Here is a 57,671-nt window from a genome sequence, read left to right as displayed (position 1 = left end):
GGGCTTTATCGTCGGCACGCGCTGCGTCGCGGTAATCGATACGGGCGGCACGCTCGCCGAAGGCCGCGCGTTGCGCGCCGCAATACGCGCCGTCACACCGCTGCCGGTTTGTTATGTCATCAACACGCACATGCATCCGGATCACATCTTCGGCAATGCGGCATTCAAGGGCGATCACCCGCAATTCGTCGGCAGCGCAACGCTCGCGCAAGCCGAAGCCTCACGCGCGGACAACTACATGCGCGCGCTGAACCGCGAACTGGGCAGCGCGGCGGCAGGCAGCGAGATCGTCCCGCCGACAAAGACAATCGACGGCATCGGCACGCTCGACATCGGCGGACGCACGCTCACGCTGCGCACATGGAAAACGGCGCATACCAACAACGATTTGACGGTATACGATGAGAAGAGCGGCACGTTGTGGACGGGCGATCTTTTGTTCGTGCGCTGCATTCCCGTCGTCGATGGGAGCGTGACCGGCTGGCTCGACGATATCGCGCGCATTCGCCAGATGAATCCGCGTCATGTCGTGCCGGGGCACGGTCCGCTCGATCCGCCATGGCGGCAATCGCTCGACGCCGAGGAACGCTATCTCGCCGACCTGGCGCGCGATGTGCGTGCGGCCATCAGGAAGGGCGAGACGATCCAGCAGGCCGTCGATAGCATCGGCGTCGACGAGAAGGATGACTGGCGCCTCGTCGACATGTATCACCGTCGCAATGTGACGGCCGCTTATGCGGAGCTCGAGTGGGAGCAGTAGTGCAGCATTGGAGGGACATCATGAACACAGCATGGTCCGGCGCTCGCGCGATGTCGATAGCGAGCCTCGCCGCAGCGCTCTTCGCGCCATATGCCGCGCAAGCGGCGCAGCCCGACGACGATCCCGACAAGGTGGCGCGCTGGCTCGACTTCAAGGAAGGCACGTTCAAAGGCCGGGCGATCGATCCGCACGGCGATGCCGTCATCAAGCTCGATGCGCCCGCGCGCGCGGCGGACGCGTCCGTCGTGCCAATCGCGGTGAACGCGCAATTCCCGCAGACGCCCACGCATTACATCCGCAAGCTCTATCTTTTCATCGACGAGAACCCCGAGCCTTATGCGGGTTCGTTCGAGTTCACGCCGGAATCCGGACTCGCGACGATCGAGACGCGCGTGCGCGTGGAAGACTACACGTTCATGCGCGTGATCGCGGAGACGAACGACGGCAAGCTCTATAGCGCGATTCGCTTCGTGAAGGCATCGGGCGGCTGTTCCGCGCCCGCCGACAAGGACGAGGACGCCGCCGAGCGCGCTGCCGGACAGGTCAAGATTCAGGCTGACGGGCAGGCCGTTGCGGGCAAGCCCGAGCTTGCGCAAGTGATGGTGCGCCATCCGAATCGCACCGGCATGGCGATGAATCAGGTCACGCGCAACTACGCGTCGGCATACTTCATTCGCAAGGTCTCGGTCACGTATGCGGATAAACCGGTGATGATCGCGAACGTCAATTTCTCAATCAGCGAGAACCCGAATTTCCGTTTCTATTTCGTGCCATCCGGGACCGGCGAATTAAAGGCGCATATCGAGGATACGAAGAACAAGCAGTGGGAAGGCGCCGTGGCAGTAAGCGCGCAACCGGGCGGCGCGCAAACATCGGCGATGAAATGACGGCGTGCCGATTGCGGGCGCTCGTCTGCATGCTGCTCCTTGCATTGAGCACGCTCGCGCACGCGGCGATGAGCGGCATGCCCGCGCCCGTCGCGATCGCGCCGGGCGTGTACGCGTTCCTCGGCGACAACGATGCGGTCGCGCCCGCGAATCACGGCATCGTGTCGAACAATGGCTTCATCGTCGGGCAGGATGGCGTCACGGTGATCGACACGGGGTCATCGTATCGCTATGGCCGCGCGATGATCGAAGCGATCCGCAAGGTCACGCCGTTACCGGTGAAGCTCGTCATCATCACGCATCAGGCGCCCGAATTCGTGTTCGGCGCGGCCGCGTTCCGTGACGACGACGTGCCGATCCTCGCACACGCGCGCGCCGCGCAACTGATTCGCGAGCGCTGCTCGATCTGCCTCGCGAATCTGCGCAAGACGCTCGGCGAAGATGAAATGGCCGGCTCGCGCGTGACGGTGCCCGATAAAACCGTGAACGGCACGACGGAAATCGAGAGCGGCGGGCGCAAGCTGCAACTGCTGCACTTCGGGCCCGCGAGCACGCCCGGCGATCTCGCCGTGCTCGATACGCAAACCGGCGTGCTCTTTGCGGGCGGGCTCGTCTCGAACGGACGCATCCCCGAATTGCGCAACGAGCAGATTCCCGGCTGGCTCGCCGCGCTGGAGAACCTGCATGCGCTCGACCTGACGACGGTCGTTCCGGGCTTCGGCGCGCCATTGCGCGGCGACGACATCATGCGCACGGGCGATTATCTTCGCGAGCTGGATGTGTCCGTAAAGCGTGCCTACAAGAGCGGCATCGGCCTCACCGAGGCGATGCATACCGTGCAGGTTCCCGCGTTCAAAGACTACAAGCTCTATGCGATCGCGCAGCCGCAGAACGTGCAGCGCATCTATCTTCAGCTCGAAAAGCAGTGACGCGTTGACGCAAGCCTTCTTCTAACGCCGTACAACCACCAGGAGACATCACGATGGCCCAGCTCGTAGCGCTATACAAGCACCCGTCCGACCCGAAAGCATTCGACGAATACTATGCTTCGACCCATGCGCCGCTCGCGAAGACGCTGCCGGGCTTGCGGCGCTACGAGATCAGCACGGGGCCGGTCGTGGCGGCGTCGGGCGATTCGCCCTATCACCTCGTCGCGCTATTGCAGTTCGATTCGCTCGAAGCCATTCAGACCGCGCTTGGCTCGCCCGAAGGCCAAAAGACCGCCGGCGATCTCGCGAACTTTGCGCAGGCCGGCGTCGAGCTATTGATGTTCGATTCGAAAGAAGCCTGACACTGCTTACGCCTTCGGGGACGCGCGCGCGTCTCCGAAGCGCCTCGTCTTTCCTCAGTCTATTTCCCCGAATTCCAAGACCCGCATCGTTGAATGGGGATGCTGCACGGTTTTGTATCCATCGATACAATACGTTTTGTATCGACCGATATAGAACGTCGGTCCCTTCAATTCGATGGAGCAGGGCTATGGCGCGACCGCGCAATTTCGACGAGGACAGCGTGCTCGATGCCGTTGCCGAAGCGTTCTGGACGCACGGCTACGAAGGCACGTCCACGCGCGACCTCGTGCAGTACACCGGCCTTACGCAGCCGAGTCTCTATAACGCTTTCGGCGACAAGCGCGCGCTCTTTCTGCGTGCGCTCGATCACTATCTCGAACACACCTTGCGCGAGCGCATTCAGCGGCTCGAATCGTCGATGACGCCTGACCGCGCGATCACCGCGTTCTTTCGCGAGATCGTCGAGCGTTCCGTGTCGGACGAACATCGGCGGGGCTGCATGCTGGTCAACGCGGCGCTCGGTGCATCGCCGGAGGACGAGGAGTTTCGCGAACTCATCACCGAGGAGATCGCGCTGATGCGAGCGTTTTTCGAGCGCTGCATGAAGGCCGGCCTGAAGAGCGGCGTGATCGAGCGCGTGATGTCCGCCGACGCTGCCGCCACCAGCCTCCTCGCCGTGCTGCTCGGCGTGCGTGTGCTGGCGCGCGTCGATCCGAAGCCTGCGTTGCTGAGCAATGCCGTCGGGCCGACGCTCGCGATGCTCAAGCTGCCGCCGCTCGGTCTCTCCACCGGCAAGCGCTAAAACCTCGCATCTTTCACGTCACTTAGTCCGGCCGCGTGCAAACGCGACGCGCCGCAGGAGTCGTCACCATGTCGGATCAAACGATATCGGCCATTCGCGCCGATCAGCACACTTCACTCGATGCCCGCGCGCTATTCGCGATGCTCGCGGGCTTTTGCGCGAGTCTCGTCGCGATCGGCCTTGCACGCTTCGCTTATACGCCGCTGATTCCGCCGCTCATCGAGGCGCACTGGTTCACGTCGTCGCAGGCGGTAACGCTCGGCGCCGCGAATTTCGCGGGATATCTGGCGGGCGCGCTTATCGGCCGCGCGATTGCCAAAGCGCTTAGCAATCGTCACGCGCTGCGCCTTTTGATGGCGATCGCAACGGCCGCGTTCTTCGCATGCGCGTTTCCGTTGTCGATCGCATGGTTCTTCGCGTGGCGCTTTCTGTCGGGCCTGTCGGGCGGCGCGATCATGGTGCTCGTCGCGACCACGATCCTGCCGCATATTCCGGTCGCGCGTCGCGGCTTCGCGAGCGGCATGATCTTCATCGGGCTGGGCTTCGGCATCGCGGCATCGGGCACGCTGATTCCGAAGCTCCTGCATCACGGGCTGCACGACACGTGGATGGGTCTGGGCATTTTCTCGCTCGTGCTCACCGCGATTGCCTGGTTCGGCTGGCCCGCATCCAATCCTCCCGCTGTGGCTGCGCAAGCCGCGACGACACAAACGGATGCGCACGGCGGCACGCGTCTGCGGCTCCTGTACGCGCAATACGCTGCGAACGCGCTCGGCCTCGTGCCCGTGATGATTTTGCTCGTCGATTACATCGCGCGTGGTTATGGCCGTGGCGCCGATGTGGGCGCGAGCTATTGGGTGCTGTATGGCGTGGCCGCGATTTTCGGGCCGCTCATCTGCGGCAATGCGGGCGATCGTTTCAGCTTCGGCATGGCTTATCGTTTCGCGTTGGCGTTGCAGGCGTGCGCGGTGGCGTTGCTGGCTTTATCCGCGAACCCGTATGTGATCGGCGCCGCAACAGTCGCGCTCGGCATTTCGACGACGGGCATCGTGCCGCTCGCGCTCGGCCGCGTGCATGAACTCCTGCCGCACGATCATGCGGAGCAGCGCGCGGCGTGGAGCCGGGCGACATCGGCATTCGCGCTGTGCCAGGCGCTCGCGGGCTATGGCTATTCGTTCCTGTTCTCGCATACGCATAACAATTACGCGCTGATCTTCGCGTGCGGAGCGTTTGCGCTGGCGGTCGCGTTCGTTGCGGATCTCGTCGTGAATCGCAGGCGCGCCGAAGCCTAATCGATGCGGCCGGAGGACGAATCGCCGGATTCCTCCTCCGGATCCGCTACGCTCAGGTCTTCGCGCCGATGGTTGATCACGAGAAATACGCTCATCAAAACGAGAAACGCGACGACGAGCATCGCGGCATTGATGAGCACGCGCTCATAGCCGAGTTCGGCGACGTTGATGAACGGATAGGGATAGAAGTCGGAGAGACTTCCGCGCCAAAGCGTGATGCAAAGATAAGAGAGCGGATAGACGAGCCAGAGCGCACATCGTCGCAATGACAGATGAAAGCGCGGCACGAACAAGAACCAGTACAAGGCTGCGAGCGCCGGCACGAGCGTGTGCAGCGATTCGTTGACGAGCGCGCGATAACCCGATGGTGTCCAGAGATATCGCAGCAACGCGTTATAGGCGATGCCGACGAACACGATATATACGACGACCGCCGTCACGACAGTCGGTTTTCGAAACAATCGCGCGATGGGGAATTGCGCACGTGTCGCGACGCACGTGAAGCAAAGCGCGGTCAGCAGCACCGTGAGGTTCGTCAGATAGCTGCTCATGCGGGCGATGCCGTCGAACACGGTGAAGCCGCGATGGACCACGCGCGCGATGGTGATGTCCACTTGCGCGGCGAACGCGAGCCACGCGATCATCGCGATGGCTGCCGCGACCGCGAGCGATGCGGTGCTCGGTGTGTGAAGCGGCAAGTCGGGCTCTTGCCGGGGAGGTTGGGCGGGTGCTTTCGACATGACGCCCATTTTACGTGTCGGGCGATCATGAGCGGCAATGCAAAAGCTCGCGTCGGCGGCGTTCAATTCAGTAAATTCCTATATTTGGGGATGTTACTCGCGCGGTAATTTTCGGGCTGTCCAGGGGGGCGCTTGGATAGTGGGAAGAAGACGTTGAACTGGATTCCCTTCGGACTAAGCGTTATAAGCTCAGACACCGGTCACAACAAGCCCAGCCCGCGCGCTGGGTTCGTTATCAAGGAACGGCTGGCAGTGGTGTGATGATCTCTTGCCGTGCTGGACGAGCACGCACACGCAACAATCGACGGGAAGCCTGCTTGTTCAATCCGCCGCGCCGGCGAACCTGATCCAACGACGCAGTGTTCAAGCTCTAGCAACTGGATTTGCCGAAGCTCACTACTTTTGGCGTGCTCTCAGCGCGCTCTATGAAATATATGAACCAAGATTGCGCAGTGGTGCGTCGGCGTATTTCGCTCGTGGTGCCTTTTCATAACGAAGCCGCGGTAATTAGCCAGTTTTTCGTTTCTGTCACTTCTGTATTGCGCGGTCTGAAAGACGTGGATTACGAAATTGTTTGCGTCAATGATGGCAGTACCGACACCACCCTCGATATGTTGCTGATGGCTTGCAAGCACGATCGGCATGTACTCGTCGTGGATTTGTCGCGGAACTTTGGTAAGGAGGCAGCGTTGACCGCGGGCATCGATGCCGCGACCGGCGATGCGGTGATTCCCTTCGACGCGGATCTTCAAGACCCGCCCGAAGTCATCCCTAGACTTATCGAGCGATGGCGAGAAGGCTACGACGTGGTGCTTGCGAAGCGCGCCGAACGCAACACGGACACTTGGACCAAGCGCGGCACTGCAATGCTGTTCTATCGCGTTCACAACGCTATTTCCGAGACGCTGATTCCAAACGATGCAGGCGATTTCCGGTTGATGTCGAGGAACGTTGTAGAAGCCCTTAAACAGTTGCCGGAAAATCGGCGATTCATGAAGGGCCTTTTTGCCTGGGTGGGCTTTCGCACGACGCAGATCGAATACGTCCGCCTTTCCCGTGCAGCGGGAAAAACGAAATTCTCGGCCTGGAAACTGTGGAATTTTGCGCTCGAAGGACTCACGAGCTTTGGCACATTGCCGCTGCGTGTCTGGACATATATCGGCGGCGCTACCGCTTCTTTTGCAATTCTCTACGCGCTTTATCTAACTCTGCGCACGCTGCTTCGCGGCGTTGATGTTCCCGGTTATGCATCGATTATCACGGCGGTGTTGTTTCTCGGTGGTGCGCAACTCGTGGGAATTGGCGTGATCGGCGAATATGTCGGCCGCATTTACATGGAAGCGAAACGACGCCCTGTCTATATCGTGCGCAAGGTCTACGGGTCGGACGGCGCGTGACATTTCGCGCTCGCAATAGCCGAGCACCGCGTCTGAAGATTCAGCGCATATCCCAAAACCATATATCTCCGATGTCAGACACTACACTCGGCCGGCCCAATGCCGCCACCTCGGCAACATCCATTATTGATGATGGCCGCACTCGACACCTCATCTGGCTGCTGCCTGTCCACGCGATCGTCTGGATCATCTGCGCGTGGCTTTCTCGCGGCAATCTCGACACTCAGGGCGACATGGTCGAGAACTACGTGTGGGGTATCGAATGGCAGGCCGGCTACGCCAAGCACCCGCCGCTATTCGCGTGGATCACGGCGGCATGGTTTCGCGTCTTTCCACACACGGACATTGCCTATTTCGCGCTTTCAGCGATCAATGCGATGATTGGCCTCCTCGGCATCGTCGCGCTTTCGCGGCGCTTCGTACCGCGCAGGCTTGCCGTAATAGCGGGGCTCGCGATGGCCGTCTCGCCGCTCTACTCGAACCTCGCGATCAAGTTCAACGCAAACTCGGTGCTGCTCTCGGTGTGGCCGTGGACCGCTTACTTTTTCGTGCGCTTCATGCAGACGCGCAGTTGGCTGGCGGCGATTGCAGTCGGAGTGCTGGCGGCCGCCGCAGTGCTCGGCAAGTACTTTTCGATCGTGCTGCTGATCGCGCTGTTCGTTGCGATGCTTGCGCGGCCGGCCTGGCGCGCACGCTTTTTTGACTGGCGCGTGCTACTGGTCGCGGCGGCAGGTGCGGTCGTGCTGGCACCGCACATTCACTGGCTCGTAATCAATCACTTCCCGACCTTCAATTACGCTAACGAACGTACAGGTGGCTCATTTCTGGCCGCAGCGGCGCGTTTCTGTGTCTATACGCTTGCGCAGATTGGCTATCTCGCGCTGAGCTTTGTCGTGACGCTCGTGCTGGTGCGTGAGCGACGAGGTGAGGCTGCCCGGATGATGGCCGCGAGCGTCGCGAAGCCTACGCTCAACCCGGACCTCTGGTGGCTCGCCCTCGGCCCCCTCATTGTCGTAGGCATGATCGCCGTTCTGTCCAGAACACAAATGGCTTCGGTATGGGGCATGGCGCAATGGTTCGCCATCGTGCCCTTGTGGCTGGCCGTTCTGGACCGCGCCGGCTTCTCGTTCAGGCCTGAGCGGGCGTTTCGTACACTCGTCTGCTACTGGCTGATCGTGTTCGTAGCCGCGTCTGCAATCGGCTACATTGGTGCGCTCCGCAACACCGACGATGCCGCCGAACCACGTGCGGAACTCGCCGAAGCGGCGCACTTCATGTGGAAGCAGCGCTTCCAGCACGCGATTCCCGTGGTGGCGGGTTCGGGCCATGAAGCGCAATCGATCGCCTTCTACAGTGACGGCGACACCCGCTACTGGGACATGTCAAAGCCTGAAACGACGCCTTGGTTGAACATGGCGGACCTCAAGCGGCGCGGCGCGCTATTCGTCTGCAGTGAACTCGATGCGCCATGTATAGCGCAATCCAAAAAGATAACCGGCGCGATGCCGGTCAGTGTCGCCGTCAGCAAGCACGCGTGGAGACGCTCGCTGCCGGCGCGACATTACCTTCTGTTTGTCCTGACACCGCTTTACTGACCGCAACCCCGCCAATCATCCCAGCTTGACCGCCGCATCCCGCAACGCCGTGCGCAACCCTTCCTCGACTACCGGATGATAGAAAGGCATCCGCAGCATTTCATCGACCGTGAGCTTCATCTGCAAAGCCCACGCGAGCAAATGCGCGATATGCTCCGCATCCGGCCCGATCCATTCCGCGCCGACAAAACGGCGGCTCGCGCGATCGAGATACACATGCATTAGCCCGCGATTTCTGAGCATCACGCGGCTGCGCCCCTGATCTTCGAAACTCACTTCGCCCGTCACGAACGCGCCTTGCGTCAGGTCGGCGTGACGCGCTCCGACCATCGCGATGCCGGGGTCCGTGAACGCAATCGCAATCGGCGCGCGACGCTCGACCGGCGCGACATGCGGATAGCGCGCTGCGTTCGTACCCGCCGCGCGACCTTCGTCGGCAGCTTCGTGAAGCAAGGGCAGCACGCCGTTCGCATCGCCGGCGATGAATACCGGATGCGCGCCCGCCTGCAAGGTCAGCGGGTCATAGACAGGCGCGCCATCGTCATCGAGTGTGAGCGACGTGTTTTGCAAGGCAAGGCCGCCGATATTGGGCTTGCGTCCCGCGGCCACGAGCACGTAATCGAAGGTGTCTTCGATCAGTTCTCCCGCGCTGGACACATAACGCAAGCGCACTTCATCGCCTTCGCGCGCGGCCGCTTCGACCTGCGCACGCGGTTCGAAATGAAACGCCTCGCTGAACACGCGTTCGGCATATCCGCGCACATCCGGATCGCTCAAAGGCCCGACGCGCCCACGCGCACCCAGCAGCGATACGCGCACGCCCAGCCGTGCCAACGCCTGACCGAGTTCCAGCCCGATAACGCCCGCGCCGATCACCGCGACGCGCTTCGGCAGGTCATCCCATGCGAACACGTCGTCGTTGATGACGGCCCGATCGCCGAGCGCGCGATACATCGCCGGCATGACCGGGCTCGATCCCGTCGCGATCACGACGCTCTTCGCGTGCACCTTCGTGTGCTCGCCCACCAGCAACAGGTTGTCGTCGATGAAACGCGCGTAGCCGGTGAGCTTGTCCGCTTCGGGCATCGCATCCACACCCGCGACGACGAAGCTCACGAAACGATCGCGTTCACGCTTCACACGCGCCATCACCTCGCGCCCGTCGATGCGCACGGCGCCGTCGATATGCACACCGAATGCATCGGCGTGGTTCGCGTGGTGCGCGGCATCGGCGGCCGCGATGAGCAGCTTCGAAGGCATACAGCCGACGCGCGCACACGTCGTTCCGTGCGCGCCGCCTTCGATGAGAATTGCCGAAGCGCCCGCCGCCTTCGCCGCGCGATACGCGGAAAGCCCCGCGCTGCCTGCACCGATGATGGCGACATCCGTATGGATCGTGTTCATGATGTAGTCCCGAATGGTTGTTGCATTTGCGACCATCATGACGCGCTGCACGCGAAACGCGAATACTCGTTCGGATCGATTTCCTGCTCAATCGTCTCAAACGATTCGCGCCGAAGTCATGTATTCATCTAGACGTCTCATGCGCGTCACCGTGTCGTCATCTTCGCTTCCTAGAATCTCCCGAACGTTTCAGCGCGCCCTTTGAGCGCGCCAATCGAGGGAAGCTTATGGACGCAATTCGCATCGAGCGTCTCACCAAGACGTTCAGGAATGGCCGCAAGTCGCTCGACTCCGTCGATCTGCGCGTGGAGGAGGGCGAAATGGTCGCGCTCATCGGCGCTTCGGGATCCGGCAAGTCGACGCTGCTGCGGCATATCGCAGGCTTTACGGCATCCGACCCCGCGCCGTCGCACGTCACGCTGCTCGGCCGGCCGATCCAGCAGAACGGCAGGATCGTGCGCGAAGTGCGGTCGATTCGCCGCGACGTCGCCTTCGTGTTTCAGCAATTCAATCTCGTCGGACGCCTTTCGGTGCTGACCAATGTGCTGATCGGCGCGTTGTCGCGCGTGTCGTTGTGGCGGCGTCTCGCGGGCCGCTTTCCGCACGGCGAGCGTTCGCTTGCGATGGAATCGCTCAGCGCGATGGGCATCGGCGAGCACGCGTTCGAGCGCGCGAGCAATCTGTCCGGCGGCCAGCAGCAACGCGCGGCACTGGCCCGTGCGCTCGTGCAGCGCGCGCGCATCGTGCTCGCCGATGAACCGATCGCATCGCTCGATCCCGAATCGGCGCGCCGCGTCATGGAACTGATGCAGACGCTCAACCGCGAACACAACCTGACGGTCGTCGTATCGCTGCATCAGATCGATGTCGCGATGAAATATTGCCCGCGCACGATCGCCCTGCGCGATGGACGCGTCGTGTTCGACGGCGCGAGCGAGCGTCTCACGCCTGTCGTGCTGCGCGAGCTGTACGGCGCGTCGGCGGACGAACTGCTCGCGCAGCACAGCGCGCCGAGCTCCGACATGCGAGCTTCGCGAGCATTCGCATCGGCCGCGAGCATCTGAGTTTCGAACCCAACATCAACCCTGGATCGCATCATGAAAACAGCCCGTTTCTTCCTGGCCGGCGCCGCGTTCGCGTCCTGCTTTCTGACGCAGATCGTTCATGCCGAAACGATCAATTTCGGCATCATCTCGTCGGATTCGTCCGCCGCGCTCAAAGGGCGCTGGCAGCCCCTCATCGACGATCTGAACAAGCAGACCGGCCTCGACGTGAAGGCGTATTTCGCGACCGACTACGCGGGCATCATCGAGGCGATGCGCTTCAACAAGGTGCAGGTGGGCCACTTCGGCAATGCGTCGGCGATCGAAGCCGTCGATCGTTCGAATGGCGAAGTCTTCGCGAAAGTGAAGTACAAGAACGGCGAGGCGGGTTATTACTCGCTGCTCATCACGAACGTGAACAGCAAGTGGAAGTCGCTCGATCAGGTGCTGAAGAACTCGAAGGACATCAATCTCGGCTTCGGCGATCCGAACTCGACATCGGGGACGCTCGTGCCTTCGTACTATCTGTTCGCGAAGAACGGCATCAATCCGAAGAGCGCGTTCAAGAGCGTGCTGCCGTCGAGCCATGCGGCGAACATGCTGGCGGTCGCGAACGACAAGATCGATGTCGCGACCAATAGCACCGACATGCTCGACACCATCAGGACGCAACATCCGGCGCTGTATCCGAAGATCCGCGTGCTGTGGCAGTCGCCGCTGATTCCGTCGGACCCGCTCGTGTGGCGCCGCGATCTGCCGCAAGAAACGAAGGACAAGCTGAGCAACTTCTTCTACCACTACGCTGAAAAGGACCCGCGCGAGCAGGCGGTGATGGCGGCGATCTCGGGTTATTCGGGCTTCGCGGAATCGTCGGACGCGCAGCTCGTGCCTATTCGTCGGATGGCGCTCTTCCAGAAGAAGGAGCAGGTGCAGAACGATGCGCTTCTCGACGCCGCCGACAAGCAGGCGAAGATCGCGGCGCTCGATCAGAAGATCGCCGCGCTCGACAGCACGGCGGCGAAGTAAATGAAGCCGCTCGACGTAGCCACGTTCGAGGCCGGCATCGTCCGCCCGGTCCATGCGAGCGCGCCCAAGCGTAGCTGGACGTCGATGCTCGGGTGGATCGTCGTGATCGCCGTGCTCGGTCTGTCATGGACGAGCGCCGATATGCGTCCGCTCGATCTGCTCGGCGCATCGGGCAACATGAGCCAGTTCGCGCGCGACTTCTTTCCGCCCGACTTCAGCGAATGGCGCACGTATGTGCATGAAATGAGCGTGACGCTTGCGGTCGCGGTGTGGGGCACGGCGCTCGCGCTGGTTTGCGCGGTGCCGTGCGGCTTGCTCTCGGCGCAGAACATCGCGCCGGTGTGGATCTCGCAGCCGGTGCGACGTCTGATGGATGCGTGCCGCGCGATCAACGAGATGGTCTTCGCGATGTTGTTCATCGTCGCGGTCGGGCTCGGGCCGTTCGCCGGCGTGCTCGCGCTGTGGGTGCATACGACCGGCGTGCTTGCCAAGCTATTCGCCGAAGCGGTCGAAGCCGTCGATTCGAGGCCGGCGGAAGGCGTGCGCGCAACGGGCGCGAGCAGTCTCGATGAAATCGTCTACGGCGTGCTCCCGCAAGTATTGCCGTTGTGGATCTCGTTCGCGCTATATCGCTTCGAGTCGAACGTGCGTTCGGCGATGGTCGTCGGCATGGTCGGCGCGGGCGGGATCGGCGTGGTGCTGTATGAAGCGATCCGCTCGTTCAACTATGCGCAGACGGCGGCGGTGATATTGATTGTCATCGCGATCGTTTCGCTGATCGATCTCATCTCCGGCTGGGTGCGCGAGCGCGTGATCTGAACCGCTCATGAGCTTTCGATGCAAGCGCCGTGATCAGGCGCTCGCGTCGTTCCGGCGCCTGCAACGAACGCCGAGATGCGCCGCGAGGAGATTGAGCAAGCCTCAATCGGGTCTCGCGCGCTTCTTCTTCGACGGTTTCCCTTGCAAACCCGACGGCAGCGCGGAGCGCTGTGCCGAAGCTATTTGGCGCTGAACGCGTCTCTCGAGATACTGCTTGCGCCAATCGAACACTTGATTCACGTTTGCTTCGCGACTGCGCGCGATCTCCGTAACCGAACGGCCACCGGGCAGCGTCTCCTCAACGATCTGACGCTTCTCGTCCGGTGTACTCCGCCGATACTTGCGGGTGTTCGACTTCCATGAATTCGGTCCTGTGTCCATGATCCTTTGTGGAAATGGTCACATTTGTGCCTTGGGAAAGCATGGCGTCACCTTCATCAGACGTCTATACGGTCATGGTCGGACGGTAACGAAGCATCAGCGACGATAACTCTTCGCGCTCGGTGACTGTGCCAGTTGCACATGGACCAACGACAGAAGCGTGCCTCCGCCCGCCCGAGCGGCGCATCAGCAGGCCGTATGTCTTGCCAAGGCGATCAGTGCTCGAGCCCGCGGACGGTCGATCGATGATTTTCAGTACACGGACTACGGCTCATTGATCTCGTTAGGGTGTTCGAAGGCGGTAGGGGCGGATTCAACCGGTCGATGCAATACCTCTGTTCCAGTAAGGATCAGAGGAAAAAGGCGAATGAAACGACAGAGAAAGCCGTGGTTGAACAGCAAGGACAGTCTACAGATTTGACGGCGATGGAGCGAAGGTGAGTCGCTAAGCGAGATCGCGCGCGGACTGCAGCGCGACGTCAGCTCGATTCATCGGGTGGTCAGTCAACATGGCGGGATTGTTCCGCGAGCGCGCAGTCGCAGTACTCGCGTGCTGGCGCTGCGCGAGCGTGAAGAGATCTCTCGCGGTCCGAGCGCGGGGGAGTCGATACGGCAGATTGCGCAGCGCTTGCAAAGGGCTGCCTCGACGATCAGTCGCGAAGTGCAGCGCAATGGCGGGGTGCTCAAGTATCGGGCACACGAGGCCGATGCAACCGCTTGGAAGCGTGCGCTGCGGCCCAAGCAATGCGCGTTGGCGGGAAATGCTCGTTTGCGGCGATGGGTCGCCAGCAAGCTGCGCTTAGAATGGTCGCCTGCGCAAATCGCCGGCTGGCTCAAGCGCGCCTTCCGAGCGAACGAGGACATGCATCTGTCGCACGAAACAATTTATCGAAGCTTGTTCATCCAAGCTCGCGGCGTGCTGACAAAAGAGTTGGTGGCTCATCTGCGTAGCCATCAGACGATGCGGCGTTCGAAAAACGCGTCATCGAGCGGGCAAGGCCGAGGCGGTATTGTCGGGGCAGTCTCGATCAGCGAGCGGCCCGCGCAGGCACAGGACCGCGCCGTGCCGGGGCATTGGGAGGGCGACCTGCTGGCGGGCTCGAACAATACCTACATTGCCACCCTGGTGGAGAGGCATTCGCGTTATACGATGCTGATAAAGGTAGCGGGCAAGGACACTGAGAGCGTGGTCTCGGCGCTGATCAAACAGGTGAACAAGCTGCCAGGGGAGTTGCGCCGATCGATCACCTGGGATCGCGGCACGGAGATGGCAAGTCACGGGGCGTTTTCGATCGCCACCGATGTCCAGGTGTATTTCTGCGATCCTCGCAGCCCTTGGCAAAGAGGGAGCAATGAGAACACGAACGGACTGCTGCGTCAGTACTTTCCCAAGGGAGTTCCGGTTGACGGCTACTCGCAAGCCGAATTGAAAAGGATTGCTAACCGTTTAAACGATGGGCCGCGCAAGACATTGCAATTTATGACCCCCGCTGAGAAGCTAGCGGAAACATTGGGTGTTGCGTTGACCGGTTGAATCCGCCCTATCACCTTTGTGCGAGCGAATTGAGCGCTAAGCAGCGTGGCGCAGGGCGTACCTTCTTGGCTAGAGCGAAGCGCTCGATTCAGGATGAAGTTAGAAGCCGTAGTTGGATCCTGATGCCCATCAAAGGCGTCAAGGAGAGCAAGCGGCACTGAGATTTGGACCGAACGATTTTGAGGTGCACGGCGAGACTACCGATACCCGGCCGAAAACAGGCGAAATACCTCACCAGGCAGTTGTTTGCAGCTTGGCTGGTGAATACGCGCAGAAGAGAGAGCGCCTAAGTTCGCACCGGTATGACCTCATGAGTCAGTTGCTCTGCGAAAAGGATGCATAGCAAACGAAGTCTAGTGCACGATGTGAAGTGCTTCCAGATAGATTCGGCCGTATGAACCCGCCTTGTGGAGTTTTGCGCCGGAGGCGCGATGGGACCCGTCCACCGCATAAAGCAGCTTCGCTCGACATCGTTAGCAGCGGATTTAACAGGCTGTTGAAATATCCATTGGCGACGGGCGCTGGTTCTTTTGATACGTTAACCTGAACGAGTTAGTTGTCCTTGACGATGATCGCTGAGAAGGCGCTTCGGTGAACCCTGTTTTGAACCTCGACTTGGGCACGTTGTCTATCCGGCGGGTCGTGCCAACCGAGCTGGCCGCTGCACTCGTCTGGATTTAAAACTGGCAGCGAATGTTGGGTGTAGCTCGATCCGGAAGCTTATAGCAATCGGCGCGCCATCTCAGCACCGCCTTCTTCGATACAAACCAAAGTGTCGAGCCTGATCGCCGCTGCGCGCGGGGCCTCGGTATAGCCCGTTCGTTCGAGGTGACTGAACATCAGGTAATCCGGCACGTGAACGAACGCGATCTTGCGATGGTCCCGGGCGATGAACCGTGCATAGCCAGCGCGGTTGACCACCCAATGACCGGGATCGCCGAACGGGGACGCGCCGAACGAACACGAAGGGAGTGTCGCGCTCGAGCAAATGCGCGATGCGTTCATGCTGGCGCGGGATGGGCTTGAGGAGCAGCGCATCCACGCGCTATCGCTCGATGAGACGCTCGAATACATCGATCTCGCAATCTGTCAGTAAACAAAGTCAATCATCAGTAGAAGCCAGTCGAACTGACGCGGAGTCGGATTGCGTTCGTTGCGTATCTATCGAACATGCATCAACTCCTAAAGTATGTACCGTGGATCGCGCGCCGCAGATCGGCTTTCCATGTCGGACGATTCTTGCGTATGCGAGGACAGCTCGCGACCATGCAGGAAAGCCGGCGCGTGCGCTTTTCCCGCATGACTCATGCGCTAATGTCCCTGCTGCCACTGCAGCACCGGATGCGTCGCGCCAGCGGGCATCGCCCAGACGCCTCCCGCCGGAATGCCCCAGTCGAGAAAGTTCGACGCGTTGCTCATCTGCGTGGTGGTGAGGCCGTTGCTATCGGGCGGCGCGGTGCCGTTGCCGATGGTGAAGGCGCTCGTTTGCGTCGTCACCGTCCTGTCCCAGTAGACGTTGTTATGAATCGCGCCGTAGTTATAAAACGCGATGCCGCCGTGAAACGAGCCCGGCTCGCCGGGGCCGCTGACCAGGTTGGCCGCGAACGACTGGTCGATGATGCGGGTTGCCGTGTTGTCATCGGCGAGCCCCGCGTCCTGCGCATAACCTGTCGAATACGACTGCGTGAGGAGCCCCGCATTGGTCCCGACGATGCCGCCGGTGCCGCCGTGCGAGCCGCGGCCGACCGAACCCGTGACGAACGACTGCGCGATGGTCCCGTAGTTGTCGCCCACGAGCCCGCCCGCATCCCCTTGCGTGAGCACCGCTGCACTGCTGGACGATCGCTCGACGGTGCCGTAGTTGCTGCCGACGAGACCGCCGTCGGGACCACCGCCGATAATGATGAAGTCGGTGACGTTGCCGGAACTGGACGAGTAGGTGACGAGCCCGTAATTGACGCCGACGAGCAGCCCGAACGACCCGACATTCGATCCGACGCCGATGGCTGCATTGGTGAGGTTCACGTTGCGCACCACGCCATTCTTCCCCACGACCCCGAAGAGACCCAGCGCCGCGGTGGGTCCGCCTCGGCCGATGTCGATCGGTCCGTAGGCCACGCCGTTGATCCTCAGGTTGTCGATCGAATGGCCCATGCCGTCGAACTGGCCCGTGAACGGCGCGTCGGACAGTGCGGCGACCGGGCCGGGCAGTGACCCGATCGGATTGAAGACCGTCGTGCCGCTCGCGTCGATGTCCTTGCCGAGCGCGTAGTTGCCCGCGACATCCAGCGCGACGTTCTGCAAATCGTTGACGTTGTTGACGAGCCTGTACGCGGTAATCTGCGTGACGAGCCCGCTATATGGCGCCGCGGTCCAGCTAGTGTTGGCGAGCACGGTGCCCGGCGAGTAGTTCCCGGTCATATCGTAGAGCGCGCTGACGATGCCCGTGCTCTTCGACCAGTCGATTGTCCCGCCATTCTTGATGCTTCCGCCGTTGTCGACGCCGCCGCTGTCCGCGCGCAGCGTGAGGTTACCGCTTCCGGCATTGGCGATCGTCGTGTTCGCAGCGATCGTCACGTCGTGAGCCGCGCCGAGCGTCAGCGCCGCCGCGCCGTTCCATTGCACGTTGCCGTTGACGGCCAGATCGCCCACCGACGCCTCGACATCCACGGACGTGCCAGCATTCAGGCTGCGCGAGACCGCGCCCGCATTGCTTCCGTCAAGGGTGAAGGTGGGTGCGCCGAGTTTCCACGTTCCGGCCAACACCGTCGCGCCGCCGACGTCCAGCGTGTTGCCGCGCGTCTCCACCGTGCCGCCGCTGCCGTTTGCGTTGCTCGCGGACACGTCGCCGTTCGCGTGCACGCCGCCCGGATCCGCGACGAGCCATACGTGACCATCGCGCGTGGCCGTGCCGGTCGCGCGGATCGCGGCGCTGTGACCGGCGAGCGCATAGACGTTGCCATCGGCGGCCTGCAGGTCGATCTGCGCGGCGCGGATCGCGCCCGCGTTCAGCGCCGTGCCGCCGCTGCCCGTCTGCACGAACACCTGCTGGCTGCCCGATGCATCCTGCAACAGCACCTGGCTGCCTGCCGCGAGTTCGGCAGTGCCCTGCGCCGCATCGATGCTGCCGAGGTTCGCCGCGAGCGTGCGCGAGACGAGGAAGACATCGCCGCCGCTCGACCCGATGCGTCCCAGATTCACGACGACCCCGTTCCCGCCGCCTGAAAGCGTGAGTGCGCCGCCCGGCATGAACGCATTGTTATCGACGTCGAGCGACGAGGCGACGAAGCGCCCGCCCGTCGCGATTACGCCCGTCGGCCCGACGAGCACGCCCTGCGGGTTGATCAGATAGACGCTGCCGCTCGCGTTGAGCGCGCCGAGAATCACCGACGGATCGCCGCCCGTGACGCGGTTGAGCGTCGCGCCGCTGCCGTTATTGAACATGACGGCGCGGCCGTTGGCGATCGAGAAACTGGACCAGTTGATCACGCCGCGTGAGGTGGTCTGGTTGATCGTCAGCGACTGCCCGCCGCCGCTGATCGAGCCGCTGCCCGCGACGAACTGTCCGCCCTTCGGCAAGGGCGGAGCGGCGTGCGTTTCGATGCTGGATAGCTCCAAACAAGCGGTGGCGAAAAGCAGCGCCACCGTCACTGGACGAACCCGAAAACGGCGCGCGCGGATCCTGGGATGATGAGAAAGGTGGGAGTTTCGGGCGGGACGCACCGACAATAGAAAACTTGAATCGAGCTGCATATGCCCTCCAGACGGAATCAGACATGCGATCGTCGTCCGGCTGCTGGTGAAGCTCACCGCTGAATTTTCAAAGGCGTGAACATCGACGTGCTAGCAGGCGTGCAGATAGTATCAAGCCGGAAGCCGGCCAGCGGGGAGTTGTACGTTCGTTCAGTGCGCTAGGCGGTCCGTGGCGGTGTACGCAGGCGTGGTCGCAAGGGGGTTTTAATGCTGTGACGTTCAGCATTGTCGGTGACGCTCATGCCGTTAGCCATGTTGAAGAACGGGTTTTCTTCGCGCGAGAGGACCGGGCGTGGCGTCCGAAACTGAGATCTTCGGCAGGCGGCCAGCCATTCAAATGGCTGCTCACACAGAGCAACTGACGTCCGAGAAGCGTTTTTCTCGCTCCATCGGAAAAGCATTTACCGGCTACCCGATTGAGACAGTAATCGGACAGAGCGACCGCTCACAGGTTCGAAGCCGATCGAAAAATCAGTGCGAGAACCATGATGTCCGACGGTGCCCAATCGAAATTGCCTTGCCACTCCCATCGCGCGCTCTCGATCGTCGATGAAGACGGCTGCGTTCAGAACCCGGATAGGTCACAAGCTTCGGTCCAGGACAGGCGCGATGTCGCCACCCGTCGAAGAGTCGAGCCTGCGCACGATAGAGACATCCGTTCGACCGACCACTTGCAGACCCCCGTCACCACGCCTTCCTCATGCGCGAACGCCTCAAAACCCGCTCTGCCGGATCAGCGCGCCGAGCACATGCGTGCCGCCCTCGATCAGCAGACTTCGACGCGCGCCATCGATCTGCAACTGCCCGCGCGTTTCCCACAGGTTGGCGGGCGGCGCATCCAGCCCGACGAGCACATGGAACAGCGCCGGGTTGGGAATCAGCGCGCCACGCTCCGACGAAACCGCAAGCGGCCCCTTGTAGCGCGACGTGAGCATCGGGTGATCGAGCTGCCGCACGCGCGTGGTGTCGATGGCAAGCACGCGCCCGTCGATCGGCGCGACCTGTCCGACGGGATAGAAGCGCGCCCGGTCGCCGACGGCGATGCGCTGAACCTCGTCCTGTTTGACGAACGCGTCGACCTGCCAGCTACGCGGATCGATCAATACGCCCACCGGCACCTTCGGATTGATCCATTGCCCGGCGCGCCATTGCGGATCGACGTCGGTCCAGAGGCCCGGGAACGGCGCACGCAGGCTCAGACGCGCGATCTCCGAGTGCGCCGCGGCGGTTTCCTCGTATTGCACGCGCAGGCGCTCGCGCACTGAGGTCTGCTGATCGAGTCCGTTCGCATCGGCGATGAGACCCGCGAGCCGCCCTTCGTAGCCGCGAATGCCGGCCTCGCTGCGGCGCATTCGCGCGGCGATATCGGGTTCGTCCATTTCCATCAGCGTCGCGTCGGAACTCACCGGACCGGAAGGCAGAATCGTCTGGATGCGCGCTGGAAACGGCACGAATACGCGCAGCACGCGCTCTGCACGCGCGACGCCGTCCGCGTGGATCTGCGTGCGCCAGGGCAGCGCGAGCAACACCAGCGCGAGCGCGACGAACAGGCCGATCACAAGTCGGTGTCCATGCGCCACGCGCCGCCGATTCGCCCACCAGTAGCCAAGCTCGCGCCATACCGGCAGCACGATGAACCAGCTTACTTCCACGACGAACAGCACGATGCCGAGCAGCTTGAAGAAGAACAGATACACCGTGACCGCGATGCCGAGAAACAGCACGAGCCGATAGAGCCAGGTCACGAACTCGAACGCGACGAGCAGGCGCCGCTGTATGACGCCAAACGGTTCGGGCCACGGATCGTCGAGGCCGAGAATCGCGCGTCGCAGACTCACCCGCGCAAGTGCCGACGCCCGGAAGTGCAGGTTCGGAAAGTCGAGCAGATCCGACAGGATGAAGTACCCGTCGAAGCGCATGAACGGACTCGCGTTGAGCGCAAGCGAGAGCACCCAGCTCGTCGTCGCGAGATAGAGGAACGCGTTGCGCAGCGGGCCCGGATCGCTCAGCGCCCAGCACAGCGTCGAGAGGCCCGCGAGCGACAGCTCGCACAGAATGCCCGCCGATGCGATCGCGAGCCGCTGGCGCGCACGTTTGAGCTTCCAGCTTTCGCCGGTGTCGGTGTAGAGCATCGGCCACAGCACGACGAACGCCACGCCCATGTGCGCGACCTTCAGCCCGAGGCGCGTCGCGACGATCGCATGCGCCATCTCGTGCAGCGTCTTGGCGACGATGAGCGCAAGCGCAAAACTCAGCATGCCTTCGACGGAGAAGGACTCGACCACGGCTTTCGTGAACACGTCCCACTGCTGAAGCACGAGCACGATGCCGGCGACGCTCGAGATTACGACGAAGATCGGCGTAACCGGCGTGAAGAGCCAGTCGAGACGCTTCGCGAGCCATGCGAGAAAACGCTGCGGGCGCACCAGCGGAATGCGGAAGAACAGATAGTGATGCAGCCACCAGCGCCACGTGAACCATTGCGCGCGCTGGACGCGTCGCAGACGGGCGAGCGTATCGGGTGTCGGCTTGAGGAGCCCGTGCCGTTCGAGAAACGCGCGGAACGCGATCACCTGCTCGATCACGGGCCGCAGCGCGGTATCCCGCTCGATCTCGCTGCAGATCTGCGCGGGCGGCCGGTCCCAGCGCAGCAGACATTCGAACTCCAGCCAGCCGATGCGATAGAAGCGGTTGACGACGATGTCCTGAATCACCCACGCGGGCTCGCCATTCCTTCCCGGCGATGCTTCCGAAAGGCGCAGGTCGTCGCGCAGGGCGGGCGAGGGCGCGTCGGGATCGATGTTCATCACAGTCCCGTCCAGGCGCGCAGCGCGGCGAGCGGCCGGCGCAGCAGGTAGTACGCGAGGCTCACCGGCCGGCCGTACAGCTTTGCGGTGCCGTGCAGGCCGAGCCGCGCATGCTCGCGTTCGTTTGCGTCGTCATCGACGCTCGCGAGCAGCCGGTACGCGACGATGTCATCCTCGGTCGCCTTCGCTTCGTAGCTCGTCTCGACGATGCGGCCGTGCAGCGGCGCGAGCGGCCACGCGGTCAGATAGAGCGTGACCTCGTCGCCGGGATCGAGCGCGATGGCGTCCGCGACGGCCAGATGGATCAGGATCGCGGGCTTGCCCGGATCGGCGAGTTGCAGGATGCGCTCGCCGGTGATGACGGGTTTGCCGATCCAGTCGTTCGGATCACTGAACACCGCCACGCCGTTTTCCGGCGCGAAGACGCGCGTGCGTTGCAACTGCGCCGTCACCGCCGCGAGTTCCGCGCGGCGCTGTTCCGCGACGCCGTTCAGCACGGTCAGCTCGTTCTTGCTCTGCGCGTTGTCGAAGGCGCGCTGGCTCGCGGCGGTCAGTTCCGCATCCGCGACGGCGACCTGTCTTTGCAACACGTCGACACGGCTCTTCAGCGACGTTTCGTCGAGCGAGAAGAGCAGCGCGCCCGCGTCCACCCGCTGATTGGGCCGCACGGCGAGCGAGGCAATGACGCCGTCGATCGGCGAGCTGATGATGCGCGCGCTGCCCGAGACGATTTCCGCAGGCGCGAGCACGGTCTGCCGCACCGGAACGAACAGCAGCAGCGCGGCGGCCGCGCACGCGACGAGCACCGGTCGGTGCGACGGCCGCCAGCCGAAGCGCAGGCTGCGCCGCGTGAGCGACCACCAGCAGTAGCCCCAGGTCTTGACCGTGCCGCGCAGCACGGCGGCGAAGGCTTCGGCTGGAGGATCGTCCAGCAGCACGAAAAGCAGCGCGAGCCGCTTGCCATTCGGCGCATGCACGGGCACGCACCACACGCCCTTCGGCCACCATTCGGCCCAGCCATCGGCGATGTCGGGCGGCGGATCGACGGCATCGCGCGCGAACCATTGCGGCTCGTCGCCGGCGAGCTGCGCCGCGATCCACGCGCTCGCGCGCCCGAGCCAGACGAGATAAGGCGAATCCTCGGCGGGCGAGGCGAGACCGGACGCGCACACGAGCTCGCAATGCCTGCCGCGATCGGCGAACACGAGCGCCTGTCGAAACGGCTGCACCGCGTGCAGATCGTTGGCCATCGTGAACGCGAGCGCATCGATGGATTCGGCCGCCATCGCGCGTTCGCGCAGCGCGTCCAGATAGAGCAGCAGCGGCGCGGGCGGGAAGGGTTCGTTCATCGCGGCTCGTTCAGGGATTCGCCGGAATCCGCGCGACGCCGCTCATGCCCGCGACGAGATCCTGGGTCGCGCCGTCGAGTTGCGCTTCGAGTTCGACCGTCTGCGCGACCGCATCGACGCGCGCGTTGACGGCGCTCACGTGCGCCGGATAGGTCTTGCCGGTTTCGTGGATCGTTATGTCGAGCCGGCTGCCCGAGCGCAGCCTGACGAGCAGCGCGGATGGCACGTTCAGCCGCACCTTGAGGGCGCCGTCGCTGACCAGATCGACGATCGGCGTGCCCGCGCTGACGGTCTGATACGGCTTGACATAGACCTTCGCGATACGTCCGCTGAACGGCGCGATCACCTGGCAATAGCCAAGCTGCGCTTTCGCGAGCGAGAGCGCGCCCTTGGCCTTCTCGACATCGGTCGACGCCATCGCCACCTCGATGTCGCCTGCCGCCTTCAGCTCGCGCAGGCTGCGCTTGGCGGCGAGATTCTGGTTCGCCATGTTCAGTTCCGCCTTCGCGACGCTCGCGCGGGCTTGTACTTCGGCGCAGTTCATCTGCGCGATCACGGCGTTCTTCGCGATCGGCTTGCCGAGCGACGCATGCAGATCGGTGACGGTGCCGTTCATCTCGCTCGACAGCGTGGTTTCGAGACTGGGCGCGAGCAGCACGCGGATCGCGTTGGGATCGTCGAGACCGTCGCCGGCGGCGGGCTTTGCGGCCTGCGCGAGCGGCAGGACGAACAGCAAAAGCGCGGCCGCGCGCCGGATGCGTTCAGCGCACGGATGTGGCATCGCTCGCTCCGGCAGGCTGGGCGACAAGCGGTTGCGCCACCGGGGGTGCGGGCGGCGACATCTGTCCGAACGGCGCGAGCGGCGCGGCCGAATCGGGTGCGGGAAGCCTCGGCAGATACTCTTCCTGCCGCGCCATCGTGCGCTTGATTTCCAGCGCGAGCGTATCGACGTCGTCTTTCGCGATGGCGTCGGGCATGACGTCGTAGCCGAGCGAGTTGTAGAGCCGTCCCCACGCCGACTGGCAGTCGGAATACGCCGCCTCGCGCAGATAGCGCGACAGCAGATAACGCCCTTCGGCGCGGATCACTTCGAGCTCTGACCCGATCGACGCCGTGCGGGCGGCGTTGGCGTAGTCGAGCAGATCGTGATCGACGCGCAGGCTGTCGTCGGCGAAGTTCAGTTCCTGCAACGCGAGCTGATAGCGCAGCGAGCCGATGCGCACCTGCGTGAGAATCGCCATCGAAAGGGCCATGCGCCGCAGGTTGTCGGTCTGCTCCTGCGAGGCCGCCTGCTCGTTCAGCGCGGGCAGTTGCAGCAGCCGGAACAGGTTCAGCGACACTCGCACGCCCACCGCTGCCCAGTAGTTGTTGTAGAGATAGGTGTTGGAGTCATAGTTCACGTTCATGTCGATGCCGATGTTCGGCCACAACTGCGCCTTCGCGATCTTGATGTCGTTCTCGTTGACCCGCTTGCGATACCACTCCTCCATGATCTCCGGGCGGTTCTGCAACGCGATCAGTTCGAGCGTCGGCTGCGGCGTGGACAGGGGCGGCAATGGCAGCGCGCCGTCGTTGGTATCGGCGAGCACGAGCGGCGTGCCGGGCGGCAGCGACATCAGCGCGACCAGTTCGGCCTGCGCGAATTCGAGATCCTGCCGGCGCACGGTCAGGAGCGAGATGGCGTCGAGCAGCGCGCGCTGATAGGCCAGCACGTCCTGCCGCGGCATCAGCCCCTTGTCCTGCGCCTCGTGCGCATTGCGCAGCGCGGCCTGGGTGCGCGCGATCAACTGATCGACTTCGGGCTTCAGGCGCTGCGCGGACAGCGCGCGCCAGTAGGCGTTGCGCACGTCCTGAAGCACGTTCTGCGCGACCTTGCGGCGGCGCTCCTCGGCCATCAGCATCTGATCCGACCGTTGCTGCGTGCGGTAGTACGCCATGCCGAAGTCGATCAGATTCCACGTCATGCCGAGCGACACCAGTTCGTGATAGCGCTGCTCCGAGGTAGACGGCCGCAAGCTCACCTGACGATCCTCGATGCCGATTGACGTTCCGCCCGAGTCGTTGCTGCGATACGAATAGCCCGCCGAGGCCACCAGTTGCGGCAACAGTGCATTGGTCGAGACATCGCGCAGATTCGCGGCGAGCGCGCTTTCCATCAGTTTGAGCCGGTAGTCGAGGTTGTATTTCAGCGCCCGCGCGGCAGCCTGATAGAACGTGATGGGGCCTTTGACCGGCTCCTGCGCGTTGTACATGGCGAGCTGGTCGGTGACGACGCGATCGCGAATCTGGTCGGTCGTCGCGGGTTGCGGCTGAAGGGACGAGCAGCCCGCGAGGACGCACAGCGCGAAGGCGGTCGCGGCTCCGGACAGATGCGGCTGATGTCGTGGCATGGCGCGAATCCTCGTTCGAGAGCTAGCGACTGGCCGTTCTGCCGCGCATGGCGGGCAGCTTGCGCGCGGCTTCATGCAATTGCGACCCGAAAGCTTGCGCGGTCTTTGCCGGCTCCTTTTCGACGGGCGGATGCATGCCGTCCGTCAGATGGCTCGCGAGCGCGGCGAACACCGAAGGATCAGCGAGCAGGCCGTCCGCATCGAGGCTCACGCGTCCGTGCCGGCCGAATATCCACGCCTGATCGAAGGTGCTCGCGAGCTGACTGTCGCGCACCGTGCGGCCGACGAACTCGCCCGGCTGAAGCTCGGGCATCGTGCGGGACGCCAATGCCACATCGGGTTCGAGCGGCCAGCCGATCTGGCTGCCGTCCGCCTCGCGCGAGCGCTCGGTCGCACGCACGGCATCCGCCTCGACGACAGGCGTCACGAACACGGTGGGCACGAAGTTCTGCTCCGTCTGCAAATTGGCCGTGGTCGCGAGTGCCTGGTTCCAGTAAGGGCCCGCGCCCGCTGGCGGAATATAGGGCGACGAAATGTCGAGATGGATCACCAGCGCGGCTTGCGCGGTCGCGCCTGCGGTGTCGCTCACGGTGTAGGTGAACGTGTCCTGCAGCACCTGGCCGAGCCCGGCCGCCGCCAGCACCTGCGGGTTCGTCAGATCGATCGCGTAGACGTACGTGCCGTCCGCGTTCAGCGTGAGCGTGCCGTAGCGCCCCGCCAGCGCGTGCCCCGGCGCAGCCGTGGCGCCGGTTTCCGACTGCACGCCGGCGACGTCGAGATGATCGTTCGCATCGACATCGCCGTCATTGGGGAGCACGTTGCCGCGTGCCTGCGGCGCGGGCGTCTGATCGCTCGCGACGTTGCTGTCGTCATGCGGGGCGGGCGTATCGTCGGCGCCGTGGATCGTGACCGTGAGCGTGGCCCGCGAGTTCGCGCCCGCCGTATCGCGCATCTGGTACGCGAATGTTTCGGTGAGCGTGTCGCCGTTCGTGCGCAGCGCCTGCACGGCCGCATTGGCGTTATCGACCACATAGTCGTAGCTGCCGTCCGCCTTCACGACGAGCGTGCCGTATTGCCCGGCGAGCGCCTGTCCCGCTTCGGCGCTGCGGCCCGCTTCGTTCGCGATGCTCACGACCTGTTTCGTCTCGCCGTTGGCCGTGGTGTCGACGTCGGTATCGTTGGCGAGGACGTTGCCGGTCGCATCGCGTCCCGGCGTGCCGTTGTTCACGCCGCCGGCTTCGATCGCCGTGCTGCTGTCGTCGTGCGCGACGGGCGCGTCGTCGCGCCCGTCGATGGTGACGCGCAACTGCGCCGTGCCCTGCGCGCCGAGCACATCCTCGCTCGTATAGGTGAACACGTCCTGCAGCGTCTGGCCGCTCGTGCGCAGCGCCTGCACAGCGGCCGATGCATTGTCGAGGGCATAGCGCCAGGTGCCGTCGGCGTTCATCGTCAGGGTGCCGTACGCGCCTTGCAGCGGCGTGCCGACCGCGCCGCTTTCGCCCTGCACGGCGCTCACGTGGATGGCGTCGCCGTCGGCGTCGGAGTCGTTGGCGAGCACGTTGCCCGACGGATCGACGCCGGGCGTCGCGTTGTTCACGCCGCCTGCTTCGACGGCGGTTGCGGTGTCGTCGCGGGCGACGGGCGCATCGTTGCGTCCGCGCACGACGATCGTGAGCCGCCCGAGGTCCGTCAGATCGTCGCGATCCCGCACCCGATACGTGAAGACATCGTCGACGGTCTGCAGCGGACCCAGCGCGATGACCGTCGGATTGGTCGCATCCACGCGATAGAGATAGGTGCCGTTCGCGCCGATGAAGAGCGTGCCGTACTGCCCTTGCAGAATCGTGGCGTCGACGCTGCTGCTGCTGCCCGGTTCGATCGCCGACAACGGCACGGCCGCGGCCGGGCCGCCTGCGCGGGCCGCGTTGCCGCTGAGCGAGTCGTTCAGGTCGACGTCGGTGTCGTTGGTGAGCACGTTGCCGACGGCGTCGAACGCTCTGCCGTTGCCGATATTCGCCGAAGCGAGGGCGAAATCGTCATGGGCGACGGGCGCGTCGAAAGCGCCGCGAATCTGCACGGAGATCTGCGCCGTGTCGGCAGCGCCCGCTGCGTCGTGCATGCGATAGGTGAAGGTTTCCTGCACGCTCTGGCCGATGATCAGGTTCTGCACGGCCGGCAGGCTGTTGTCGACGACGTAGGTGTAGCTGCCGTCCGGGTTGATCGTGAAGGTGCCGTAGGTGCCTTTGACCGAGGTCGCGCCCGCGACGGCGGCGAAGCTGCCCGGCGAGGCCTCGGCGCCGGCCCGCACGCCATCGACGGCTTTGGTGTCGCCGGCGTCGACGTCCGTGTCGTTGAGCAGCACGTTGCCGGTCGGATCGACGCCCGGCGTCTGGTTGAGCGTGCCGCCGGCTTCCAGCGCGCTCGCCACGTCGTTTTGCGCGACCGGATTGTCGTTCCTGCCGGAAATGACGATGTCCAGCTCGGCCTGCGCAGCCGCGCCGTGCGAGTCCGTGACCGTGCAGGTGAAGCGCTCAGTGAGGGTGTCGGTCGCGAGCCGCAACGCCTGCACGTTCGGGTTGGCGTTGTCGACGACGTACTGCCACGCGCCGTTCGCGCCGAGCGTCAGGCTGCCGAATGCGCCCCGCAGCGGCTGGCCCGGCACGCCCGCCGTGCCCGCGCCCGACGATGCGCCCGTGCGGATCGCCGTCACCGTCAGCGGGTCGTGCTCGGGATCGCTGTCGTTGGCGAGCACGTTGCCCGACGGATCGACGCCCGGCGTGCCGTTGTTCGCGCCGCCTGCTTCCACCGCGCGGCCGGTGTCGGTCTGAGGCGTCGGCGCATCGTTCACGCCGCGCACGGTAATGACGAGTTGCGCCTGATCGGTGAGGCCGCTCGTATCGACAATGCGGTACGTGAAGGTTTCGGTGAGCGTCGCGCCGGCCGCGAGCGCGCGCACCGCCGCGTTGTTGCTGTCCACCGCGTAGTCGTACGCGCCGTTCGCGCCGATGCGGATCGTGCCGTACAGGCCCGCGATGCTCGTGCCGTTCGCGGCGGTCGTGCCCGCCGCGACCGCCGTAAGGCTGCCGCCCGCCGCTTCTGCGCCCGTTCGGACGCCGTTCACCACGAGCAACGTGTTCGGATTGTCGGTATGGTCGACGTCCGTGTCGATGCCGTTGCCGCCCGGCTGGGTCGGCGTGCCGGGGCGGCTCGCCTGCGTGACAACGTTGCCGGTCGCATCGACGGGATTCACGCCGGTGCTGGCCGAACCGGCGCTCGCCGCGCCCGCGTCGTCGCTCGCGACGGGATTGTCGTTCGCGCCGTGCACCTCGATGCGCAATTGCGCGAGATCGGAGAGCCCGCCCGCGTCCGCCAGCGCATAAGTGAAGGTGTCGACGAGCGGCGCATCGGCGGGCACGAGCGCCTGGACCTGCGCGTTGCTGTTGTCGATGACATAGCGATACGAGCCGTCCGCACCGATGATCAGCGTGCCGAACGCGCCTGCGATGCTCGTGCCGTTGCCGCTCGTCGTGCCCGCCGCGACCGTCGTGAGCGGCGCATCGACCGCGCTTTCGGGCCGATTCGTGATGCCCGTCACGCGATGCGTCTCGCCGTTTGCCGCGCTGTCGACGTCGGTGTCGTTGGTGAGCACGTTGCCCGTCGCGTTGCTGCCGGGCGTGCCGTTCGCGACGCCGCCCGCTTCGGTAGCCGTTCCGGTGTCGTCGACGCCGATGGGCGTGTCGTTCGCGCCGTGGATCGTCACGGTGAGTGTCATGCTGGCGCTCGCGTTCGCGCTGTCGTTCACGACATAGGTGAAGCGCTCGGTCAGCGTCTGGCCGGAGAGCCGCAGCGCCTGCACCGCCGCATTGGCGTTGTCGACGACATACTGATAGCCGCCGTTCGCGCCCAGGCTCAACGTGCCGTACAGCCCGGCGATGACGCCGCGCCCCACGTTCGGCAGAAAGATGCCCGCGCCGCTCTGGTTGCTCACCTGCACGACGCGCAGCGCGTCGCCGTTGGTGGCGATATCGACATCCGTGTCGTTGTTGAGCACGTTGCCGGTCGGATCGACGCCCGGCTGCGCGTTGGCGTTGCCGCCGGCCTCGGTCGCGCTCGCCGCATCGGGGACGGCCACGGGCGCGTCGTTGACCGCTGTGATCGTGATCGGCAGCGTGCTGGTGGCGATGCGCGCATCGGCCGCTTCGCCGGGAATGCCGTTGCCGTTGAAGTCGCCGAAATTGCCGCGATCGTTGGTGCTGACCGTCAGCGTATCCGGGCCGTTGAAGTTCGCGTTGCCGAGATATTGCAGGTTCGCGAGCGCGCTGTTGAGCGAAGCGAGCGTGCCCGTCAGCGTGAGCGTCGCGGTGTGATCGCCCGATTCGGTGACGCCGGCGGGCAGGGCGCTCAGAAAGAGCGTGCCGTGCAGGACGTTGAGCGCGACCTGAAGCGTGCCGCCGCCCGCGTCCACGTCGCTCACGGTGATGCCCGCGAGGCTGAGCGTCGTGTCTTCGAAACCGGTCGGCGATGCGGGCAGCGTGTTGACAGGCGCATCGTTCTGCTCGACGTAGCCCGCATTGGCGCTCGCCGTGCCGCCATCCGCGAGCGTAAAGCCGATGGTGCCGAGCGGCGTGGCGGCATCGCTATCGATGCGCACCGCGAGCGCGCCGACCGGCTGCGGATACGTGATCGCGCCCGTGGGCGCCTGAATGCGGTAGACGCCGAGCGGCAGCACGCCGAATGCGTAGTGTCCGTTCGCGTCGGTGGTGGCGGTGTAGACGAGATTGTCGGCGGTGGTGGCGAGGTTGCCGTCCACACCCGCCCACGTCAGCGTGACGGTCTGGCCGGCGAGGCCGGGGCCGTCGGGCGTCGCCGACGTTGTCGCGGATGCCGTGTCGTCCCACAAGGTGCCGCTCACCACGCCGAGCCCCGCCGCGCTCGTGCGAACGTAGGTGTTGGGGCTCGCGCCCGCGCCGGTGCGCTCGCCGTCCGCCGTGCCCGCGACGCCGACGCCCGAGCCGCCCCAGCTCGTGAAGCTCTCGGGCAGGCTGGTCCACGTGAGGGTCGCGTTGGTCGGCGCGATGGGCGCGGCGTTGGGCACATCGGCTGAATAGAACACCTGCACCTGACTGTTCACCGCGAGTTCGGCGAAGGTGACGCGAAGGCCGTTGCTCGTGTCCACCGCCGCGCCGATGCCCGCGAGCTGCACCGCCGTGTAGGTCGTGCCGTTGAGCACGAGACGGTCGAACGTATAGCCGGTCGCGCCCGTGAAGCTGTCCGTGAGCACGACGTCGTAGGCCGGTGACGTGCCGCTCTGCGTGAAGCGCACGTCGACCTGCGCCGTGCCGCCATTCGTGCCGACGCCCGGATCGAAGCCGTAGACCTGCTTCTGCACGCCGGTGAAAGTCGGCTCGACGATATCCTCGCGCACCGTATCCGCGGTCGACAGCAGATTGGTGCCCGAGCGGTCGACTGCGCTCATCGTGAGCGCCGCGCCCGCGACATTGGATGCCTGATTGGCCACGCGCGTGTTGAATTCGAGCGAGATGCCTTCGAGGTCGGCGTCGTTGTCCGGGTTGACGATGTTGCCGAGCCGGAACGTGATGGTCTCGTTGCCGCTGGCATCGGTGACGACGCTGATGTTCGCCGCGTTGAGCACGCCCGTGGGCGCGGCGCCCGACAGGTCCGGCGTGATCGGCAGCGCCTCGGGGCTGGTTTCGTTGCCGGTTTCGTTGAGCGTGCCGCCGGTAACGAGACTGGTGAGGTCCGTCGTGATGCCGTTGTTCGAGATGAACACGATGCGCGCCGTGCCGTCGTTGATGAAATGCAGGCCGTTCTGCAGCGTGATTTGCAGCGAGTAGTCGTTGGTCGCGCCTTCTGCGAGCAGCGAGACCACGCGATAGCGGACCACTTCGCCCACCGTGACGCTTTCGTCCGATGCGTCGGTGGGCGAGGGCGCGGGCGTGTCCGCGAGGCCGCCCACGCGCGAGATCCTCACGACCTGCGCGACCGGCACCGTGAGCGTCGCGCTCGTGCGGTAGTCGTTGAGCGCGCCGCCGTTGAGCAGGCCGTCCGCGCCGGTGCGCTCGCCGGCAGGATCGGCGCTGGCCGATGTGGTGCCGTCGAGGCTCGTCCACTGAACCGTCGCGGTGTTGTCGAAGGACGGCACGCTCGCCGCCGACGCGAGCACCGTTCCCGAGACGCGGATCGTCACGCTGCCGCCCTTCGCGATGTCGATGTTCGCGCCCGCCGCCGTGCGCAACTGGCCGCCCGCCAGTTCGAAGTCCGGGCCGCCGTGGTTGGTCGCGCCGTTCTGGTACGTGACGCCGAGGATCGCCAGATTGCCGAGCTGCGCGGGCAGCGTATCGAGAAAGCTCACGTCGAACGCGTTGAAATCGGTCGCGGCCGCGCCGTTGCTGATCGTGATGTCGTACTCGACCGTATTGCCCGCGTCGACACCGAAGCGCGGTAGCGCGGGCGTCGTCTGCGTGACCTGCAGCGTCGGCTCGCGGATCACGACGGTCGGCGCCGCGCCGCTCTGCGCGACGCTGCGATCGAGCGCGGCCGTGCCGTTGGGCGTGTCGCCGTCCGGATCGCTGTAGACCAGCCGGCCGGGATCGGCGAGCGTCACGCCCGCCTGATTGCCCGTCGTGTTGCTCGCCACCAGATGCACGCGGACCACGAAGGAGTCGTTCGCGCCGATGTTGTCGGCGTTCGCGCCGGCGCTTGCGAAGGTCAAGCGCGCGCCCGCGCCGTCTGCGCCGAGCTGGCCCGAAAGCGCCGCGAGGCTCGCTACGCTCACGCTGCCGTTGAAGTCCGCCGCGAGCGCGGCGCTGCCCGCGGCGGTCGTGATGATCTGATAGCCGAGACCGCCATTGAAGCTCGTGTCGAGGCGCAGGCCGGCGGGAATCAGGTCGTCGACGCGCAGATTGCGCGTGCCGCCTTCCGGCAGCGTCACCACGATGTCGTAGGTCATGCTCTCGCCGATCACGAGGTCGCTGCCGCTCGTATGGCTCGCGCTCGAATCGGCGTCGTCGAGCGTGCCGCCGCCGTATTGCACGCTGACGGTGGGCGCGGCGATCTGCTCGTTGGCCGTGTCGGCGAGATCGGTGGGCGTGAAGTCCGTGCCGCCCTCCACGCTCGCGTAACGCGTGAGCGCGGCGCTCGTCTGCAGCGTGCTGCCCGCGGCGATGCCACCGATGACCGTCGCATCGTAAGTGACGACGACGACGTTGGTACCCGCCTGATCCGCCGTCGTGCCGGCGCGCCCGCCGACGAGCGTCGCGACGCCGCCTGCGTCGAGGAAGGTGATCGTATTGCCGCTGACGCTGTAGTCCACGCCGGCCGTCAGCCGCGTGCCGTCGCCGCGATAGATGGCGAGATCGGCTGCCGCGAGACTGCCGCCGACGAACTGCAGCCCGCCGGGCAGCGTGACCGTGGTCGAGGCGTCGAACGCGCCGCCGCCGCCCGTGTTCTTGATCGCGGTGGCGAGACGCACGATGTCGCCGCCGTCGATGCCGCTCACGTTGCCGTCGACGGCTCTCACATCGGTCACCGAGCCCGCGAAGGGCACGCCGCCGCTGCCCGGCGCATTCCAGGTTCCGGTCGTGCCGGACACGATGCCCTCGCTGCTCGACACGACGCCCTGCCGGATATCGAGCACCGGTTCAGCGACGGAGGCGACCACGGCGACATCGGACGATACGAGCGGCGTGTGCGCAATCGTCGTGACCTGGTTCGATTGCGCGAGCACGTCGAAGGAGCGCTGATCGGCGTAAGGCTGATCGCCCACGCGCATCGTGAAGAGAATCTGGATGGTGCTGCCGCTCGCTGCGCCCGTCGCGAAGCTGCCGAAGTCGAACACGAGCGAGTTGCCGCTGCCTTCGGTCACGCTGACCAGGCTGCCCGCGTTCGTATTGGCCGCGCCGAAGCTCCACTGGCCGACGCCGCTTCCCTGCGTCCAGTTGATGCCGGTCGCGTTCAGGAGCGGCAGCGGCAGATAGGCCGCGAGCGAGAACCGCTCGTAGTCGCCGGTCACGAGGTCGTAGCGCAGGCTGAAGGTGACGACGTCGCCCGGATTCAGCTCGCCGCTCGCGGGCGGCGTCGTTCCGTTGACCGTGACGAGCGCGATGTCGACGTGACCCGTGGGCACCGTGCTCGTCGTCGATGAATCGTCGCTCACCGAGCCGCCCGTCAGGTTGAGCCGGTCGAGCAGCAGCGTCGCGGCGACGGTCGCGTGATTGCCGAACGAATCGCCCTCGTTGATGTCGCTCTGCGTGTAGTTGCTCGCGTAGCGCTGGCCGACCACCGCGAGATAGTCGATGCGTGCCGTGGTCGCGCCCTGCCGGACGCTATCGGACGCGATGTCGCCCGCCAGCGCGCCGGGCTGCAGCGCGCGCGCCGTCGCAATCGACGCGCCGATGTCGAAGGCGAGCGTGGTCGTGCCGTTCGCGTTGACGGTGCGCGTCGAGACGAGCGCGATGGTGCGCGCGACGCCGTCCTGCGTATAGGTGAGCGTCGGGGTGCCGGTGAGCGTCTGGCCGTCGCCGAGCTGGTCCGTCACGATGAACTGTCCCGCGCCGAGCTGCGTCTTGCCGAGCGCGAAGTAATCGGACAGTGCGACATCGAGGGAATAGGCGAGCGTATCGCCGGGCGTCGCGCCCGCCGTGCCGGTGTCGGTTTGCTCGCTGACCTGCTTCTCCAGCGTCGCGGCCTTGGCGACGAAGGTCGTGCCGGTGCCGTCGGCCGAGCCGGAGAATGCGACGCTCGTATTCGGCGGCGTGAGATCGCGCGGGTCGAGCGGCACCCACTGGCCGCTTCCCGATGCCGTGCCGAACGCGATCGTCACCGGCGCGCCCGTGGTCGGATTGATCACGCTGGCGCCGGACGCATCCGTTTGCGGCACGTAGAAGCTGACCACGGTATCGACCGAACCGCTGAGACTCGCATATTCGACCGAGTACGAACGGATGAACACGGTGTCGCTGTTGATCGCCGCATTGATGAGCGCGGCATTGGTCAGCACCGACCCGTCCTGCAACGTGAGCGACGTGATCGTGCCGCCCGCGCCCGGCGTGATCGCGGTGATTTGAACGTTTGCGGGGACGTCCTGATTGATGACCACATCGGTGAGCGTCTGTCCGGTCGCGGCGGTTGCGGTGACGGTTTCCGTGCGCACGAAGTTCGGGCCGGTGGCGGTCTCGCCTTCGGGCGTATTGACGGTCTGCGTCAGCGATACGACCGTCGGATGCACGGTGAAGTCCCGCAGCGCGGTCTCGATGATCGCCGGGTCCGTCGTCGGATTGTCGAGCGAGTCGTTGCCGAACTGGAATGCGCCGCGCGCGCCGATCGTCAGGTCGGGGCTGCTGTTGGAGAACGCGGTGTCGGCGAGATTGCTCAACTGCGCGTTGACCTGCACCGTGATCGCCGGCTGACCCTGCGCGACGCTCGCGAACGGCAGTTCGAGCACGACGAGTTCGTCGCCGGGGCGCAGGCCGTAGGTGGCGGCGTTGACGACGAGCGCGTTGCCGCTCGCGTCCTTCGCGAGCGGATGCACCGCCCGGCCGTTGGCATCGAATGTGATGGTGAAGGCCGTGACCGCCTGGCCGAGATAGCTCGCGGAGACGAACGTGACGCCATCGTTGCCGTCGCGGCCCGTGGAGGGCATCAGGAGGTCCACATAAGGGCCGTATCCGACCTGGCTCGCCGTGTTCGTGAAGGAGACATCGAAGGAGAACTGATTGCCGAGCAGCACGCTCTGCGTTGTCGTCGCGAGCGTGACCGTCGGGCTCGCGTCGGCGAGCAGATGGTCATAGTGCGCGAGCGCGTAGGCGGAGAGCGCGATCGGCTTGTCGAGCGTGCCGCTCGTTACTTCGAGCGTCCAGTCGCCGCCGAGCGCGGCGCTGCCGGTTGCGTCGTTCGATGCGCCGACGGTTGCGCCCGTCGTGCTTGCGAGCGTCTGCACGAGTGACTTGCCGGCCGCGCCCGCGCCGATGTCGCAACCGTAGAGCTCGATGTCCGCGTCGTGGCCCAGATGGCTGCGCCACGTGCCGAGCGCATCGGCCATCTGTATGAGTGTCGTGCTCGTGAAAGTCTGATTGCCGAGGGTGAACTGGCCCGCCGCGCCGTGCGAGAAAATCTGCACAGAGTCCGCGTGGCCCATGCCGGCGAGGGCGGCCGTGATCGCGCCGATCGCATCCTGCCCTGGCTGAACGACGAGCACCTGCGTGCCGGGCGGCGTTTGCGCAAGCAGTTCGCTGCCGTTCTCGACGCGGCTGTCCAGTACCACCAGGTTACGTGGCGCGACCGGCGCTGCCGCTGGCGCCGAGGCCGTTGCCGTGCCACTGCGCGCGTCCGGTGCTGGAGCGACTTCGGGCGCGGCTGCGGCATGGGCGGAATCGGCATGATGCTGGTGATCGGCGGCCGATGCGGCGGCGCCGTCGAACAGGATGCGCTGTTCGAGCGCCAAGGCCTGGCTGCGCGGCCGCAGATGAAGGGCGCCATTCGACGAACACGGGAAGTCGGCCATTTTCGCCTCGCAGATGCCTGCTGAATTGAAAGCGCTCCCCGGAATTCATTCTTCGACTTTCAGAGACAAGGCGAATTTCGCTTTCCGAAACGAAATGGGCCCGTATTTCTATTTTTCTTCGAAATGCATCTCGTTCTTTCGAATGAATTGGTATACGTAAATATATAAAGGACGGCTCCGAACGCAACACGCGGCTGGAGATTTTTTCGATTTTTTCGCGCCGCGTTGCAGCAATCGGTCAGTCGCGATGAGGAGGGAGGGGGCCGAAGAAGATTGTTTTGAGTCGATCTCGGCCGAATGCCCGGGAGAGCTCCGCGATCATGCAATAGTTGAAGATCAGGGTGACGAGCAGAATCTGAATGGCCCAGAAGCGCGACCAGTTGATGCCGGCCCACAGCTCGTGATTTGCGGCGATGAGGTTGGGCGCGTCCTTCCAGGAATCGTACAGGCGCTCGAGGTAATGAACGACGAGTGCTACGAGCGCATACATCAGCGTCTTCCAAGAGACGTTCCAGATCAGCGGCTTTTCGGGGAAACGGTTGATGAACGGGAGCATGTCGGCAACCAGCACCGACTTGCCGAGAATGAGCGACGCAAAGAGGACCGATGCCGACGACTCCATCGAAATCCCGGTGCCGCGAATCATCAGGGCGCGAATCAGTACAACGATATGCAGAATCACAAAGAAGAAGATCGTAGGCGGCAGCGCCTTGATGAGTTCATGTTTGAGTTTTGCTGCGACCGTGCTCATGATGCGAACCTCCCAATGTTTCCCGGCGCCGGCAGAGTCGTCGTAAGCCTTGCTTTTGAACCAGCCATTCAAGAGATTGAAGCGTCACTGGTCTATTGCTACGTGATTTTCATAGTTTAAAACGAATATATTCTCGCCAGTGCTTTCCATTATCGATTGAAGGTCGATGAACGCCCGCTGGCAGCCGCGATCAATCGCAAATTCCCAGACCTGCGCTGCTTATCTATACGACAGGGGTTTCGAATGACAGGATTCGTGGATCGTCCGGCTGTGTTGTTCGTCGTTCTTCTGGCGTTGTTCGTCGGCGCGGTGGCGGTCGGCGCGTTAGTTTTACGACGCCTTGCCTCGCTCCCGGCGGAAGACCACGAAGACTTCAACATCATTCAAACGTCCACGCTGACCCTGCTCGCACTTCTGGTCGGTTTCAGTCTTTCGATGGCAGTGAATCGGTACGACCTCCGCAAAACTTTGGAGGAAAGCGAAGCCAATGCTATCGGCACTGAGTATTCGCGCGCCGATCTCGCCGATGTTGTCGTGGGCGCGCAGATCAAGTCAGCCTTGATCCGGTATGCAAAGCTTAGATTGGCCAACTATAGGACGCGAGAGCGCGATGAACTCGCAAAAATCAACCGCGATACTGCGAATGTCGAGACGGAACTCTGGCAACTCGCGACGCGGGTGGCGAAAATGCAACCGACACCCATCGGTGCGCTGGTTGTCTCCGGCATGAACGACGTTCTGAACTCCCAAGACTACTCGGAGGCCGCGCGCATCAATCATATCCCGCTAGGCGCGTGGTACCTGATGATCGTCACCGCGCTGCTCGGTTGCGTTTTGCAGGGCTACGGGGCAAAGGGCAGCCTGCGCAGGGGACTACTCATCACGATTCTACCGACCACAATCGCGTTGTCGCTCGCGCTCATCGCGGATATCGACAGCCCGAAAGGTGGAATGATCCACATCGAGCCCCGAGATCTCACAAGACTGATAACTTCTCTTGAACAATAAAATAACGTGGGAAAAAAGCAGTGCGAGATGGGGGACGGTCGCTTCGGCCATGGCTCTCGTCGCGCGGTAACCGTCTGAACGGAACCTTCGACGAATGGCATAGAAAAGACGTTGGTCGCGTGCTGGTGAACCTGTTCGAGACGGCTGTCGTGCAGACGATGGGGCGTCCCGCGCAGACGTGTGTGACCGCCGAATTCTGTGGCAAGGCGCTTGCGATCGAACACGACAGCGAAGTCTATGCCTGCGATTACTATGTGTACCCGGCCGTTTCGCTCGGCAATATCCGGACGACGCATCTGGGCGAGATGGCGTTCTCGCCACAGCAGCAACGCTTCGGGTACGCGAAACGGGACTCGCTTCCTGAGTATTGCGGTCAGTGCAGGCACCTGAAGTTATGCTGGGAAAAATGTCCCAAGAATCGGTCTGTGTGCAGCCCGGATGGTCAGGCCGGATTGAACTACTACCTTTGCAGCGGCATCAAGCGCTTTCACGATCACGCGGGGCCTGCGCTCAGGCAACTCGCGAGGCAGTACGCGTGAGGGATCGTGTCGCTCATGGAGCGACAAGGAAGCAAGGGGAGACTGGATATGCTTCACTGCAGATTGTCGATTTGGGCAATGGCGTACAGGCTGATCGTCGATGCACAATCGGCGCGCGAGAAGGCGATGGAGGGGCTGAAGAAGCAGTGAACCGTGAAACGCGTTGGACGTTGAGGGCAGCGAGGTCGCCGTAGGCGAGTCGCGTCGTCGAACGGCGGTTGCGCGTTCAAGACCGGTCGGCCGAGTGCTCAAATGGCGAATGGCGGAGATGGGTCGTCTAGGAACGTTCGGTTTTCAATCATCGATCGCTGTTGTTCGGGTCCAGCCTTGTAATTTCACGATCGACCAAGATCCGCCTTTCACAATATGGCCGGGGTCCCCGCAACTGGAACGCCCGTGCATCAGCGTTCGTCTTGCTTTGTGAGCGGTGGACGCCGCAAAGCGAAAGTGCTTCTTCACCCGTGCGGCCCGAAAAGTGTCCGGTCTATACGTCCGGTCGGCTATCATGCCTATCCTCTTCGAAGCCGCTCCTCATGATTTCCATCCGAAATGTCACGCTGCGCCGCGGCGTCAATGTCGTGCTCGACCGCGCGTCCGTAACCTTCACCCCTGGCGAAAAGATTGGCCTTGTTGGTCGCAATGGCGCGGGAAAATCGTCCTTCTTCGGCCTTCTCAACGGTACGCTGCACGAAGACGGCGGCGAGTTTTCGATTCCCGCTGCGTGGAAGATGGGCCAAGTCGCGCAGGATATGCCGGAAACAGAGCTGAGTGCGACCGACTTCGTAATCGAGGGTGACATCGGACTGCTTGCCGCGCAGGCCGAGGTTGCCGCCGCTGAGGCCAGCGAGGATGGCATGCGCATGGCGCACGCCTACATGGCCCTGCACGACGCCGGTGCACACGATGCCCCCGCGCGCGCCCAGGCGCTGATCCTGGGCCTTGGCTTCACTGTTGCGCAGCTTGGCGAGCCGGTCAATAGTTTCTCCGGCGGCTGGCGCATGCGATTGCAGTTGGCGCGCGCGCTGATGTGCCCGTCCGACTTGCTGCTGCTCGACGAACCGACGAATCACCTTGACCTCGACGCGCTGGTCTGGCTCGAGGCGTGGCTTAAGCGCTATCAGGGAACCTTGGTCGTGATCAGCCACGATCGCGAATTTCTCGACACGGTGACGCAGGTGACGGTGCACGTCGACAACGCCAAGCTCGTGCGTTACGGCGGCAACTACAGCAAGTTCGAAGACATGCGCGCTGAGCAACTTCTGTTGCAGCAGGCCGCGATGGCCAGGCAAGCGGACAAGATCGCCCACCTGCAAAAATTCATCGACCGTTTCAAGGCCAAGGCTTCGAAGGCGAAGCAGGCGCAAAGCCGCGTCAAGGCGCTCGAACGCATGGAAAAGATCGCGCCAGTGCTTGCCGACGCAGAGTTCAACTTCGAGTTCAAGGAGCCGCTCAACGTCCCGAACCCGCTGTTGTCGATGCTGGATGCGAGCTTCGGCTATCCGGCGCCCGCCGACGCACCGCCGGGCACGCCGCCCACCGTCATCGTTCGGGGCATCAACCGATCTGTGCTGGCCGGTCAACGCATCGGCATTCTCGGTGCCAATGGCCAGGGCAAGTCCACGCTAGTGAAGACAGTGGCGCACGCGCTGGCGCCGATTGCCGGCGAAATCAGCGAAGGCAAAGGGTTGAACATAGGCTACTTCGCACAGCAGGAACTCGACGTGCTGCGTCCTCTCGACACGCCGATGGAACACATGATCCGGCTCGCCAAGGACACGCCGGCGCACATGCGCGCGCCCGGCCAGAGTGGTACCGAACAATCGCTTCGCACCTTTCTCGGCACCTTCAGTTTCAGCGGCGACATGGTCCATCAGGCAGTCGGCACGATGAGCGGCGGCGAAAAGGCCCGACTCGTGTTGTGCATGATCGTGTGGCAGCGTCCCAACTTGCTGCTGCTCGACGAGCCTACCAACCACCTGGACCTGGCTACCCGCGAAGCGCTAGGCATGGCACTCAACGAATTCGAAGGCACTGTGATGCTGGTCAGTCACGACCGGTCCCTGCTGCGAGCGGTATGTGATGAATTCTGGCTCGTCACCAAGGGTGGCGTCGAGCCCTTCGACGGCGATCTCGACGATTATCAGCAGTTCCTGCGCGACGAAGCTCGCCGCATGCGCGAGCAGGCTGCCGGAGCGTAGAGGCGCTTTGTTTGACGTGGTCGAGGGCCTTTACAGCCTGTCACGGCTGACGCAGTTGGCGAACGACATCGAGCGCACCCGACACCGGCGCGATGGCCAGACGCCGTAACCTGCGGGTGCTTGAGCTCATGCAGGAAGAGGCGCTTCTCGCTCGCGCTGATGGTGAACTGGAGATCGGGTGCGCCAGGTTGACCGGTGCTGTCGCGCAAGCTCGGGCGGTGAGCGACCACTGTCGCGAATATCAATGCCTTGTCTGGTTCGCGATAGTGAAACTCGAGCAGGAGGCATAGCGATGACGTCGTGCGACTGGACAGTTCGATCGTAGCGGCCGCACAAGAGATGGTCGCGACCTCAAATTCGCCGAACTCCTTGCATCTTTGTTGCGCGGATTGCTGAACGAACGCCGGCAGCGTTCGCGCAGAATGAGCGAGCTCGGGCGTGATTACGTACATGTTGACGGCTTTCGGACTACTATCCGCTTATGCTTGGACAAACTACTCTTTTACGGCGACTGAATGCCCGACTGAGTAGCAAGCGGCTCAGGGCAAAGGAGGGAAACATGCAACGCTTGGCGCGGTGTTCATGGATTCGTACCCCAAATCAATATTGCCTTCTGATGCGACCGTTCGTGCTTGGCCTGGCGTCTGCATACGCGATCGCGGTATCCGGGGCACCGCCGCTCCCTGGCGGCGGCCAGTTCGTCGCGGGCAGCGGCGCTATAACGACCGGCAGCCAGTCCGTCACGATCAATCAGACGTCGTCGCGGGGCGTCATCGACTGGCGCAGTTTTTCGATCGGGTCGTCTCGCACGGTGACCTTCGACAACGGTAGCGGCGCGACGCTCAATCGGGTGACGGGCGGCGATCCTTCCACGATCCTGGGGCAGATGCACGCGAGCGGCAGTGTCTATCTCATCAATCCGCACGGCGTGCTCGTGGCCCCCGGTGGCGTGATCGCGACGGGCGGGCGCTTCGTTGCATCGACCCTGAATATCGATCCGAACGCCTTCATGCAGGGCGGTCCGCTCGCGTTTTCGGGCGGAGGCAACGGAGTGGTGATCAATCTCGGCAAGATCGGTTCGAGCGGCGGCGACGTGTTCCTCGTGTCGCGCAAGTCGGTGATCAACGTCGGAAGCATTGATGCGCCGAAGGGAACGGTTGAACTGGTGGCAGGCAATCAGGTGCTGCTGCAGGACGCGTCCGCTGGCCAACAGGTATTCGTGCAGGCGGGAAGCGGCGGCACGGTGATGAACGCGGGCACGATCGGGGCGGCGCAAGCCAGCTTGCAAGCCGCCGATGGCAACGTGTATGCCCTCGCGGGCAACAGCGCTGCGATCCGCGCGACGGGCACTGCAACCCGCGATGGCCACGTCTGGCTCGTCGCGGACAAGGGCGAAGTTCATGCGGACGGCACGATCATCGCGACGAATGCGGACGGCAGCGGCGGCGCCGTCGACACGCGCGCAACGGCGCTCGACATCGGGAGCGCGACGGTGCTTGCGGGCCATTGGACATTGAGCGCACCGATCTTCACGATCGACGCGAACGCCGCCAATGCAATCTCGCGCAGCCTGGGCAAGGGCACATCCGTGGACGTTACGACCACAGGCGCGAACAGCGATATCACGGTGAGCGGCAACGTCGAGTGGCAAGGCGGCGCATCGCTTGCGCTGAATTCCGCGAATAGCGTGTCGATCGCCGCGGGCTCGGCCATTCGCAACACCGGCGGTGGAAACCTCACCGTTCGCGCCGATGCAACCGGCATCGACAACGGCGGCGGCATCGGCAATCAAGGCACGATCGACTGGTCGAGGAGCAGCGGCATCGTAAGTCTGCTCTACGACTTGAATGGCAGCTATTCGGCCGGAACGCTGCTCGCCAATCGATGCTGGCCGGGCTTGCCCTTCAGCGGCTATGTCACGCAGATCACCGCGTACACGCTCGTGAACAACGTCACGGATCTGATGAACGTGTCGCGGGATCTGAAGGGCAATTACGCCCTCGGCAAGGATATCGACCTGAAGACGACGCAGAGCACCTCCTTCACTCCGATCGCACCGACCGACACGGCGCCCTTCGCCGGGCAATTCGATGGCTTCGGCCATGTCGTCAGTAACCTGAATATCCAGGTCCCGGCTCAAGCGTACGTTCCTTATGCCGGGCTGTTCGGTGTCGTTGGAACGAGCGGCGTCGTACGGAACGTCGGGGTGGCGAACGCCGAGGTGGAGGGCGGTATCGGCGGCAGTTACGGCGCGCTCGCCGGGCGAAACGATGGCGTCGTCGCCTATGCATGGTCGACCGGTGGAGTGGGGTCGGGCGCGGCGTTCGGCGGCGTCGGGGGTGGCGGTCTCGTCGGGTGGAACAAGGGCACGATAGAACGGTCGTGGAGCGGCGCATCGGTCGGTGGCAATGGTTCGTATGGCGGCCTCGTCAACCAGAACGACGGCTGGATCGTGCAGTCTTTCGCGACCGGCTCGATCAACGTTGGCGGCTCGCACGCGAGCGGCGGCGGACTGGTCGCAAGGAACACGGGGGTGATTCAACAATCCTATGGCACGGGTCCTGTCGGCTCCTTGATGGGAGACGGTGCACTTGTCGAACACAACGCCAGCACGGGCATCATCGAAGAGTCGTTTGCCGTGGGGCGGTCGAGTGAGCGACCGACGCCCGATATCAACGGCGCGATCGCCACGCTGAACTCGGGGACGATCCGCAACGACGTGTACTGGAACAAGGAAACGACGAATCAGCTGAACGCGGTGCATGTCAGCGAGGGCGGTACGGCACCGCCCGCGACAAACGGACTGACCACTGCGCAGATGAGCAATCCGGCGAGCTTCGTGTCGTGGAACTTCGGGCCTTCAGGCGTCTGGGCGATGCCGGCGGGCGCGACGTATCCCGTGTTGCGATGGCAACTGACGGCGCATTGAGAACTCTTTGCGGCCCGTAACGTGGCCTCATTGAGCGACCGCGCTTATTCAGGATGCGACCTTGAGCGGGAGAAGCGCCGAGCGGGAGAAGAGGGTCGTCAAGACTCGTTCGCTGTCTTTTGAAGCCGACGTTCGACTGCACCACCGCATCGCGGAGGTCAGCAATGCGGCGCGCTGCAGTCCCAAAGCGGTTGAACGCTTTACCGATAGTGCGATCACGCTGGCCCGCATTCAGCATGTCCGCGATCTGCGCGTTCCAGACCATCGCATCAATCGAACGTCAAGCGGCGAACCTGCTTCGGTAGTACCGACACGCCGAGATCCTCCAGGAAACTCTCGCGCAGCGCGAGCGCTGCCGGACTCAACGACCTTCCGGTCGGCTCGACGAAGCCCACGGTGCGCTCGACAGGCGGTTCGTCAAGCGGAATAAAACGCAGCATGTCCCGATGTCGCTGCTGCGCGAGATAAGGCAGTACGGTGAGACCGACTTCACCCTCGACGGCCGAGAGCAGGGCGGTGGTGTTGGCGATGAAGATCTCCATCTGACCAATCGCATCGAGCAGGGATGCCGGCAGTGCGCGCATCGTGCCGTTGCCGATGAGCTGATAGCCAGACAGATCCTTCCACTTGATCTTCCGATGCCGGAAGAGCGGATGGCCCGCCTTCACCACGACGCACATCACATCGGACAGAAGCGGTGTGAAGCTCAACTCCGGCTCTCCCTTGGGCTCGCCTGCGATGCCGAAGTCGATCACGCCCGAGCGCACCCGGTCGTGATTATAGTCCGCGGTACCGTCTTCCACGTGCAATTCGATGCCGGGATAGCGCTGCGCGAAGCGGCTGATCGCGCGCGGCAGCATTTCGTGCGCGATGGATCGCACCGCGGCCACGCGCACGCGCCCATGCCGCACCCGGACGACGTCGACGGCCGAGCCGATCACGCGCTCGTAATGCTCGACCAGCTTGCGCGCCTCGCCGTAGAGCATGGTGCCGAAGGGTGTGGGCGACGCGTGACTGCCCTTCTCGAAGAGCGCGGCGCCCAGCGCGCTTTCCAGCTCCTTGATGGACAGCGACAGCGCGGGCTGGCTCCGAAACACGGCGTCGTTTCTTCATGTTGAGCAGCATGGCGCTCGTTCTCGTCTACGTTGCGCATTTGACGCATGCCGTGGTGCTCAACTTCCTTTTCGGAATTGCTGCCGCGATGATCGAGGCGCGGCGTCCCCGCATCGCGCGGGTATTGACCGGGACCGCTGCCACGAGCATTGCGCTCGTCGCGCTGTGCGCGACCGCTTTTCCGCTCGCCGAAGACTACGGCGTGGCTCAATCGCTGCTAATTTTCCCGCTGTTTATGTGCGTATGCTATGGCAACAGCATCTTCGGACTGTTGTCCAGGCCTTCGGCGCAAGTGCTCGGACTTGTCAGCTACGGCGTCTACCTGAATCATGGCGTGCTACTGTACGCCGGGCTGCAGTTCGCGAACCGCTGGTTCCCGATCGCGCAGATGAATACGTTCATGTACGGCGCGACCATGCTCTCGATCGGCGTGTCGATCACCTTGCTTTCGATGCTCACATACCGGTTCGTCGAATCTCCGTTCATGACCCGCCACCGACGGGCGCCGTCCGTGTCACGCGTGGCCGAGGTTTGAAGGCAAACGTTTCGATTTGGCAGAAACACGACGAAACGAAATGGCCAGTCCGATTCCAGCGATCGTCATCCGATGAGAAGGTTCGATTCAGCGTTACCTAAACGCTTTTTGACACAGTAGTACTAGATCCCGCCCGTGTACGCGAGCACGTCAAGAAATTGCGTCCCCGCATCGGCGAGCATGCCGGAATTATCGATCTTCACGACATGCGCATGCGATGGCAATTCAAACGCGGGGCGCCGCGCAAGACGCGCTTCAATCTGCCGCGCATCCTCGCGTCCGCGCCGCGCGAGCCGCGCGGCCAGAACCGAAGGCGTTGCATCGATATGCACGAAGCGCGCGTCGGGATAACGCTCGAGCGCGAGTCCCGCGTGCTGCCGCGAGCCGTTCACGACGACGGGCATACCGCGCGCGAGCCACGCATCCAGTTCGATGCCGATGCCATAGCGCAGCCCAAGACTCGTCCAATGCATCGCGAAGAGGCCGTAGGAAAGCCTCGAAATGAATTCGTCGTGCGTAAGCGCGATATGGTTCTCGCCGTCCGCGACCGTGCGCGTGATGTAGCGGTGCGCGAACATCACGCGCGCGCCGATACGTTCGCGCGCGAAACCGAGCAGCGAGTCCTTGCCCGCGCCCGATGGTCCCATCACGTAGATCAGCTTCGTGCTATCGACTTCGGTCATGCCACGTCCTGTGCGTTGTTGAACGGCAGGCGCTGCCATAACGTGAAGGGCGCGCCCGGCTCCGGTTCGATGAAAAGCGCCGCGCCATGCATCGGCAAGGGGCCGAGCATGTCGATGCGCCGCATCCATTCCGACACGATCGACGCGCGCGTGTTCGCATCGTCGAGTGAATCGGAGAGCGTCATGTGAAAGCGATACTCGTCGAACACATACGGATAGCCCCACGTGCGCAGAAGCTCGATTTGCCGCGCGCTCATGCCTTCCGCGATGCGCCGTTCGATGCTTTCACGCGAAGGCATCGCGCGCAGCGCGGAGAGGGCCTGCAGCGCACTGGCGGCGAGTGTGCGAAGCGTCGCCTCGTCGCTGGCCTCGGCGGGCCGCAGCGCGACGAAGCGGCCCAGTTCGGCGGCCTTCACAGGCATCTCGAAGCGCTGCACGGAGCTCGCCCATGCGAGTGCACAAGCGAGCACGTCCGCGAGTTCGATGCCGGGCGCCATGTGAAAGGGCGCGACGAGCGTCGCGTGCCAGCCGTAACGGCGCGGCGCGTGCGTCACGTCATGAGCGGCGGTTGCCATCTCGCGTCCGTTTTCGGGATCGCGCCCGAGCCATTCGCAACCGTCGCGCCACCACGCGGAGGACGCGGGCGGCGCGTAATAGAGCGCCACGCGCGGATGTCCGGCGACGCTCATCGATCGTGCTCGACCATCAACTGCACGCGATCCGCCGCGAAATGCGTGATGCCGTACTTGATCGGCACGCCGTCCTCGTCGACATCGACGTTTTCGACCCACAGCACCGGCTGCTGACGATTGATCTGCAAGCGCCGCGCCACATCCGACGAAGGCAGCACGCTGCCGATGCGGCTCCATTTGCGCGTGTAGTCCTTCACGCCGAACTGCTCCAGCGCGGCGCTCACGCCGCCCGCCGCTTCGATGGTCGCGGGCAGGTCGTTGAAGCGCGTGGCCGGATACCAGCTGCGCGCATAGGTCATCGGGATGCCGTCGGAATCCTGGCGCGTCTCGATCTGATAGACGAGCGTGCCCGCGCGCACGCCGAGCGCTTTCGCGACGGCCGGATCCGCCTTCACGCGCTCCGAGCTCAGCACGACGCCTACCGACGTGAGCTTCTGGCGGCGCAGGTTCTCCGTGAAACGCGTGCGGCGCCCGATCTGATAGTCGATCGCGCCCGGCTGCACGAACGTGCCGCGCCCCTGCTCGACGCTGACGAGGCCCGTCGCGGCGAGCCGCAACATCGCGCGGCGCACCGTATGACGGTTCACGTCGAAGCGTTTGGCGAGCTCGGCCTCGCTCGGCAGACGCCCTTCGTCGCCGAAGCTCTTCGCGGCGATCTCGGCGGCGAGGATCTGCTCGATCTGCCGCCAGACCGCGACCCCCGCGCCGCGCTCGACCGCATGAAGAGGCGCGGCATTTTCGTTCGATGTCATTGCGCTGTCATTCCTGTCGGTTTGAATATCGATCTATCGAATTGTAGTGCCCAATTCGTGATGGAAATGTGAAAACCACACCACATGACCAAACGTCTAGACGACTAGATAAGATGACGAGTAGCATATGACAGTCAGATCCTTTCGAACATAGGGAAAGCGATGGGTAATTCATTGGAGTCGCGGGGCGCTCGGGGTCGCCGCGAATGGATGGCGGTGCTGGCGCGCACGCCGCGCGATGCGCTGAAACAGGCGCTCGATGCCGCGCTCGACGGGGCGAAGGCGCCTGACTACGAGTGGCTGCGCGCGCCGGATATCGGGCTTGCGATGGTGCGCGGGCGCATCGGCGGCACGGGCGATGCGTTCAATCTCGGCGAAACGACCGTCACGCGAGCGACATTGCGACTGCGCACCGGTGACGGCGGCGCGCCGGTCGGCGTCGCCGTGCACATGGGCCGCGACAAGGAGCGCGCGACGCTCGCCGCGCTCGCCGACGCGCTCCTGCAAATGCCCCGTTATGCGGACAGGTTGCAGACGCACCTGATCGAACCGCTGGCCGCGCGCATCGCCGATGAACGGCGTCGCAAAGAGGCCGAAGCGGCCGCGACCAGGGTCGAATTTTTCACGATGGTGAGAGGCGAATGATGAGAATCGACATGACCCGGCTCGTGCCGGGCTTCAACGACACGATCCACGACGCGCAGCGCGTGTTCCGCGCGTTGCTGGATGCGTTGTCGCGTCCGGGCAGCATCGTCGCGATCGATGCCGCGCTGCCGGACAATCACGCGATGCGCGATGCGCTCGCCGGGCGCGTGCCGCTCGCCGCGTTCGCGTCGCTGCTTGCGCTGACGGATTATTCGACGCCGGTTTTCATCGAACACGAAGACGACGTGCTGGGCGATGCGCTGCGCTTTCACGCGAGCGCGTCCCTGACACGCGATCGCCGCGAGGCCGCGTTCGCCTATATCGACGATGCGCGCGACATGCCTTCGCTCGACGCGTTCTCGCACGGCGATCCCGAAGCGCCCGAGGATGCCGCGACGCTCTTCATCCGTGTGCCCTCGCTGACCGAAGGCGAGCCGCTCGTGTGGCGCGGTCCGGGTATAGCGGAGTCGCGTACGGTCGGCATAGCGGGCTTGTCGCGCGAGTTCTGGCGCGAGCGCGCGGCGCTCACCACGCTCTTTCCTTGCGGCATCGATTGCTACTTCGTCGCGGGCGGCTCGCTCGTCGGCCTGCCGCGTACGACGCACGTGGAGGTGAACTGATGTACGTCGCGGTCAAAGGTGGCGAACGCGCCATCGAACGTTCATGGGACGTGCTCGCGAAGCAGCGTCGCGGCGATCTCGCCGTGCCCGAGCTTTCCGTCGCGCAGATTCGCGAGCAGATGCGTCTTGCCGTCGCGCGCGTGATGACCGAAGGCTCCGTCTACGACGAAGACCTCGCCGCGCTCGCGATCAAGCAGGCCGCTGGCGATCTCGTCGAAGCGATCTTCCTGCTGCGCGCGTATCGCACGACATTGCCGCGCGTAGGCTACACGCTGCCGATCGATACGGAAGCGATGTGCGTCGAGCGTCGCATCTCGGCAGCGTTCAAGGATATCCCCGGCGGCCAGATGCTGGGCGGCACTTACGACTACACGCAGCGTCTGCTCGATTTCAGCCTGCTCGCCGAAGGCCAACAAGCTGGCGATGCACCTATCGCCAGTAAGGCAGCCGAAGAAAGCGCGATGCCGCGCGTGCTCTCCATGCTTGACAGGGAAGGCCTGATCGAGCAGGAGCGCGCGCACGAGAACGCGCCGCCGCCTGGCGATCTGTCGCGCGAGCCGCTGTCGTTTCCCGCCAATCGTTCGACGCGTCTGCAAAACCTCGCGCGCGGCGACGAAGGATTTTTGCTTGCAATCGGCTATGCGACGCAGCGCGGCTACGCGCACAGTCATCCGTTCGCGGGCGAGATTCGTCACGGTGAAGTGGCGGTGGAAATGGTCGTCGATGAACTCGACTTCGCGGTCGAGATCGGCGAGATTGATGTCACCGAATGCCAGATGATCAACCAGTTCGCGGGCAGCGGCGACGTGCCGCCGACCTTCACGCAAGGCTACGGCCTCGCCTTCGGTCATTCGGAGCGCAAGGCGATGGCCATGGCCCTCGTGGATCGCGCATTGCGCGCGGAAGAACTGGGCGAAACGATTGGTGCGCCCACGCAGGATCCCGAGTTCGTGCTGTATCACAGCGATAACGTGGAAGCGTCCGGTTTCGTGCAGCACCTTAAATTACCGCATTACGTCGATTTTCAGTCCGAGCTGGAATTGCTTCGCCGCCTGCGCGCGGCGCATCGCCCGGATGACAACAAGGAGAATGCGGCATGAACGCACTCACCGAAGGCTATAACTTCGCGTATCTCGACGAGCAGACCAAACGCATGATTCGCCGCGCACTGCTCAAGGCGGTGGCGGTGCCCGGCTATCAGGTGCCGTTCGCCTCGCGCGAAATGCCGCTTCCTTATGGATGGGGCACGGGCGGCTTGCAGGTGACTTCCGCGATCATCGGCGAGCGCGATACGCTGAAGGTCATCGATCAGGGCTCCGACGAGACGACCAACGCGGTGAACATTCGCCGCTTCTTCGCGCGCACGGCCGGCGTGGCGACCACCACGCGCACGGCGGACGCGACCATCGTGCAGACGCGTCACCGCATTCCGGAGACGCCGCTGACGGACAAGCAGATCCTCGTTTATCAGGTGCCGATGCCCGAGCCGCTGTACCGGCTCGAACCGCGCGTGACGGAGTGCAGGAAGCTCCATGCGCTCGCGGACTACGGCCTCATCAACGTGAAATATTATGAGGATATCGTGCAGCACGGCAGCATCGCGAAAACCTACGACTATCCGGTGCTGGTGAACGACCGCTATCTGACATCGCCCTCGCCGATCCCGAAGTTCGACAATCCGAAGATGCACATGAACGCCGCGTTGCAACTCTTCGGCGCGGGGCGCGAACGGCGCATCTATGCGATTCCGCCTTATACGAAAGTGAAAAGTCTCGATTTCGAGGATCATCCCTTCAGCGTGCAGAAGTGGGAACATGCGTGCGCGCTGTGCGGTTCGCGCGAAAGCTTTCTCGACGAAATGATCGTCGACGATCAGGGCACGCGCATGTTCGTCTGCTCCGACAGCGACTACTGTCACAGCCGTCGCGACGATGAAGAGGTGACGCAATGAACGCACTGCTGAAAGCGACGCGACTCACGAAGCGTTATGACGGACGCGGCGGTTGCGTCGATGTCGATTGCGATGTCTATCCGGGCGAAGTGCTGTGCATCGTCGGCGAATCGGGCTCGGGCAAATCGACCTTGCTGAATGCGCTCGCGTTGCGCAGCGAGATCGACAGCGGTGCGCTCACGTACACCACGCGCGAAGGCGAGGCGCTCGATCTTCTTACGCTCACCGAAGCACGCAAGCGTCTTCTGTCGCGCACCGAATGGGGCTTCGTGCACCAGAACGCACGCGATGGCCTGCGCCGCAACGTATCGGCGGGCGCGAACATCGGCGAGCCGCTGATGGCGATCGGCGCGCGCCACTATGGACGCCTGCGCGAAACGGCCACCGACTGGATGAGCCGCGTCGAACTGGATGCGGCGCGCATCGACGAATTGCCTTCGGCGTTTTCGGGCGGCATGCAACAGCGCCTGCAGATCGCGCGTAATCTGGTGACGGGGCCGCGCCTCGTGTTCATGGACGAGCCGACCGCCGGCCTCGATGTATCGGTGCAGGCGCGCCTGCTCGATCTGCTGCGCACGTTGACGAGCAAGCTGCATCTCGCCGCCGTGATCGTCACGCACGATATCGGCGTCGCGCGTCTGCTCGCGCATCGGCTGATGGTGATGAAGGACGGGCGCGTCGTCGAGAGCGGTCTCACCGACCAGGTACTCGACGATCCGCAACATCCCTACACACAGACGCTCGTCGCGTCGGTGCTGCCCGTTTGAGGTGCGAGACATGACCATGAATGCCTTTGTCACGAACGACAAGCTGATGCTCCAGGCGCACGGCATCGAAAAGACCTTCACGCTGCATCAGCAGGGCGGCGTGCGTATCGCCGCGCTGTCGGGCGTCTCGCTCGATGTCGAACGCGGCGAATGTGTCGTGCTCGCGGGCGCATCCGGCGCGGGCAAGAGCACGTTCCTGCGCTGCATGTACGGTAACTATCTCGCGACGCGCGGCACCATCGCGATCCGTGACGATAGCCGCGCAGCGCGCCATATCGTGCTGACCGAAGCCGCGCCGCACGAGATCATCCGCCTGCGCAATACGACGATGGGCTACGTGAGCCAGTTCCTGCGCGCGATCCCGCGTGTGTCGTCGCTCGATCTCGTCGCGGAGCCGCTCGTGTCGCGCGGCGTGGACGAAGACGAGGCGCACGCTCGCGCGAGCGCATTGCTCGAGCGCCTCAACGTGCCGCGACGTCTGTGGGCGCTCGCGCCCGCGACCTTCTCGGGCGGCGAGCAGCAGCGCGTGAATATCGCGCGCGGGCTGATCGCGGCGCATCCGCTGCTTTTGCTCGATGAACCCACCGCGTCGCTCGATGCCGAGAACCGCGATGTGGTCGCCGATCTGATCGTCGAGGCGCGCGAGCAAGGCGCGGCGATCGTCGGCATCTTTCATGACGAGGACACGCGCGAGCGCGTCGCGACCCGCATCGTGCGGCTCGCGAGCGTCAATGGCGCATCCGTTCAAACCGATTCCGGAGTGTTGCAGACATGCTGATCAAGAATGCGCGCATCGTGACGCGCGACGAGGAGTTCATGGGCACCGTGCGTGTCGCGGACGGACACATCGCGGAGATCGCGCCGGGCAATACGGCGGCGCGCGAAGCCGTGGACTGGGAAGGCGATTATCTGCTACCGGGTTTCGTCGAACTGCACACGGACAACATCGAAAAACATCTCACGCCGCGTCCGGGCGTGCTGTGGAATCACGAAGCGGCGATCATCATCCATGACGCGCAGGTGGCGTGCGCCGGGATCACGACCGTGTTCGATGCGCTCGGCGTCGGTTCGCGTCCCGAAGAGGGCGTGCGCGGCCGGGAGCTTCAGGTGCAATGCGCGAAGTCGATCGGCAAGTTCGTCGAGCGCGATCTCCTGCGCGCCGAACACTTCCTGCATCTGCGCTGCGAAGTGGGCACGACGGATGTCGTCGAAGTGTTCGATTCGCTGTCGTCTCATCCGCTTTTCAGGCTCGCGTCGGTGATGGATCACACGCCGGGGCAGCGGCAATGGCGGGACCACGAAAAGTGGCGCAAGTATCAGGAGCGTCACGGCAAGTGGAGCGACGAGCACACGAACAATATTCTCGCCGAGCTGGCCGAACAGCAGGCACGTTATGCGGCGAAGCATCGCGCGGATATCGTCGAGCGCTGCAAGGGCTTGAACATCTCGCTTGCGAGTCACGACGACACGCTCGTCGAGCACGTCGAGGAAGCGGCGCGCGACGGCATCGCGCTCGCCGAATTTCCGACGACATTCGACGCGGCCCGCGCCGCGCGCGAGCACGGCATCGCGACGATCATGGGCGCGCCGAACGTCGTGCGCGGCGGTTCGCATTCGGGCAATGTGTCGGCGCTCGATCTGGCGCGCGAAGGGCTGCTCGACATCCTCTCGTCGGATTACGTGCCGTCGAGTCTGCTGATCGCCGTGTTCGATCTCGTGAGCAAGGCGGGCTGGTCGCTGCCGCGCGCGGTCGCGACGGTGTCGTGGACGCCGGCGCATGCGGCCGGTCTGACCGATCGCGGCGCCATCGCGACGGGCCTGCGCGCAGACCTCGTGCGCGTCGCGTCGGTGGACGGCGTGCAGGTGCCGCGCGAGACTTATCGCGCCGGACGCCGCGTGGCCTGACGCCCGGCGCTTCATTTCCTTCCCGACAGCCACACGTCAGCGCTTCGTCATACGCGGGTAAGCCCGCGTTGACGAAGCGCAAGCTTGTTCAGTATTGTCACACGCGAGTTCGCTATGTGAATCGGTGTTCGTCTAACGAACTTTTTTCACCGATTCCGCGCGATTGACCGGTGGCTGCGGCCCGCATTACAACGAAAAAAACGCTTGCGGGAAGCGGTTTCAATTCCGGGATGCGACCTTTCCGGGCGCGCGCCCATCATTGAAAAGGGAATGAAGTGAGTAGAAGTCCTGCCGTGAACGTACAGACGTTCATCAACGATCATCCGTTTTCGCCGTTTCAGTGGCTCATCTTCGGGATGTGCTTCGTGATCGTCCTTCTGGATGGTTTCGATACCGCCGCGATCGGCTTCATTGCGCCTTCGCTCGTCACCGAATGGCAGATCAGCCGGCCGGCGCTCGCGCCTGTCCTGAGCGCGGCGCTCTTCGGGCTCGCCGCGGGCGCGCTGCTTTCCGGGCCGCTGTCGGACAAGCTCGGCCGCCGCGTGATGCTGCTCTCGTCGGTGCTGCTGTTCGGCGTCGCGTGTCTCGCGTCGTCGTTCTCCGCCGACATCACGCAACTGACGGCGCTGCGCTTCGTCACCGGCCTGGGGCTCGGCGCCGCCATGCCGAACGCCGTCACGATGATGGGCGAATTCTGCCCCGACAACCGCCGCGCGACGCTCATCAACCTGATGTTCTGCGGCTTTCCGCTCGGCGCGGCTTTCGGCGGTTTTCTCGCCGCGTGGATGATTCCGCATTTCGGCTGGCGCAGCGTGCTGATGCTCGGCGGCGTCGCGCCGCTCGTGCTGTCGGTGCTGCTTATCGCGACGCTGCCGGAATCGGTGCGCTATATGGTGGCGAAGGCGAAGCCCGTCGAGAAGATTCGCGCGACGCTCGCGCGCATCTCGTCGGACGCCGCGCAGGCGGGCTCGTTCTTCATGACCGAAGCCGCGCCCGCGGCGGCCGGGCAGAGCGGCATGAGCGTGGTGCTGTCGCGCTCGTACATCGTCGGCTCGATCATGCTGTGGCTCGCTTACTTCATGGGCCTCGTGATCTTCTACGCGTCGATCAACTGGATGCCGATCCTGCTCAAGGAATCCGGACTGACGCCGCAAAAAGCGACGCTCATCTCCGCGCTGTTCCCGCTCGGCGGCGTCGGCGCGGTGCTGTGCGGCGTGCTGATGGACAAGTTCAACGCGAACCGCATCATCGCGGCGTGCTATGCGCTGACCGCCGTGAGCGTGTATCTGATCGGTCAGGCGGTGGGCAATGTCGGCCTGCTCGTGCTCGTCGTGTTCCTCGCGGGCGTGCTGATGAACACCGCGCAATCGTCGATGCCCGCGCTGGCCGCTGCGTTCTACCCGACGCAAGGACGCGGCACGGGCGTCGCGTGGATGCTGGGCATCGGGCGCTTCGGCGGCATCGCGGGATCGTTCCTCGTCGCCGAACTGGCGCGCCTGCACTTCAGCTTCGGCGCGATCTTCGCGACGATCGCGGTGGCGGGGCTGGTGTCGGCGGTTGCGCTGCTGATCAAGCAGGCCGCGCATCCGCAGACGGCGATGGCGAGCGATCTCAAGTCGACGGAGCCGGTCGGGCATTGATTCGACACAGCACCGTGTAGGTCGTGGGCGCCCCGCGTGACTTCGGTCACGCGGGGCGTTTTCTTTTGTGCGGGTGCATTGCGACGCTGCCCGTACCCCTCAAGAACGCAATCCGCTTGCCGTTAATTTGCATACGGCTTTCGATTGCAGGGCCACGTTGCGCCTTCGCATGCAAACGTAAAACCGCCCGCGATCGGAAGCCGCAAAGCGAGCGCCTGCCCCGGCGCTTCCATCGGCTCCTTCAACCAGATCGTGAAAAAACTTTCCTTCAAGACCAAGCTCATGAGCACCGTGGGCTTCGTATGGCTCAGTCTGATTCTTCTGTGCGCGCTCAACGCGATCTCCACGAAACACTCGCTGATGCGCAACCGTGAAAACGCGCTCGCCGAACAGGTTCAATCGGCGACGAGCGTGGTCAGGTTCTATGTCAAGCAGGCGCAAAGCGGCGCGTTGCCGGAGGAAGACGCGAAGAAGCTGGCGATCGCCAGTGTGCGCGCGATCCGCTACGGCACGAGCGGTTATCTCGGGATCCTCGATTCGAAGATGTTCCAGGTGCTGAACCCCGTGCGCCCGGATACGGAAAACAAGATCAACGATTTCGTCGATGCCACCGGCAAGCATTTCACCGGAGAAATCGTGAAGCACGGTCTCGACGGCTCGCATATCACGACCTATCTCTATCCGAAGCCCGGCGAGACCGAGCCGCTGCAAAAGCTCACCTATGGCGACTACGTGCGCGAATGGGACTGGCACGTCTACACGGGCGCGTATATCGACGACATCGACGCGGCCTTTCACGCGATCGTGCTCAAGTCGCTGCTGCTCATCGGCGTGATCGGCGCGGCGCTGACGTTCGCGATGACGCTCATCATCCGCGGCGTGCTGAAGAGCATCGGCGGCGATCCGCGCGACGTGTCGATCGTCTGCCAGCGCATCGCGGCGGGCGATCTCGCGCAGTCCGTGCAGGTGAAGCCGGGCGACGATTCGAGCCTCATGCATTCGATGCACACGATGCAGTCGCGCCTCACGCAGACGATCGCGCAGATCAAGCTCGTCGCGGACGGCATCACGGCGGCGTCGCGCGAAATCGCCGACGGCCATCACGATCTGTCGTCGCGTACGGAAGAGCAGGCGGCGTCGCTGGCGGAAACGGCATCGAGCATGGAAGAGCTCACGTCGACCGTGCGCCTGAATTCCGACAACGCGGGGCAGGCGAGCGAGCTTGCGGCGAGCGCGTCATCGACGGTCGAAAGCGGCAGCGGTGTCGTGCTCGGCGTCGTCGCGACGATGGACAAGATCGCAGGCAGCTCGGAGAAGATCGTCGACATCATCGGCGTGATCGAAGGCATCGCGTTTCAGACCAACATTCTCGCGTTGAACGCGGCCGTCGAAGCCGCACGCGCGGGCGAGCATGGGCGCGGCTTCGCGGTGGTCGCATCGGAAGTGCGCGCGCTTGCGCAGCGGTGCGCTGCGGCAGCGAAGGACGTGAAGACGCTGATCGACGAATCGGTGACGAACGTCACGGCGGGGCAGGATCTCGCGCAGCAATCCGGCGATACGATGAAGCGGATTCTCACGTCCGTCACGCGCGTGAACGACATCATGAGCGAGATCTCGTCGGCGTCGTCGCAGCAGACGCAGGGCATCGAGCAAGTCGGTGTCGCGATCACGCAGATGGACGCCGTCACGCAGCAGAACGCGGCGCTCGTCGAGCAGGCGACGGCCGCCGCCGCCGCGCTCGCCGTTCAGGCCGAGGAACTTAAGAACGCGGTCTCGGTGTTCAGAACCTGAACGCCTTTCATCGAGGACACACCGTTTGCGAAACGTCAGACCGTGGCATGTCGCGTGCTGACCCGTACGGTGCGAATGGCCGCGGCGCGAGCGCCGCAGCCAGCAGGCAGATCAAGCCGCAAGCATCGCATTTTGCAAACCGCAAACAGGAGTGTCCGACATGAAACGTTTCGCCCTTTCCACCGCCGCTGGCGCTATCGCTCTCGTCTGTGCTTCCGCTTTCGCGCAGGACAATCCGCCGAGCTCGAACACGGGCCTGCAGGCCGGCGACAACGCGCAAACGACGACGCAGCACGCGCAGTCGAAATCGCACAAGACCTCGCATTCGAAGAAGATGCAAAAGAGCGCGACGAGCGCGGGCCCGTCCACCGATCCGGGCGGCACGGCGACGCCGAGCGGTCCGGGCGCGCCGGTCAGCGCGAGCGGCTCCGGCAAGTAACGGCCGACGCGCGATGACATGACGAGCGGGACGCCGCGTGGCGTCCCGTTCCCTTGAGGCGCTTGCTCAACGCACGAAGGTGCCGAGACCGTCCTCGTCGTAATACTCCAGCGTCACGCGATCGCTCAGAAACGATACCTTCGAGATCGTGCCGGGATTCGCGTTCTCGTTGACGAGCGTGAACGTGAAAACATCGCCGTCCCAGTGCGAGAGCGGCAGGGTCGTCGGACGCGGGCCGATGAGAACCGCGAGCGCGCCGCCCTGATCGACGACCTGAATCGGCCCGAAGTAATCGTTCTTGTACGTGCCGAGATACGTGGACAGCGCACGCGCGGGCAGCGGCGACGCGGGCGGCGTAGCACCGACGAGCGAGCCGCTCGGCGCCGAAAGCGGCGCGAGCGCTTCGTTGTAGAGCGCGAACCAGTCACGCTGGATCGAGCCGTATTGCACGAGATCGAAGAATTGCTGACCGAGCGCTTCCGGCACGCCGATCGGAAACGCGTTCGTCAGCGCGACGATCGCGAGATTCGTCGACGGCACGACCATGAAGCTCGTCGCGCCGCCCGCGCTGAACGCGCCGGAATGACCGTACGACGCGCGCCCCGCACTCGTCTGCCCCACGTTGAACCCGTAGCCGTAATAGCCCGCGGGACTGCCGTTGCCGGGCGGCGAGCTCTGGACCTGCGCGGTGATCGCGGCGGTGATCGCGGCTGCATCGACGACGCGGTTGCCGTTGAAGACGCCGGTGCCGAGCATCATCGCGAGCCACTTCGCCATGTCGTTGACCGACGCGCTCACGCCGCCCGCGGGCGATTGCGCATCGGGCATCGTCCCAAGACCCTGCACCCACTGATTGCCGCGCCTGACGTGCCCGGTCGCGCGATTTGCGCGCGCGATGAAGTCCGCATAACGCGAGCTGG

Annotated in this window: 42 protein-coding genes and 1 pseudogene (2 of these 43 only partly in view); 27 read left to right on the top strand and 16 right to left on the bottom strand. The window is 64.0% G+C overall.

Annotated features, from left to right (window positions below):
- From PQR08_RS21745 to PQR08_RS21720, 6 genes are all read left to right on the top strand, one after another.
- Positions 1-760 carry the 3' portion of a quinoprotein relay system zinc metallohydrolase 2 gene (locus PQR08_RS21745; protein WP_250484765.1) on the top strand. 173 nt of this gene lie to the left of the window's left edge, so 760 of the gene's 933 nt are visible here — the last part of the coding sequence; its start codon lies beyond the left edge, outside the window; it ends in the stop codon at positions 758-760.
- Positions 761-780: 20 nt separating this feature from the next.
- The gene (locus PQR08_RS21740; RefSeq protein WP_238217291.1) at positions 781-1,647 is read left to right on the top strand and encodes a quinoprotein dehydrogenase-associated SoxYZ-like carrier; all 867 of its coding nucleotides are present in this window, start codon (positions 781-783) and stop codon (positions 1,645-1,647) included.
- Positions 1,644-2,576, top strand: a complete 933-nt coding sequence (locus tag PQR08_RS21735) for an MBL fold metallo-hydrolase (protein ID WP_250484766.1) — start codon at positions 1,644-1,646, stop codon at positions 2,574-2,576. Before PQR08_RS21740 ends, PQR08_RS21735 begins: the two co-directional genes overlap by 4 nt.
- Positions 2,577-2,629: 53 nt before the next feature.
- Positions 2,630-2,938 carry an EthD family reductase gene (locus PQR08_RS21730; RefSeq protein WP_238217287.1) on the top strand — a complete coding sequence of 103 codons (309 nt, stop codon included), beginning with the start codon at positions 2,630-2,632 and terminating at the stop codon, positions 2,936-2,938.
- A 188-nt stretch (positions 2,939-3,126) separates the two neighbouring features.
- On the top strand, positions 3,127-3,741 hold the full coding sequence (locus PQR08_RS21725) for a TetR/AcrR family transcriptional regulator (protein ID WP_250484767.1): 615 nt from the start codon (positions 3,127-3,129) through the stop codon (positions 3,739-3,741).
- 68 nt (positions 3,742-3,809) lie between these two features.
- Entirely contained in the window at positions 3,810-5,033 is a 1,224-nt protein-coding gene (locus PQR08_RS21720; RefSeq protein WP_250484768.1) for a YbfB/YjiJ family MFS transporter, read from the top strand.
- On the opposite strand, the gene PQR08_RS21715 is transcribed toward PQR08_RS21720, so the two are convergent.
- Entirely contained in the window at positions 5,030-5,773 is a 744-nt protein-coding gene (locus PQR08_RS21715; RefSeq protein ID WP_187605291.1) for a Pr6Pr family membrane protein, read from the bottom strand. The genes PQR08_RS21720 and PQR08_RS21715 overlap by 4 nt on opposite strands.
- A 434-nt stretch (positions 5,774-6,207) precedes the next feature.
- On the opposite strand from PQR08_RS21715, the gene PQR08_RS21710 reads away from it, so the two are divergent.
- Together PQR08_RS21710 and PQR08_RS21705 are read left to right on the top strand one after the other, a co-directional pair.
- Entirely contained in the window at positions 6,208-7,170 is a 963-nt protein-coding gene (locus tag PQR08_RS21710; protein WP_284509048.1) for a glycosyltransferase family 2 protein, read from the top strand.
- 71 nt (positions 7,171-7,241) lie between these two features.
- On the top strand, positions 7,242-8,765 hold the full coding sequence (locus PQR08_RS21705) for a glycosyltransferase family 39 protein (RefSeq protein WP_250484769.1): 1,524 nt from the start codon (positions 7,242-7,244) through the stop codon (positions 8,763-8,765).
- A gap of 15 nt (positions 8,766-8,780) precedes the next feature.
- On the opposite strand, the gene PQR08_RS21700 is transcribed toward PQR08_RS21705, so the two are convergent.
- Complete coding sequence (locus tag PQR08_RS21700; RefSeq protein ID WP_250484770.1) at positions 8,781-10,169, bottom strand: dihydrolipoyl dehydrogenase; 1,389 nt, start codon at positions 10,167-10,169, stop codon at positions 8,781-8,783.
- Positions 10,170-10,396: 227 nt separating this feature from the next.
- On the opposite strand from PQR08_RS21700, the gene phnC reads away from it, so the two are divergent.
- From phnC to phnE, 3 genes are all read left to right on the top strand, one after another.
- Complete coding sequence (gene phnC / locus PQR08_RS21695; RefSeq protein ID WP_250484771.1) at positions 10,397-11,233, top strand: phosphonate ABC transporter ATP-binding protein; 837 nt, start codon at positions 10,397-10,399, stop codon at positions 11,231-11,233.
- Between the two features lie 33 nt (positions 11,234-11,266).
- Positions 11,267-12,238, top strand: a complete 972-nt coding sequence (gene phnD / locus PQR08_RS21690; RefSeq protein ID WP_250484772.1) for a phosphonate ABC transporter substrate-binding protein — start codon at positions 11,267-11,269, stop codon at positions 12,236-12,238.
- Positions 12,239-12,322: 84 nt separating this feature from the next.
- Complete coding sequence (gene phnE, locus PQR08_RS21685; protein WP_250484822.1) at positions 12,323-13,057, top strand: phosphonate ABC transporter, permease protein PhnE; 735 nt, start codon at positions 12,323-12,325, stop codon at positions 13,055-13,057.
- Between the two features lie 102 nt (positions 13,058-13,159).
- On the opposite strand, the gene PQR08_RS21680 is transcribed toward phnE, so the two are convergent.
- Positions 13,160-13,438 (bottom strand): transposase, encoded by a 279-nt coding sequence (locus PQR08_RS21680; protein WP_250484773.1) that lies wholly within the window; start codon positions 13,436-13,438, stop codon positions 13,160-13,162.
- Positions 13,439-13,805: 367 nt separating this feature from the next.
- Here PQR08_RS21680 and PQR08_RS21675 point away from each other — a divergent pair.
- Positions 13,806-14,972 (top strand): annotated as a pseudogene (locus PQR08_RS21675) (IS30 family transposase).
- 720 nt (positions 14,973-15,692) lie between these two features.
- Here the strand turns inward: PQR08_RS21675 and PQR08_RS21670 are convergent.
- The 8 genes from PQR08_RS21670 to PQR08_RS21635 form a co-directional block, all read right to left on the bottom strand.
- Positions 15,693-15,977 (bottom strand): type 1 periplasmic-binding domain-containing protein, encoded by a 285-nt coding sequence (locus PQR08_RS21670; RefSeq protein WP_238217274.1) that lies wholly within the window; start codon positions 15,975-15,977, stop codon positions 15,693-15,695.
- A gap of 306 nt (positions 15,978-16,283) precedes the next feature.
- Positions 16,284-18,725 carry a two-partner secretion domain-containing protein gene (locus PQR08_RS21665; protein ID WP_408162279.1) on the bottom strand — a complete coding sequence of 814 codons (2,442 nt, stop codon included), beginning with the start codon at positions 18,723-18,725 and terminating at the stop codon, positions 16,284-16,286.
- A 713-nt stretch (positions 18,726-19,438) separates the two neighbouring features.
- Positions 19,439-21,532 (bottom strand): site-2 protease family protein, encoded by a 2,094-nt coding sequence (locus PQR08_RS21660; protein ID WP_250485122.1) that lies wholly within the window; start codon positions 21,530-21,532, stop codon positions 19,439-19,441.
- A complete protein-coding gene (locus PQR08_RS21655; RefSeq protein WP_250485121.1) occupies positions 21,532-22,881 on the bottom strand; it encodes an efflux RND transporter periplasmic adaptor subunit in 1,350 nt (449 codons plus the stop codon). Before PQR08_RS21655 ends, PQR08_RS21660 begins: the two co-directional genes overlap by 1 nt.
- A 10-nt stretch (positions 22,882-22,891) precedes the next feature.
- The gene (locus PQR08_RS21650; RefSeq protein ID WP_250485120.1) at positions 22,892-23,662 is read right to left on the bottom strand and encodes an efflux RND transporter periplasmic adaptor subunit; all 771 of its coding nucleotides are present in this window, start codon (positions 23,660-23,662) and stop codon (positions 22,892-22,894) included.
- Positions 23,643-25,271, bottom strand: coding sequence for a TolC family protein (locus PQR08_RS21645; protein ID WP_250485118.1), 1,629 nt, complete (start codon positions 25,269-25,271; stop codon positions 23,643-23,645). The genes PQR08_RS21650 and PQR08_RS21645 overlap by 20 nt, the downstream gene beginning before the upstream one ends.
- Before the next feature lie 22 nt (positions 25,272-25,293).
- Entirely contained in the window at positions 25,294-35,793 is a 10,500-nt protein-coding gene (locus PQR08_RS21640; RefSeq protein WP_250485117.1) for a cadherin-like domain-containing protein, read from the bottom strand.
- Between the two features lie 238 nt (positions 35,794-36,031).
- On the bottom strand, positions 36,032-36,544 hold the full coding sequence (locus tag PQR08_RS21635) for a hypothetical protein (protein WP_250485116.1): 513 nt from the start codon (positions 36,542-36,544) through the stop codon (positions 36,032-36,034).
- 243 nt (positions 36,545-36,787) lie between these two features.
- Here PQR08_RS21635 and PQR08_RS21630 point away from each other — a divergent pair, with 243 nt between their 5' ends.
- The 4 genes from PQR08_RS21630 to PQR08_RS21615 all read left to right on the top strand — a co-directional run bounded on the left by PQR08_RS21630 (position 36,788) and on the right by PQR08_RS21615 (position 43,218).
- The gene (locus tag PQR08_RS21630) at positions 36,788-37,552 is read left to right on the top strand and encodes a bestrophin-like domain (RefSeq protein ID WP_250485115.1); all 765 of its coding nucleotides are present in this window, start codon (positions 36,788-36,790) and stop codon (positions 37,550-37,552) included.
- Positions 37,553-37,671: 119 nt separating this feature from the next.
- Positions 37,672-38,091 (top strand): SPASM domain-containing protein, encoded by a 420-nt coding sequence (locus tag PQR08_RS21625; protein WP_238217254.1) that lies wholly within the window; start codon positions 37,672-37,674, stop codon positions 38,089-38,091.
- A gap of 533 nt (positions 38,092-38,624) precedes the next feature.
- Positions 38,625-40,289: an ABC-F family ATP-binding cassette domain-containing protein gene (locus tag PQR08_RS21620; RefSeq protein WP_250485114.1), complete on the top strand. Its 1,665-nt coding sequence runs from the start codon at positions 38,625-38,627 to the stop codon at positions 40,287-40,289.
- Positions 40,290-40,905: 616 nt separating this feature from the next.
- A complete protein-coding gene (locus tag PQR08_RS21615; protein WP_408162274.1) occupies positions 40,906-43,218 on the top strand; it encodes a two-partner secretion domain-containing protein in 2,313 nt (770 codons plus the stop codon).
- 269 nt (positions 43,219-43,487) lie between these two features.
- On the opposite strand, the gene PQR08_RS21610 is transcribed toward PQR08_RS21615, so the two are convergent.
- Positions 43,488-44,315: a LysR family transcriptional regulator gene (locus PQR08_RS21610; protein WP_250485112.1), complete on the bottom strand. Its 828-nt coding sequence runs from the start codon at positions 44,313-44,315 to the stop codon at positions 43,488-43,490.
- A gap of 14 nt (positions 44,316-44,329) precedes the next feature.
- On the opposite strand from PQR08_RS21610, the gene PQR08_RS21605 reads away from it, so the two are divergent.
- Entirely contained in the window at positions 44,330-44,866 is a 537-nt protein-coding gene (locus PQR08_RS21605; RefSeq protein WP_250485111.1) for an acyltransferase family protein, read from the top strand.
- A gap of 122 nt (positions 44,867-44,988) precedes the next feature.
- Here PQR08_RS21605 and phnN read toward each other — a convergent pair whose 3' ends face one another.
- The 3 genes from phnN to phnF are packed head-to-tail and all read right to left on the bottom strand — an operon-like array spanning position 44,989 to position 46,993.
- Positions 44,989-45,549: a phosphonate metabolism protein/1,5-bisphosphokinase (PRPP-forming) PhnN gene (gene phnN / locus PQR08_RS21600; protein WP_250485110.1), complete on the bottom strand. Its 561-nt coding sequence runs from the start codon at positions 45,547-45,549 to the stop codon at positions 44,989-44,991.
- On the bottom strand, positions 45,546-46,238 hold the full coding sequence (locus PQR08_RS21595) for a DUF1045 domain-containing protein (protein WP_250485109.1): 693 nt from the start codon (positions 46,236-46,238) through the stop codon (positions 45,546-45,548). Before PQR08_RS21595 ends, phnN begins: the two co-directional genes overlap by 4 nt.
- On the bottom strand, positions 46,235-46,993 hold the full coding sequence (gene phnF, locus PQR08_RS21590; protein ID WP_187605283.1) for a phosphonate metabolism transcriptional regulator PhnF: 759 nt from the start codon (positions 46,991-46,993) through the stop codon (positions 46,235-46,237). Before phnF ends, PQR08_RS21595 begins: the two co-directional genes overlap by 4 nt.
- A gap of 162 nt (positions 46,994-47,155) precedes the next feature.
- Between phnF and phnG the strand changes: the two genes are divergently transcribed.
- From phnG to PQR08_RS21540, 10 genes are all read left to right on the top strand, one after another.
- Positions 47,156-47,638, top strand: coding sequence for a phosphonate C-P lyase system protein PhnG (gene phnG / locus PQR08_RS21585; RefSeq protein ID WP_250485108.1), 483 nt, complete (start codon positions 47,156-47,158; stop codon positions 47,636-47,638).
- Entirely contained in the window at positions 47,635-48,258 is a 624-nt protein-coding gene (phnH, locus tag PQR08_RS21580; RefSeq protein WP_250485107.1) for a phosphonate C-P lyase system protein PhnH, read from the top strand. The genes phnG and phnH overlap by 4 nt, the downstream gene beginning before the upstream one ends.
- Complete coding sequence (locus PQR08_RS21575) at positions 48,258-49,358, top strand: carbon-phosphorus lyase complex subunit (protein WP_250485106.1); 1,101 nt, start codon at positions 48,258-48,260, stop codon at positions 49,356-49,358. The genes phnH and PQR08_RS21575 overlap by 1 nt, the downstream gene beginning before the upstream one ends.
- Positions 49,355-50,209, top strand: coding sequence for an alpha-D-ribose 1-methylphosphonate 5-phosphate C-P-lyase PhnJ (locus PQR08_RS21570; protein ID WP_250485105.1), 855 nt, complete (start codon positions 49,355-49,357; stop codon positions 50,207-50,209). The genes PQR08_RS21575 and PQR08_RS21570 overlap by 4 nt, the downstream gene beginning before the upstream one ends.
- The gene (gene phnK / locus PQR08_RS21565; RefSeq protein WP_187605278.1) at positions 50,206-50,976 is read left to right on the top strand and encodes a phosphonate C-P lyase system protein PhnK; all 771 of its coding nucleotides are present in this window, start codon (positions 50,206-50,208) and stop codon (positions 50,974-50,976) included. The genes PQR08_RS21570 and phnK overlap by 4 nt, the downstream gene beginning before the upstream one ends.
- A 10-nt stretch (positions 50,977-50,986) precedes the next feature.
- Positions 50,987-51,754: a phosphonate C-P lyase system protein PhnL gene (phnL, locus tag PQR08_RS21560; protein ID WP_250485104.1), complete on the top strand. Its 768-nt coding sequence runs from the start codon at positions 50,987-50,989 to the stop codon at positions 51,752-51,754.
- Positions 51,748-52,881 carry an alpha-D-ribose 1-methylphosphonate 5-triphosphate diphosphatase gene (locus tag PQR08_RS21555; protein WP_238294086.1) on the top strand — a complete coding sequence of 378 codons (1,134 nt, stop codon included), beginning with the start codon at positions 51,748-51,750 and terminating at the stop codon, positions 52,879-52,881. Before phnL ends, PQR08_RS21555 begins: the two co-directional genes overlap by 7 nt.
- Positions 52,882-53,156: 275 nt before the next feature.
- A complete protein-coding gene (locus PQR08_RS21550) occupies positions 53,157-54,521 on the top strand; it encodes an MFS transporter (RefSeq protein WP_238218165.1) in 1,365 nt (454 codons plus the stop codon).
- Positions 54,522-54,773: 252 nt separating this feature from the next.
- Entirely contained in the window at positions 54,774-56,312 is a 1,539-nt protein-coding gene (locus tag PQR08_RS21545) for a methyl-accepting chemotaxis protein (RefSeq protein ID WP_250485103.1), read from the top strand.
- Positions 56,313-56,472: 160 nt separating this feature from the next.
- Complete coding sequence (locus tag PQR08_RS21540) at positions 56,473-56,751, top strand: hypothetical protein (protein WP_238218163.1); 279 nt, start codon at positions 56,473-56,475, stop codon at positions 56,749-56,751.
- A gap of 66 nt (positions 56,752-56,817) precedes the next feature.
- Here PQR08_RS21540 and PQR08_RS21535 read toward each other — a convergent pair whose 3' ends face one another.
- On the bottom strand, positions 56,818-57,671 hold the 3' portion of the coding sequence (locus PQR08_RS21535; RefSeq protein WP_250485098.1) for a serine hydrolase. The gene runs 709 nt beyond the window's last position; only the last 854 of its 1,563 coding nucleotides appear in the window; its start codon lies beyond the right edge, outside the window; its stop codon occupies positions 56,818-56,820.

It is taken from the genome of Caballeronia jiangsuensis, assembly GCF_046030135.1.
GTDB lineage: Bacteria > Pseudomonadota > Gammaproteobacteria > Burkholderiales > Burkholderiaceae > Caballeronia > Caballeronia jiangsuensis.
This window is presented reverse-complemented; position numbering and strand designations above follow the sequence as displayed.

Coding starts and splice junctions, on each gene's coding strand:
- PQR08_RS21740 (WP_238217291.1), top strand. CDS start 781: ATGAACACAGCATGGTCCGGCGCTCGCGCGATGTCGATAGCGAGCCTC.
- PQR08_RS21735 (WP_250484766.1), top strand. CDS start 1,644: ATGACGGCGTGCCGATTGCGGGCGCTCGTCTGCATGCTGCTCCTTGCA.
- PQR08_RS21730 (WP_238217287.1), top strand. CDS start 2,630: ATGGCCCAGCTCGTAGCGCTATACAAGCACCCGTCCGACCCGAAAGCA.
- PQR08_RS21725 (WP_250484767.1), top strand. CDS start 3,127: ATGGCGCGACCGCGCAATTTCGACGAGGACAGCGTGCTCGATGCCGTT.
- PQR08_RS21720 (WP_250484768.1), top strand. CDS start 3,810: ATGTCGGATCAAACGATATCGGCCATTCGCGCCGATCAGCACACTTCA.
- PQR08_RS21715 (WP_187605291.1), bottom strand. CDS start 5,773: ATGTCGAAAGCACCCGCCCAACCTCCCCGGCAAGAGCCCGACTTGCCG.
- PQR08_RS21710 (WP_284509048.1), top strand. CDS start 6,208: ATGAACCAAGATTGCGCAGTGGTGCGTCGGCGTATTTCGCTCGTGGTG.
- PQR08_RS21705 (WP_250484769.1), top strand. CDS start 7,242: ATGTCAGACACTACACTCGGCCGGCCCAATGCCGCCACCTCGGCAACA.
- PQR08_RS21700 (WP_250484770.1), bottom strand. CDS start 10,169: ATGAACACGATCCATACGGATGTCGCCATCATCGGTGCAGGCAGCGCG.
- phnC (WP_250484771.1), top strand. CDS start 10,397: ATGGACGCAATTCGCATCGAGCGTCTCACCAAGACGTTCAGGAATGGC.
- phnD (WP_250484772.1), top strand. CDS start 11,267: ATGAAAACAGCCCGTTTCTTCCTGGCCGGCGCCGCGTTCGCGTCCTGC.
- phnE (WP_250484822.1), top strand. CDS start 12,323: ATGCTCGGGTGGATCGTCGTGATCGCCGTGCTCGGTCTGTCATGGACG.
- PQR08_RS21680 (WP_250484773.1), bottom strand. CDS start 13,438: ATGGACACAGGACCGAATTCATGGAAGTCGAACACCCGCAAGTATCGG.
- PQR08_RS21670 (WP_238217274.1), bottom strand. CDS start 15,977: ATGAACGCATCGCGCATTTGCTCGAGCGCGACACTCCCTTCGTGTTCG.
- PQR08_RS21665 (WP_408162279.1), bottom strand. CDS start 18,725: ATGCAGCTCGATTCAAGTTTTCTATTGTCGGTGCGTCCCGCCCGAAAC.
- PQR08_RS21660 (WP_250485122.1), bottom strand. CDS start 21,532: ATGAACATCGATCCCGACGCGCCCTCGCCCGCCCTGCGCGACGACCTG.
- PQR08_RS21655 (WP_250485121.1), bottom strand. CDS start 22,881: ATGAACGAACCCTTCCCGCCCGCGCCGCTGCTGCTCTATCTGGACGCG.
- PQR08_RS21650 (WP_250485120.1), bottom strand. CDS start 23,662: ATGCCACATCCGTGCGCTGAACGCATCCGGCGCGCGGCCGCGCTTTTG.
- PQR08_RS21645 (WP_250485118.1), bottom strand. CDS start 25,271: ATGCCACGACATCAGCCGCATCTGTCCGGAGCCGCGACCGCCTTCGCG.
- PQR08_RS21640 (WP_250485117.1), bottom strand. CDS start 35,793: ATGGCCGACTTCCCGTGTTCGTCGAATGGCGCCCTTCATCTGCGGCCG.
- PQR08_RS21635 (WP_250485116.1), bottom strand. CDS start 36,544: ATGAGCACGGTCGCAGCAAAACTCAAACATGAACTCATCAAGGCGCTG.
- PQR08_RS21630 (WP_250485115.1), top strand. CDS start 36,788: ATGACAGGATTCGTGGATCGTCCGGCTGTGTTGTTCGTCGTTCTTCTG.
- PQR08_RS21620 (WP_250485114.1), top strand. CDS start 38,625: ATGATTTCCATCCGAAATGTCACGCTGCGCCGCGGCGTCAATGTCGTG.
- PQR08_RS21615 (WP_408162274.1), top strand. CDS start 40,906: ATGCGACCGTTCGTGCTTGGCCTGGCGTCTGCATACGCGATCGCGGTA.
- PQR08_RS21605 (WP_250485111.1), top strand. CDS start 44,330: ATGTTGAGCAGCATGGCGCTCGTTCTCGTCTACGTTGCGCATTTGACG.
- phnN (WP_250485110.1), bottom strand. CDS start 45,549: ATGACCGAAGTCGATAGCACGAAGCTGATCTACGTGATGGGACCATCG.
- PQR08_RS21595 (WP_250485109.1), bottom strand. CDS start 46,238: ATGAGCGTCGCCGGACATCCGCGCGTGGCGCTCTATTACGCGCCGCCC.
- phnF (WP_187605283.1), bottom strand. CDS start 46,993: ATGACATCGAACGAAAATGCCGCGCCTCTTCATGCGGTCGAGCGCGGC.
- phnG (WP_250485108.1), top strand. CDS start 47,156: ATGGGTAATTCATTGGAGTCGCGGGGCGCTCGGGGTCGCCGCGAATGG.
- phnH (WP_250485107.1), top strand. CDS start 47,635: ATGATGAGAATCGACATGACCCGGCTCGTGCCGGGCTTCAACGACACG.
- PQR08_RS21575 (WP_250485106.1), top strand. CDS start 48,258: ATGTACGTCGCGGTCAAAGGTGGCGAACGCGCCATCGAACGTTCATGG.
- PQR08_RS21570 (WP_250485105.1), top strand. CDS start 49,355: ATGAACGCACTCACCGAAGGCTATAACTTCGCGTATCTCGACGAGCAG.
- phnK (WP_187605278.1), top strand. CDS start 50,206: ATGAACGCACTGCTGAAAGCGACGCGACTCACGAAGCGTTATGACGGA.
- phnL (WP_250485104.1), top strand. CDS start 50,987: ATGACCATGAATGCCTTTGTCACGAACGACAAGCTGATGCTCCAGGCG.
- PQR08_RS21555 (WP_238294086.1), top strand. CDS start 51,748: ATGCTGATCAAGAATGCGCGCATCGTGACGCGCGACGAGGAGTTCATG.
- PQR08_RS21540 (WP_238218163.1), top strand. CDS start 56,473: ATGAAACGTTTCGCCCTTTCCACCGCCGCTGGCGCTATCGCTCTCGTC.